This window comes from Exobacillus caeni (assembly GCF_005747095.1).
Lineage (GTDB): Bacteria > Bacillota > Bacilli > Bacillales > Guptibacillaceae > Exobacillus > Exobacillus caeni.
In genome coordinates this window covers 55,318-96,593 of the sequence record NZ_SWLG01000015.1, presented here as the reverse complement: position 1 = coordinate 96,593, position 41,276 = coordinate 55,318, and the positions used below count along the sequence as shown (strand labels likewise).

At 42.3% G+C, this 41,276-nt stretch carries 43 protein-coding genes and 1 riboswitch (1 of these 44 running past the window's edge); of the genes, 41 read left to right on the top strand and 2 right to left on the bottom strand.

All coding sequences use genetic code 11. The features are described 5' to 3' along the window. Window positions 1-283 precede the first annotated feature (283 nt). The 4 genes from FCL54_RS18315 (at window position 284) to rpsA (ending at window position 3,189) form a co-directional block, all read left to right on the top strand. Window positions 284-466: a DUF5359 family protein gene (locus tag FCL54_RS18315; protein WP_138128376.1), complete on the top strand. Its 183-nt coding sequence runs from the start codon at window positions 284-286 to the stop codon at window positions 464-466. A gap of 113 nt (window positions 467-579) precedes the next feature. After that, a complete protein-coding gene (gene cmk / locus FCL54_RS18310) occupies window positions 580-1,251 on the top strand; it encodes a (d)CMP kinase (protein WP_138128375.1) in 672 nt (223 codons plus the stop codon). 5 nt (window positions 1,252-1,256) lie between these two features. Then, window positions 1,257-1,853, top strand: a complete 597-nt coding sequence (locus FCL54_RS18305; RefSeq protein WP_138128383.1) for a lysophospholipid acyltransferase family protein — start codon at window positions 1,257-1,259, stop codon at window positions 1,851-1,853. Window positions 1,854-2,040: 187 nt separating this feature from the next. Continuing rightward, window positions 2,041-3,189 (top strand): 30S ribosomal protein S1, encoded by a 1,149-nt coding sequence (rpsA, locus tag FCL54_RS18300; RefSeq protein WP_138128374.1) that lies wholly within the window; start codon window positions 2,041-2,043, stop codon window positions 3,187-3,189. 63 nt (window positions 3,190-3,252) lie between these two features. On the opposite strand, the gene FCL54_RS18295 is transcribed toward rpsA, so the two are convergent. Continuing rightward, on the bottom strand, window positions 3,253-3,393 hold the full coding sequence (locus FCL54_RS18295) for a YpzI family protein (RefSeq protein WP_138128382.1): 141 nt from the start codon (window positions 3,391-3,393) through the stop codon (window positions 3,253-3,255). Window positions 3,394-3,518: 125 nt separating this feature from the next. On the opposite strand from FCL54_RS18295, the gene FCL54_RS18290 reads away from it, so the two are divergent. The 17 genes from FCL54_RS18290 to ndk all read left to right on the top strand — a co-directional run bounded on the left by FCL54_RS18290 (window position 3,519) and on the right by ndk (window position 17,443). After that, window positions 3,519-4,121, top strand: a complete 603-nt coding sequence (locus FCL54_RS18290; protein WP_138128373.1) for a YphA family membrane protein — start codon at window positions 3,519-3,521, stop codon at window positions 4,119-4,121. Continuing rightward, window positions 4,118-5,011 (top strand): YIEGIA family protein, encoded by an 894-nt coding sequence (locus FCL54_RS18285; RefSeq protein ID WP_138128372.1) that lies wholly within the window; start codon window positions 4,118-4,120, stop codon window positions 5,009-5,011. Before FCL54_RS18290 ends, FCL54_RS18285 begins: the two co-directional genes overlap by 4 nt. Next, a complete protein-coding gene (locus FCL54_RS18280) occupies window positions 5,011-5,196 on the top strand; it encodes a capping complex subunit for YIEGIA (protein WP_138128371.1) in 186 nt (61 codons plus the stop codon). The genes FCL54_RS18285 and FCL54_RS18280 overlap by 1 nt, the downstream gene beginning before the upstream one ends. A 299-nt stretch (window positions 5,197-5,495) precedes the next feature. Beyond that, window positions 5,496-6,809 carry a ribosome biogenesis GTPase Der gene (der, locus tag FCL54_RS18275; protein ID WP_138128370.1) on the top strand — a complete coding sequence of 438 codons (1,314 nt, stop codon included), beginning with the start codon at window positions 5,496-5,498 and terminating at the stop codon, window positions 6,807-6,809. Window positions 6,810-6,860: 51 nt separating this feature from the next. Then, the gene (plsY, locus tag FCL54_RS18270; RefSeq protein WP_138128369.1) at window positions 6,861-7,451 is read left to right on the top strand and encodes a glycerol-3-phosphate 1-O-acyltransferase PlsY; all 591 of its coding nucleotides are present in this window, start codon (window positions 6,861-6,863) and stop codon (window positions 7,449-7,451) included. Window positions 7,452-7,473: 22 nt separating this feature from the next. Further along, window positions 7,474-8,541, top strand: coding sequence for an NAD(P)H-dependent glycerol-3-phosphate dehydrogenase (locus tag FCL54_RS18265; RefSeq protein WP_138128368.1), 1,068 nt, complete (start codon window positions 7,474-7,476; stop codon window positions 8,539-8,541). A gap of 81 nt (window positions 8,542-8,622) precedes the next feature. Then, the gene (locus FCL54_RS18260) at window positions 8,623-8,874 is read left to right on the top strand and encodes a stage VI sporulation protein F (RefSeq protein ID WP_246055336.1); all 252 of its coding nucleotides are present in this window, start codon (window positions 8,623-8,625) and stop codon (window positions 8,872-8,874) included. Window positions 8,875-9,222: 348 nt separating this feature from the next. Beyond that, window positions 9,223-9,423, top strand: a complete 201-nt coding sequence (locus FCL54_RS18255) for a DUF2768 domain-containing protein (protein ID WP_138128366.1) — start codon at window positions 9,223-9,225, stop codon at window positions 9,421-9,423. A gap of 36 nt (window positions 9,424-9,459) precedes the next feature. Beyond that, window positions 9,460-10,176, top strand: coding sequence for a hypothetical protein (locus tag FCL54_RS18250; protein ID WP_138128381.1), 717 nt, complete (start codon window positions 9,460-9,462; stop codon window positions 10,174-10,176). Window positions 10,177-10,482: 306 nt separating this feature from the next. Then, the gene (gene spoIVA, locus FCL54_RS18245; RefSeq protein ID WP_138128365.1) at window positions 10,483-11,961 is read left to right on the top strand and encodes a stage IV sporulation protein A; all 1,479 of its coding nucleotides are present in this window, start codon (window positions 10,483-10,485) and stop codon (window positions 11,959-11,961) included. A 949-nt stretch (window positions 11,962-12,910) separates the two neighbouring features. Continuing rightward, a complete protein-coding gene (locus tag FCL54_RS18235; RefSeq protein ID WP_138128363.1) occupies window positions 12,911-13,183 on the top strand; it encodes an HU family DNA-binding protein in 273 nt (90 codons plus the stop codon). 123 nt (window positions 13,184-13,306) lie between these two features. After that, window positions 13,307-13,873: a GTP cyclohydrolase I FolE gene (gene folE, locus FCL54_RS18230; RefSeq protein WP_138128362.1), complete on the top strand. Its 567-nt coding sequence runs from the start codon at window positions 13,307-13,309 to the stop codon at window positions 13,871-13,873. A gap of 75 nt (window positions 13,874-13,948) precedes the next feature. Next, window positions 13,949-14,173 (top strand): trp RNA-binding attenuation protein MtrB, encoded by a 225-nt coding sequence (gene mtrB / locus FCL54_RS18225; protein ID WP_138128361.1) that lies wholly within the window; start codon window positions 13,949-13,951, stop codon window positions 14,171-14,173. A 166-nt stretch (window positions 14,174-14,339) separates the two neighbouring features. Then, on the top strand, window positions 14,340-15,149 hold the full coding sequence (locus FCL54_RS18220) for a heptaprenyl diphosphate synthase component 1 (protein ID WP_138128360.1): 810 nt from the start codon (window positions 14,340-14,342) through the stop codon (window positions 15,147-15,149). Between the two features lie 3 nt (window positions 15,150-15,152). Further along, complete coding sequence (locus FCL54_RS18215) at window positions 15,153-15,875, top strand: demethylmenaquinone methyltransferase (protein ID WP_138128359.1); 723 nt, start codon at window positions 15,153-15,155, stop codon at window positions 15,873-15,875. 31 nt (window positions 15,876-15,906) lie between these two features. Beyond that, on the top strand, window positions 15,907-16,878 hold the full coding sequence (gene hepT, locus FCL54_RS18210; RefSeq protein WP_138128358.1) for a heptaprenyl diphosphate synthase component II: 972 nt from the start codon (window positions 15,907-15,909) through the stop codon (window positions 16,876-16,878). A 121-nt stretch (window positions 16,879-16,999) separates the two neighbouring features. Further along, window positions 17,000-17,443 (top strand): nucleoside-diphosphate kinase, encoded by a 444-nt coding sequence (ndk, locus tag FCL54_RS18205; protein ID WP_138128357.1) that lies wholly within the window; start codon window positions 17,000-17,002, stop codon window positions 17,441-17,443. A 66-nt stretch (window positions 17,444-17,509) separates the two neighbouring features. Here ndk and FCL54_RS18200 read toward each other — a convergent pair whose 3' ends face one another. Beyond that, the gene (locus FCL54_RS18200) at window positions 17,510-18,931 is read right to left on the bottom strand and encodes an amidase (protein WP_171016916.1); all 1,422 of its coding nucleotides are present in this window, start codon (window positions 18,929-18,931) and stop codon (window positions 17,510-17,512) included. A 150-nt stretch (window positions 18,932-19,081) separates the two neighbouring features. Further along, window positions 19,082-19,268, top strand: a riboswitch (cobalamin riboswitch). A 178-nt stretch (window positions 19,269-19,446) separates the two neighbouring features. Here FCL54_RS18200 and FCL54_RS18195 point away from each other — a divergent pair. From FCL54_RS18195 to FCL54_RS18100, 20 genes are all read left to right on the top strand, one after another. Then, window positions 19,447-21,282 (top strand): DUF4430 domain-containing protein, encoded by a 1,836-nt coding sequence (locus FCL54_RS18195; protein ID WP_138128355.1) that lies wholly within the window; start codon window positions 19,447-19,449, stop codon window positions 21,280-21,282. A 102-nt stretch (window positions 21,283-21,384) separates the two neighbouring features. Further along, window positions 21,385-22,158, top strand: coding sequence for a DUF4430 domain-containing protein (locus FCL54_RS18190; RefSeq protein WP_138128354.1), 774 nt, complete (start codon window positions 21,385-21,387; stop codon window positions 22,156-22,158). Window position 22,159: 1 nt separating this feature from the next. Beyond that, window positions 22,160-23,038 carry an energy-coupling factor transporter transmembrane component T gene (locus FCL54_RS18185; protein WP_138128353.1) on the top strand — a complete coding sequence of 293 codons (879 nt, stop codon included), beginning with the start codon at window positions 22,160-22,162 and terminating at the stop codon, window positions 23,036-23,038. After that, complete coding sequence (locus tag FCL54_RS18180) at window positions 23,020-24,696, top strand: ABC transporter ATP-binding protein (RefSeq protein ID WP_138128352.1); 1,677 nt, start codon at window positions 23,020-23,022, stop codon at window positions 24,694-24,696. Before FCL54_RS18185 ends, FCL54_RS18180 begins: the two co-directional genes overlap by 19 nt. Further along, window positions 24,666-25,352, top strand: coding sequence for an ECF transporter S component (locus FCL54_RS18175; RefSeq protein WP_138128351.1), 687 nt, complete (start codon window positions 24,666-24,668; stop codon window positions 25,350-25,352). Before FCL54_RS18180 ends, FCL54_RS18175 begins: the two co-directional genes overlap by 31 nt. Window positions 25,353-25,595: 243 nt before the next feature. Beyond that, on the top strand, window positions 25,596-26,768 hold the full coding sequence (gene aroC / locus FCL54_RS18170) for a chorismate synthase (protein WP_138128350.1): 1,173 nt from the start codon (window positions 25,596-25,598) through the stop codon (window positions 26,766-26,768). A 3-nt stretch (window positions 26,769-26,771) separates the two neighbouring features. Next, window positions 26,772-27,887 carry a 3-dehydroquinate synthase gene (aroB, locus tag FCL54_RS18165; RefSeq protein ID WP_138128349.1) on the top strand — a complete coding sequence of 372 codons (1,116 nt, stop codon included), beginning with the start codon at window positions 26,772-26,774 and terminating at the stop codon, window positions 27,885-27,887. After that, window positions 27,853-28,215, top strand: a complete 363-nt coding sequence (gene aroH / locus FCL54_RS18160) for a chorismate mutase (protein ID WP_138128348.1) — start codon at window positions 27,853-27,855, stop codon at window positions 28,213-28,215. Before aroB ends, aroH begins: the two co-directional genes overlap by 35 nt. Window positions 28,216-28,515: 300 nt before the next feature. Continuing rightward, the gene (gene trpE, locus FCL54_RS18155) at window positions 28,516-30,036 is read left to right on the top strand and encodes an anthranilate synthase component I (RefSeq protein WP_425467149.1); all 1,521 of its coding nucleotides are present in this window, start codon (window positions 28,516-28,518) and stop codon (window positions 30,034-30,036) included. Next, entirely contained in the window at window positions 30,029-31,054 is a 1,026-nt protein-coding gene (gene trpD, locus FCL54_RS18150) for an anthranilate phosphoribosyltransferase (RefSeq protein WP_138128346.1), read from the top strand. The genes trpE and trpD overlap by 8 nt, the downstream gene beginning before the upstream one ends. Next, window positions 31,047-31,814, top strand: a complete 768-nt coding sequence (gene trpC / locus FCL54_RS18145) for an indole-3-glycerol phosphate synthase TrpC (protein ID WP_138128345.1) — start codon at window positions 31,047-31,049, stop codon at window positions 31,812-31,814. Before trpD ends, trpC begins: the two co-directional genes overlap by 8 nt. Next, on the top strand, window positions 31,804-32,460 hold the full coding sequence (locus FCL54_RS18140; RefSeq protein WP_425467148.1) for a phosphoribosylanthranilate isomerase: 657 nt from the start codon (window positions 31,804-31,806) through the stop codon (window positions 32,458-32,460). Before trpC ends, FCL54_RS18140 begins: the two co-directional genes overlap by 11 nt. Next, the gene (gene trpB / locus FCL54_RS18135) at window positions 32,438-33,634 is read left to right on the top strand and encodes a tryptophan synthase subunit beta (protein WP_138128343.1); all 1,197 of its coding nucleotides are present in this window, start codon (window positions 32,438-32,440) and stop codon (window positions 33,632-33,634) included. Before FCL54_RS18140 ends, trpB begins: the two co-directional genes overlap by 23 nt. Further along, window positions 33,631-34,455: a tryptophan synthase subunit alpha gene (gene trpA, locus FCL54_RS18130; RefSeq protein ID WP_281281395.1), complete on the top strand. Its 825-nt coding sequence runs from the start codon at window positions 33,631-33,633 to the stop codon at window positions 34,453-34,455. Before trpB ends, trpA begins: the two co-directional genes overlap by 4 nt. A 9-nt stretch (window positions 34,456-34,464) precedes the next feature. After that, window positions 34,465-35,553 carry a histidinol-phosphate transaminase gene (gene hisC, locus FCL54_RS18125; RefSeq protein WP_138128341.1) on the top strand — a complete coding sequence of 363 codons (1,089 nt, stop codon included), beginning with the start codon at window positions 34,465-34,467 and terminating at the stop codon, window positions 35,551-35,553. Window positions 35,554-35,611: 58 nt separating this feature from the next. Beyond that, complete coding sequence (locus FCL54_RS18120) at window positions 35,612-36,718, top strand: prephenate dehydrogenase (protein WP_138128340.1); 1,107 nt, start codon at window positions 35,612-35,614, stop codon at window positions 36,716-36,718. An 11-nt stretch (window positions 36,719-36,729) separates the two neighbouring features. Next, window positions 36,730-38,019 carry a 3-phosphoshikimate 1-carboxyvinyltransferase gene (gene aroA, locus FCL54_RS18115; RefSeq protein WP_138128339.1) on the top strand — a complete coding sequence of 430 codons (1,290 nt, stop codon included), beginning with the start codon at window positions 36,730-36,732 and terminating at the stop codon, window positions 38,017-38,019. Window positions 38,020-38,479: 460 nt separating this feature from the next. Then, window positions 38,480-39,388 (top strand): hypothetical protein, encoded by a 909-nt coding sequence (locus FCL54_RS18110; RefSeq protein ID WP_138128338.1) that lies wholly within the window; start codon window positions 38,480-38,482, stop codon window positions 39,386-39,388. Between the two features lie 37 nt (window positions 39,389-39,425). Continuing rightward, the gene (locus tag FCL54_RS18105; RefSeq protein ID WP_138128337.1) at window positions 39,426-40,694 is read left to right on the top strand and encodes a tetratricopeptide repeat protein; all 1,269 of its coding nucleotides are present in this window, start codon (window positions 39,426-39,428) and stop codon (window positions 40,692-40,694) included. A 102-nt stretch (window positions 40,695-40,796) separates the two neighbouring features. Further along, window positions 40,797-41,276, top strand: partial view of a ReoY family proteolytic degradation factor gene (locus tag FCL54_RS18100; protein WP_138128336.1) — the 5' portion only. It continues 57 nt past the right edge of the window; only the first 480 of its 537 coding nucleotides appear in the window; its start codon is at window positions 40,797-40,799; the stop codon falls past the right edge of the window.

Sequence of the window (41,276 nt, the reverse complement as noted above, 5' to 3'; positions counted from 1 at the left end):
TGGGGAACTAACGAAAAGAAAGCCGGATGCGGGAAAGCCGCACGTCCGGTTTGATGAGGGGTCCGAGGGCGAAAGCCCTCGTCCTACTCTACTATACAAAAAAGAATAACTTTTATATCAGAGGAGAATGCCATGCTCCGATAAAAAGTTTAAGCATGTAGATAAGTGGACCTATATCCATTTAAGCCCTGCCGATCAACGAGTTTCTTTAGATTCCATATAGATGTATGTGGTGTATAAACGTACTCCCTTTTACCAACAATTGAGAAGAGGAGGAATGGATATGAAAAAAGTAGAATCTCTTATCATAAAACTATTATGGATCCATTTTGCTTTTCTGGTTATTGCCCAGTTTTTGCTCTCTTATGACGCATGGGAAGCCAAATTGAATAAAACGATATATTATGAAGGGGTCTACAATCTAAAGCAGTCAGAGCCTCTAGAAACAATAGACCCAACGCCTTAAGTTATGGTATGATTACAGAAGTTATTAGAGGTTTATATGACTTGTCAAAAGCAGGAGGTGCCTGCTTTTTCTAATGGATGGCAGGTTAAGTTTATTGCAAGCTGGGGGTTAATATGAGTAAGAATATTAATATTGCGATTGATGGACCGGCAGGAGCCGGAAAAAGTACTGTTGCGAAACTTGTAGCCGAAAAGCTTTCTTATATTTACATAGATACCGGCGCCATGTATCGTGCGCTTACACTAAAAGGTCTTCGAAAAGAAACCGACCTGGAAAACGGTCTGGAGCTGTCTACTCTATTAGCGCAAACAAAAATCGATTTAAGAGTGATAGAGGGAAATCAAAAAGTATTTTTAGATGGGGAAGACGTAACGAGTGAAATCCGTTCTTCAGAAGTAACGAATAACGTTTCGTTTGTAGCAAGGCAAAAAGAAGTTCGCCAGGAAATGGTGAAAAGGCAAAAACAGCTTGCAAAAGAAGGCGGAGTAGTGATGGATGGCCGGGATATTGGCACCCATGTGCTTCCAGATGCAAGCCTCAAAGTGTTTCTATCAGCGTCTGTTGATAAACGGGCGGAACGAAGGTATAAAGAATTGATCGAAAATAGCGTGGAGGCGGATCTTGAAACAATCAAAAGTGAAATAGCTTTAAGGGATAAGCGCGATACAGAACGAGAGGTGTCACCGTTGATTAAAGCAGAAGACGCTATCGAGATCAACACAACATCCCTTACGATTGGCGATGTTGTTCAACAAATCATGTCACTAGTGAAAGAGAGGGCATGAATAAGATGACACTTTATGATATTGGAAAAGGATTGTTTAAGGGTTACTTTAAACTGTTTAATCGTATTGAAGTAGAAGGTCTCGAAAACGTCCCGGTTAGTAAAGGGGTTCTTTTATGCAGTAATCACATCAATAATCTTGACCCGCCGCTGGTGGGTGTAGCCTGCCCGCGTCAGGTACACTTTATGGCCAAAGCGGAACTGTTTGACATCCCGGTGCTTGGCGCTGCTGTCCGCAATGTTGGCGCATTTCCTGTTAAGCGCGGGATGGGAGATAAACAGGCGCTTAGAAGCGGTATGGAAATTCTATCAAACGAAGGCGTTTTAGGCCTTTTTCCAGAAGGTACCAGAAGTAAAACCGGTAAGCTTGGAAAGGGATTATCCGGTGCAGGTTTCTTTGCGGTCCGTCCTGGCGTCCTGGTTGTGCCCTGTGCGATAACCGGTTCATATAAACCGTTCCAAACAGTTAAGATTACTTTTGGAAATCCGATGGACCTTTCGTTATTAAAAGAAGAGAAGGGCGCGGCAAAAAAAGCAACAGAAGTAATCATGAACGAAATTCAAGAGTTACTTGATAAGGAAGCCCAAAAAGATTTAAAATAAGGATGAATGGTTTTTTAAAAAATTTAAACAAATAAGTCGGGATACTTGACAAATCATTCTATTTTAGTGAAAGTTAAAGAAAGAACCTTTTCTACAGGGATAAAATTCTTTCGCATAGGGTGAAAGGTTTTTATAAATTAATTTGAAAAGTTTTATTTCTTTTTGGATTTTAAGGAGGAATTTGTCAATGGCTGAAGAGATGAACCAGGAAATGACCGAATTTAAGTCGGTAGAGCAAGGAGATGTAGTGACTGGCAAAGTGACGAAGGTGGAAGAAAAACACGCACTGTTAGACGTGGGTTACAAAGTGGACGGCATTCTTCCGATTAGTGAACTTTCCAGCCTTCATGTCGATGTTATGACTGATGCAGTTTCAGAAGGCGATGAAATAGAAGTCAAAGTAATCAAAGTTTCCGAAGATGAACTTGTTCTTTCTAAAAAGGCAGTCGTAGCAGACAAAGCGTGGGAAGACTTAAAGGAAAAATATGAAAATGGAGAAATCTTTGAAGTTACTGTGGCGGATGTTGTTAAAGGCGGCCTTGTAGTCGATCTTGGAGTCAGAGGCTTCATCCCGGCTTCACTTGTAGAAAGACATTATGTAGAAGACTTTTCTGATTACAAAGGTAAGCTCTTAAGAGTGAAGATCGTAGAATTCGATCCTGAAAAATCAAAAGTGATTCTTTCACACCGTGCTGTATTGGACCAGGAAGTGGAAAACAAAAAGCAAGAAACACTTGGTTCATTGGAAGCAGGCCAGGTTGTAGAAGGCACTGTTCAGCGTTTAACTGACTTTGGTGCGTTTGTGGATATCGGCGGTGTCGATGGACTCGTACATATTTCACAAATGGCACACCATCGTGTAGAGACTCCATCAGAAGTGGTTTCTGAAGGTGACAGGGTGAAAGTTAAAATTTTATCTGTAGACCGTGACAATGAAAGAATTTCTCTTTCCATTAAAGAAACACTTCCTGGACCATGGGAGAACATCGAAGGCAAGATCAAAGCCGGCGACGAGATCGAAGGAACAGTTAAGCGTCTTGTAAGCTTTGGAGCTTTCGTTGAAGTTGCCCCTGGAGTTGAAGGGCTCGTTCATATTTCTGAAATCTCTAATAAACATATCGGGACTCCTCAAGAAGTTCTTTCAGAAGGAGAAACTGTGCAGGTTAAGGTATTGGATGTTAATCTGAACGAAAAACGCATCTCCCTTAGCATGAAAGCACTTCAAAATGATGAGAACCTTTCGAACGAAGTGAAAGAATATCAAAATGACAATGATGGGAATACTTCTTTCTCTCTCGGTGACATGATTGGCGACCAGCTTAAAAAATTAAAATAACAAGTTTGAAGGGGATGACATCGTGAGTCATCCCCCTTCTTATATTTGTGAAGCTTTCTCCTGCTACTTTTTTAACCCGTTGCGCACTTTTGCACTCTCGGGACCCTCTAGCGTTGCTGCTCCTTTATATTCCAGGCTCTGGTCACGATCGGATTGGACCCTGCCTTCTTTTCTCAACTTTGTTTCCTGACGGTCTTTTCCCATGTTATCCACTCCTTTCTTACTCATTATGTGTTAGCTGGATTCTTTTCATTCTTCTCCTAATAAATAAAACAGCGTCTAAACTCCATCTTTTTTTCCCATAATGGAAATTATAGGAGGTGGCTGTCTTGGATGGCCTGTTATTTTTTTGGATCGCATGGATGTTCTGGGGTTTAGTTACTTTTAATTTTAAAAAAAGCTTTTATCGGACATATTATGCATTCGTTACTCTTGCTTTAATAGCGCTTTCCGGTGAAGTGCTTCAAATTGGATGGATGGCGATAAATCTGGCGTTTTTATTACTGTGCTTACTATGTTCTGCTTCATTTCGGGCGATATCAAAGAGGATGATGGTCCATCATGTGGTTATTGCTTTAATAATCGCTCTTGTCTATGTATCCTTGTTGCTCTTTTCGATTTATGATCCTGTTTGGGAGTTTTTATATACAAAATACTCGATCGCATTCATTCTCGTCATAGTAGCTCATTTTACTGTAAAAACTTTTTCAACCCGTTTTTCCGTGTTAGCAATGGGGGCTGTGCAGGGCGAAATTCTGCTTGCACTTCTTTATCATAATTTGGGAATTCCAGGCATAGTTGGAAGCTTTCATTTCTTTGATGTGCTGGCAGTTACGCTTGGAATCTCAGGGATATGGGGTGCTTTTGTAAGAATTACAAAATCGCTGGAAACTTTTCTCCACAAGACCCAGGAAAGGCGCGGATATTCATGAACGAATATATTTACCCAATTGTTTTTGGAGTAATTGTAGGTACGCTTTCAAGGCTATATATGTTCCGGACAGATTACCGGCAGTATCCGAGCTATCCTCATGGAATGGTTATTCATATAGCACTCGGATTTATTGCGTCCGCCCTTGGCACAGTTGCTGTTCCATCCATTATGGAGCAGGAATTCACTGCGATTACTTTTCTAACACTTGCAGCGTCCCAGTTTAGAGATGTGAGAAACATGGAGCGTACTACTTTGCAGGAAATGGACAAGTTAGAGCTTGTACCGAGGGGAAGTTCTTATATAGAAGGAATAGCGATGACATTTGAAGGCAGAAATTATCTGGTGATATTTATATCCTTTGTCACAACGTTAACGTTCCTTGCCTTGAACTTTTGGTGGTCGGTACTTGTTGCGTTGATTGCCTTTTTAATAGCAAGAAAATATATGAGCGGGAACCAGCTCGGGGATATATCAGAAATCAAGCAATCAAAAATACACTTCGATGGAGCCGGACTTTATGTGGACGATATTTACATTATGAATATCGGAATTCCAGAACGCCAAAAGGAAATTATGGAGCACGGGCTCGGTTTTATCGTGAAACCGAAAAACGCCAATGCAAGATCTACGATTGCAAACCTGGGCCAGAGACAGGCAATACTCCATGATGTTTCAATCGCGCTTGGAGTGTACCGTGATTCTGGCAATCCTGCTCTTGTACCGTTAATAAAAAGAGATCTTGATGATGGAAGGATAGGCGTCTTTATTTTGCCGCAGGAAAAAGACCCGGAACGTGCAGTGACAGTGATATCAAAAGTTCCTATACTAGAGAACGCTTTGCGTATGCCGACTGAATCCGAATCAAACCAGAAAGGTCGTGGAGCATAGTGAAGCTTGAAAAATTAATATTAGCTACAATAACCACAGATGCATCAAGGGTACAAAGCGGGCAAAACGTTTTTGTTTGCAATACAACAGAGGAAGGTGATGCAGTTGCAGCTGAACTTGAGGCGATTCTTGATGGAATTGCCCATAAGCTTAGCAATGATGTTTATATAATCGTTAAGCATTGACCAGAACTGCAACCAACAGTATGTGTTGTCCAAAAAAGGGTTTTCTGGTAAGATAAAAAAGCTATAAGAAGAAAGATAAAACCCTTCCATTTATAGGAGGGTTTTGTTTTTTAAGCAGAGCATTTACGGTTGATTCCAAAATGAAATCAATAATAATTATAGCCCAAATTTGTTAAACTGGCTTTGCCTTCTTTAACACAAGGGGTTAGAATCAAGCGAAATGGTGAAAATTTTAAATAAGAGTTTTATTTGTTAAGTTTTTCCCTTTAATAAAGGGCTAGCTGAAAGGAAGTGTTAAAATGCCAAAACCAGTTATCGCGATAGTTGGAAGGCCAAACGTTGGCAAATCAACCATTTTTAACAGAATAGTCGGTGAGAGGGTATCAATCGTTGAAGACATACCAGGAATAACCAGGGATCGGATTTACAGCTCTGCCGAATGGTTGGACCATGATTTTAATATAATTGATACAGGCGGGATCGAAATAGGCGATGAACCGTTTCTAGAGCAAATCCGCCAGCAGGCCGAAGTCGCCATCGATGAAGCCGATGTAATCATTTTTATGGTTAATGGAAGGGAAGGAATAACCGCAGCGGATGAAGAAGTAGCTAAAATGCTCTATCGTTCAAAGAAACCGGTCGTGCTCGCAGTGAACAAAGTGGATAATCCAGAGCAAATGGTGAATATTTATGATTTTTATGCCCTCGGCTTTGGAGAACCGATCGGGATATCAGGGGCACACGGACTGGGATTAGGTGACCTGCTCGATGAAGCTGCCAAACATTTTCCGGATGAAGATGAACAGGAGTATGATGAATCAACGATTAAATTCAGTTTAATCGGGCGTCCGAATGTTGGCAAATCCTCTCTTGTAAATGCGATCCTTGGCAGGGAAAGAGTTATTGTCAGCGATATTGCAGGAACGACAAGGGATGCGATCGATACACCGTTTACAAAGGATGGCCAGGATTATGTCATTATTGATACAGCAGGAATCCGTAAGAAGGGAAAGGTATATGAAAGCACAGAAAAGTATAGTGTTTTACGTGCGCTAAGGGCAATAGACCGTTCCGATGTTGTCCTTGTTGTGATAGATGGAGAAGAAGGTATTATAGAACAGGACAAAAAGATCGCAGGATATGCACATGAGGCAGGCAGAGCGGTCGTTATCGTAGTGAATAAGTGGGATGCTGTAGAAAAAGATGAAAAAACGATGCGTGAGTTTGAACAAAAGATCAGGGACCACTTCCTGTTCCTGAGTTATGCACCGATCGTATTCGTGTCTGCAAAAACAAAGCAGCGTTTGCAAAAGCTATTCCCGGTTATTAATACAGTGGCTGAAAATCACAGCATGCGCATCAAGACAAATATCCTAAATGAAGTAATTGTCGATGCGGTAGCGATGAATCCGACTCCTACGGATAAAGGAAGAAGGTTGAAAATTAATTATGCTACACAGGTCGCTGTTAAGCCGCCTGCAATCGTTCTATTTGTAAACGACCCTGAACTTCTGCATTTTTCTTATAGGCGGTTCCTTGAAAACCGGATCCGCGAGACGTTCGGCTTCCTTGGCACACCGGTCAGAATAATCGCCAGAAAGAAAAATGAGTGACGTATTGTCTGATGGTACGGTAATTGGAAAAAGTTTCATAGGGGGAAAACAATGGGCATCTTATTATCTTGTGTGATCGCTTATTTGATCGGATCACTTAGCTTTAGCTATCTGATTGCCAAAAAAGTAAAAAAGATAGATATTAGACAGCATGGAAGCGGCAACGCCGGTGCTACAAATACCCTTCGTGTGTTAGGAAAGGGTCCGGCGATTGCTGTATTGGCTCTAGATGTTCTGAAGGGTATTGGAGCAGTGTGGCTGGGTGTGCTTTTGACGGATACGACCTGGGCTCCTTTTCTTTCAGGTATTTTTGCCATCATCGGCCATAACTGGCCGGTATTCTTTAATTTCCGTGGAGGCAAAGGAGTTGCTACGACTATCGGGGTATTTGCCACTGTTGCTTTTTTGCCATCGTTATATGCAGGTATCATTGCCATTATCCTTATCATCATAACAAGGTACGTATCACTTGGATCGATTACTTTCGTAGTTCTTACACCTCCTTTTTTGGTTCTAGTAGGTGATTATCCAATTACATATGCATATCTGGCAGCGGTTGTTGCGGTGTTGTCTGTCTGGCGCCACCGAGCAAATGTTAGCCGGCTTTTTAAAGGGACTGAAAGTAAAATAGGCAAAAAATAAACGAGTAAGGGAGTGTCGCTTTATGGCGAAAATTGCCGTTATTGGTGCGGGTAGCTGGGGAACAGCGCTTGCAATAGTGTTAGCTGATAATCAACATAGTGTAAAACTGTGGGCAAGGAGAAAAGAACAGGCCGATGAAATAAATATAACCCATACTAATAAGCGCTATTTGCCTGAAATCGAGTTGCCCGAAACGATCATTGCAACAGATTCATTGGGAGAATCTTTAGAAGGAGCAGAAACGGTTCTATTGGTAACACCAACAAAGGCGATGAGAGATGTTCTTCCTGAAATCGCAAGCAAATTAACGAAACCTGTTACGATTGTCCATGCGAGTAAAGGGATTGAGCCAGATACACTGAAAAGGATTTCTGAAGTTATAAAAGAAGAGATCCCCGAGAGTTTGCGGAAATCCATTGTTGTTTTATCAGGTCCAAGCCATGCCGAAGAGGTTAGTCTGCGCCAACCGACTACTGTTACTGTTTCTTCCGATGACCAGGAAGAAGCCGAGTATGTACAGGATCTATTCATTAACCAGAACTTCAGGGTATACACGAATACAGACATGATCGGTGTAGAGCTTGGAGGGGCGTTAAAAAATATTATCGCCCTTGGAGCTGGGATGTCCGATGGACTTGGATATGGGGATAATGCGAAAGCGGCCCTTTTGACGAGGGGACTTGCAGAAATCGCACGTCTCGGTACTTATATGGGCGCAAACCCATTAACATTTGCAGGGCTTTCCGGCATTGGCGACCTTGTTGTGACTTGTACTAGTGTACATAGCCGAAACTGGCGTGCAGGAAACATGCTTGGTAAGGGGCAAAAGCTTGATGAGGTCCTCGAAAACATGGGAATGGTTGTTGAAGGAGTACGTACTACAAAGGCTGCCCATCAACTGGCGAAACAGCAAGACGTAGAGATGCCGATCACAAACGTATTATACGATGTGTTATTTAATGAAAAGAATCCGAAGCAGGCTGTAGATGAACTAATGAGGCGGGGAAAGACGGATGAGGTTGAAGATTTAACCAGCCTTTTTGCAGGCCGTTTTGTCTTGGACAGTTCGGAAACGTCCGAAAGCCAGTGATAATTGAACGTTTTGTTATAAGCACGAAGTTTTCCTCCTTGCATAGACTATTTTGAAAGCTAATGGTGAGGAGGAATCAAGTTGAGCGACTTGTTCGATAACATCGAAAAAAAGACAAATGTAAAAAAAGAAGATATTTTCAAATTGGCTGATTCTGTAGCTGGAGCCGATTTTACTGATGAAAAGACGGTTCGCAGACTTGTAGCAAATGTTGCTAAGATGGCTAATGTTCCTGTTCCTAGGGAAAAGGAAGACCGGATTGTAGAGGCGATCGTTAACAAAAATGTACCCCTTGATTTATCACAACTTTCAAAAATGTTTAATCAAAAGTAACATAGATAGGCGAATATTGATACAAACAAAATTCACAAACATATACTGATACGGAATGACCATCAAGCAAGAGCTGTCTTCAACCGAAAAGCATTTAGTCAAAAGCTGTTGGAAAGCGCCCCTTTTCTCCAGCTTTTTTATTGTTTATATATGAGGCAAGTTTGTTAGTTTGAAAGATTTATGCAAAAATCCTTACATATTAGCTCGAAATAAAGGATAAGGCAGTTTAATATTTTTTTCTAAAGATTTTTGCTCCGAAATTTGTTATAATGTTGAGCGGTATTTATTAATTGTACAGTTAAGATGAATTGCAGCAGACAACCGTTTGCTTGCCAGGAGGTTAGAGCAATGTCCCCAGGTTTAATGAAAATGTGGATTTCATTGGGCGCTATAGCGCTAATGTTTATTGCAGTATTTACGATTATGTTTAGCCGTGCAAAATTAAAAGGTTTTTTGCGATTTATTTTTTCAGGATTTGCTTACCTATGTGTAATCATCGCAGGTATTTTGATGATACTGGTTGTCTTTAGCGGCCCGGTATCTGAATAGTGGCTTTAAATTTTTTATCATGAAGGAATGGATATTATGAAAATGCTTCGTATGACATTACTGCTCTGTACCTTGTTGCTCCTCTTGTCAGGATGTTTATATCCTGAAAGCAAAAAAATGGAGAACAGGATTCCTTATAAAGACCAGATTGAGTCCGTCCAAACCGGAGTAGATCAATTTCAGCAGGATAGCGGAGTCCTCCCGATCAAGACTAGAGATATGACAACACCGTTATACCAAAAATACCCGATTGATTTTAAGAAGCTTGTCCCCAGGTATTTGCAGCAGCCCCCGGGCAATTCGTTTGAAAACGGCGGAGTCTTTCAGTACGTATTAATTAATGTAGAAGAAAACCCGACCGTAAGAGTATTGGACTTAACGATGGTAGAGAAGGTTAAGGATCTGCAGATGCGAATCAATGATTTTCGAAGGGAAAATAAGTACCCTCCCTTTAAAGAAATACTTGCAAAAAACCGTTATTCAATAGACTACGAGAGAATGGGGATTGAAGATCCTCCCACAGTAAAGAGCCCTTATACCGGAAAACAACTTCCCTTCTTTCTCGATGAATCCGGGAGTGTTTGGATAGACTATACATCTGACTTAGAACAGGCGCTCGAAAGCAAGCCCGAACATAATTTTCAACCTGGAGAAGATATTCGCAATATCCTTGCAGAAAACTCTTTTTTTGTTCCGACATACTCAGTTCCTTATACGATTAAAAATAATAAACCTGTTTTTTTAGTAAAATAGGTATTTTCCCTCCTCTTTTAAAATAAATCTATAAAAAAGAGGAGGGCTTTTTTTATTACTGCCATAAAATATTTAACTACCATCCCATGGCAGAGGCGGAATAGGAAAATTCTGAAACAGCCTGGAGAACTAATGGCATATGGGAAGAAGAGTCCGAAAGGGAGGCGATGAAGCTACCGCCATATTAAGAAGATTTATAGGAACATGGCATATTATTTGGACAACGTCATAAGTATATAATGTCCAAGATTAACGGTGGTCTGGATTCAAATATTCCATTAGAGGTGGAATTCGGGAGGCGATCACGTGGAGAGAGTTGATATCTTTAAAGATATCGCAGAAAGAACCGGCGGTGATATTTACCTGGGTGTTGTAGGCTCAGTTCGAACAGGAAAATCTACATTCATTAAAAAGTTCATGGAACTTGTTGTCCTGCCAAATATCGATAACGATTCAGAAAAAGCGAGAGCGCAGGATGAGCTTCCGCAAAGTGCAGCTGGTCGTACGATTATGACGACAGAACCAAAATTTGTACCAAACCATGCAGTAAGCATCCATGTAGATGAGGGCCTGGATGTTAATATTCGCCTCGTTGATTGTGTTGGATATACAGTCCCGGGGGCGAAAGGTTATGAAGATGAAAACGGACCTCGTATGATTAACACCCCATGGTATGAGGAGCCGATTCCATTTCAGGAAGCTGCAGAAATCGGAACAAGAAAAGTGATCCAGGAGCATTCTACGCTTGGTGTGGTCATTACAACTGACGGTTCGATAGGTGAGATTACAAGGAACGATTATATTGAATCTGAAGAGAGAGTCGTGGAAGAGCTTAAAGAAGTCGGGAAGCCTTTCATCATGATTGTTAACTCAGCCCACCCTCATCATCCGGAAACACTTGGGCTAAGAGATCAGCTTCAAGATAAATACGATATTCCTGTCCTTGCGATGAGTGTGGAGAGCATGACGGAGCATGACATTAACACCGTGTTAAGAGAAGTGCTTTATGAGTTTCCGGTTCTTGAAGTCAATGTAAACCTTCCTAGCTGGGTAATGGTGCTGAGGAATGACCACTGGCTTCGAGAGAATTACGAAGAATCCGTGAGAGAAACAGTTAAGGATATCAAGCGGTTACGAGATGTTGATCGTGTTGTAGGACAATTTAGCGAATTTGAATTTATTGACGATGCCCGCCTTGCAGGGATTGAAATGGGCCAGGGGATTGCAGAGATTGATCTGTATGCTCCGGATGAATTGTATGATCAAATACTTAAAGAGGTTGTAGGAGTCGAAATACGGGGCAAAGACCACCTGCTCCAATTAATGCAAGAGTTTGCTTATGCAAAGGCTGAATATGATCAAGTTGCAGATGCCCTTAAAATGGTAAAACAAACGGGTTATGGAATTGCGGCCCCAACTATCAGCGATATGAGTCTGGATGAACCTGAAATCATCAGACAGGGATCTCGCTTTGGTGTCAGACTAAAAGCCGTTGCTCCTTCGATTCACATGATTAAAGTGGACGTGGAATCAGAATTTGCGCCTATAATAGGTACGGAAAAACAAAGTGAAGAGCTTGTTCGTTATCTGATGCAGGACTTTGAAGAAGATCCACTTTCCATCTGGAATTCAGATATTTTTGGAAGGTCGCTAAATTCGATTGTAAGAGAGGGAATACAGGCGAAATTGTCCCTGATGCCTGAAAATGCACGGTATAAACTTAAAGAAACATTAGAGCGAATTATCAACGAAGGTTCAGGCGGATTAATCGCAATTATATTATAAACCATAAGACTCCAAAACCATGGAGTCTTTTTGTTTGGGTGTATTTGCAAAATTTGTTGTAATATGCTTCCAAAAACGAGGTGGACTGTGGCTAACCTACGGAAGTACACTTCGCTTTCCCTGAGCAAGCTGCTTCCAGAAGTGGAAAAAAGATGTTGGCTTCTGCGTTACTGCTACAGAAGATATGCAAAAAAACATCCTTTAGGAAGGCTCTTTTCGCATACTTTGTTGCTTAAAGTTTCACATTAGAGATAAACTGCGACGTAAGTTACTGCTGACCGCTGCGGAAATACACTACGCTTTCCGCGGGCTCGCGCTGAGCCTCCTCACTCGCACAGAACGCTCCCTGCGGGGTCTCAACGTCTTCGCTGTCCCGCAGGAAGCGGTTTTTGCTGACGAGGAAGCTGAAGCGTTGCCCTCGGAAAGCGAACTGCCCGGAGCGGAAATCAATGCTGCAATTGCGTCGCAGTTTATCGCTTTTGTGCAATAACCACAATCTTTTAAGAAATGCCTTTAGAAAAGCGCCTTTTGTTATTTCTGCGAATCATTCCGCTGCTGCCTGCCAGCGCTGGTTGATTTTTGCGGATGAAGTAATCAGTTCGAAGGGCCTATACCAGATGAATAAGCGACCGTTATGAAATTGATTGAATAGACGAAGACACTAATAAAAGTTCTACTTCCCTTAAGGTTTGCCAGTAGGTTCTATGTATGGTACTCTGTCTTATGCTTTACCTACAATAGAAACTGTCAAAAGGGAAAAAATGATAAAACTGGGTCAAAATTCATAAAAATTCGTTGAAATATATATAAAAATATTGAATTCTTATTCATCTTCGTTTAATATAAGGCTTGCAAACACACTAATACCGCATAAAACCGTATAAAAACACCGTTTTATGTGCAAAAATGAAAATGATTCAACCTTTATCCTTGAGAGGAGGTGAACCGAATGAATAAGACAGATCTAATCAACGCTGTTGCAGAATCTGCAGAGCTTTCCAAAAAAGATGCGACTAAAGCTGTAGACGCAGTTATTGATAACATTTCTAAATCACTTAGTGATGGTGACAAAGTACAATTGATTGGCTTTGGTAACTTCGAAGTACGTGAGCGTGCTGCACGTAAAGGACGTAATCCACAAACAGGTGAGGAAATCGAAATTGCTGCAAGCAAAGTGCCAGCATTTAAACCTGGTAAGGCCCTTAAAGATTCCGTTAAGTAAGTCAATACATAAGGGCAGGAAGAGTTGTGATTTTTCACAACTCTTCTTTTTTTTGCCTTCTTAACCGCCGTATGCTAGAATTTGCTTGAGGTACTGAAAGTGCTTTGAATGGAGGAGTAACCGTTGCATGAAGTAAATCATGAAAAAATACAAGAAGCTGTAAGAATGATCCTTGAAGCGATCGGAGAAGACCCTGATCGTGAAGGTCTAATAGATACACCCAAACGTGTAGCAAGAATGTACGAAGAGATTTTTCAAGGGATGAACCAGGACCCAAAAGAACACTTTGAAACCATCTTTGGCGAAGAGCATGAAGAACTGGTTCTTGTAAAAGACATCCCGTTCTTTTCAACCTGCGAACACCATCTAGTACCGTTCTTTGGGAAAGCGCATGTCGCTTATATACCTAAAGGGGGAAAGGTAACAGGGTTAAGCAAGCTTGCGAGGGCAGTAGAAGCGGTATCGCGCAGGCCCCAACTGCAGGAAAGAATCACTTCTACCATCGCAGACTCGCTGGTAGATAGCCTTTCTCCATATGGCGTAATGGTCGTATTGGAAGCAGAGCATATGTGCATGACGATGAGAGGGGTAAAAAAGCCTGGAGCCTCAACGGTAACGTCTGCTGTACGCGGTATATTTGAGAATGATGCTGCTGCACGTGCAGAAGTTTTAAGCTTAATAAAAGACTAAATAACTTTTTCTAAGTGGCTCCGGAAGTTCCGGTGCCACGCTTTACATAACAAAACTTGCAGGGGAGGGAACGTAATGGAAAGCAGTAAAGGAAATGACTTTTTTGTTATCAAAGCGTTGGAGAACGGGGTAAACGTTATAGGCCTTACCCGTGGTTCAGATACACGTTTTCATCATTCCGAGAAGCTGGACAAAGGCGAAGTGATGATCGCGCAGTTCACTGAGCATACTTCTGCAGTTAAGGTGAGAGGAAAAGCAGTAATCCAAACCAGTCATGGGGAAATAACCACAACAGATTAAAGCAGGGCTTCCTGCTTTTCTTCAGTTTTTAAGGCTGTTCCTTGTGTGACGATAAACCTTTATGGCAAACAGGTCACAAACCTTTATCCGTCGTCTTGCGTTATGATATAATACCTTAGAAGATAAAAGGTTTGGTTAGCGATAATGAAATGTTAGGGGTCAGGGTATGAGTAGTTTGCAAAATGTACATAAGCCTATTTTCCACATAAAAGAACAGCTGCAAGAACTCGTCTCTCACAGCTATTTGATGCGATTTATCGACCAGCCGTATATAGACGATGACAAACTGGCGCTTCTTTATGCCATGTTTTCAGAGTCCGGGGTTGAGGAGCATAAACGCAGCGATTGTATAAAAGCGGTTATGCTTGTTCAAATCGCTTTAGATACCCATGATCAGATCACCAGTAACGGAATAACAAATGATACGGAAAGAAAGAATCGCCAATTGACGGTTCTTGCAGGCGATTTTTTCAGCAGCCTTTATTACCGAATGCTTTCGGAAAGGAATGACATAGGGCTGGTTCGTATTTTATCTGAAGCAATACAGGATATAAATGAGCTGAAGATGTGCAGTTATACCGATGGCAAGCAGGATTTGGAGCGGGTTCTCCATTTGTATAAGAGCATTGAATCCCTTGTTGTTAAAAAGGTCGGGAATTACCTGGGAACTACTGCTCTTACAACATTTAGCCATGAAGTACTCTGGTTAAAGAGACTTATTTTTGAAAAGAAAAATTATGTGGTCGAAGGAACATCAGGATTTGTGGAACGAATCGGACAGGCGTTGATTTCAAAAACAGGTGAAGCCACTGGAAACGAGAAGGAAAGCGCACTGGAAGTTATTGATGCTTGCATTGAAGAAGCAAGAAAAAAAACAGGACAGCAACCAGAATTAAACCGTTTCTTCGGCCAAAACTTTCCTGAATCGATATTTAACATAACATACAGCCAAAAGAAAATTGCGGAAGAAGGGTAAATGATGCAGTCATCCAAGGAACAAAAAGTGCACGAAGTCTTTCAATCCATCTCAAAAAAATATGACTTTATGAATTCGGTTATCAGTTTCCAGCGCCATAAAGCCTGGCGGAAAGATACGATGAAACGAATGAATGTCCATAAGGGCACAAAAGCTCTGGATGTGTGCTGTGGTACTGCAGATTGGACACTGTCCCTTTCGGAAGCGGTCGGGAAAAATGGAGAAGCCTACGGACTTGATTTCAGTGAAAATATGCTTGCAGTAGGTAAAGAGAAGGTGAAGGATACCGGAGTTGAAAATGTGACCCTCATTCATGGAAACGCAATGGATCTTCCTTTTGAAGATAATTCCTTTGATTATGTCACCATTGGCTTTGGGCTCCGTAACGTGCCTGATTACTTTCAGGTATTAAAAGAAATGTATAGAGTTGTAAAGCCGGGAGGGAAGGTAGTCTGTTTAGAAACCTCTCAACCGACGATGCCTGTATTCAAGCAGGGCTATTACCTTTATTTTCAATATATTATGCCGACTCTAGGCAAAATTTTCGCCTCTAGCTTTAAAGAGTATTCGTGGCTGCAGGAATCAGCAAAATCCTTCCCTGGAAGGGAAGAACTTGCAGAGATGTTTAAAAAGACCGGCTTAACAAATGTAGAAGTGAAAGCATATTCCGGTGGAGTAGCAGCAATGCATTTGGGCCGTAAGCCAAAAAAAGCTGTTAAAGAATAGCACAGCCTTAGGATTGCGTTAGGTGGATAGTATGAAACTAAAAACAATTTATGCCTCATTGAAAAAAGACTTGTCTCAAATTGAATCTGCTTTAGATAAAACGATTGAAGCGAACCATCCAATCTTGCGGGAAGCTTCAAAGCATCTTTTAAAGGCGGGCGGTAAAAGGATCCGTCCTGTTTTTGTACTATTATCTGGAAAGTTCGGTGACTATAACATCGAACAGATGAAAAAGGTAGCTGTATCTCTAGAGCTAATTCATATGGCTTCCCTTGTCCACGATGATGTTATTGATGACGCTGAGATGAGAAGGGGAAAGCAGACGATCAAATCCAGGTGGGATAATCGGATCGCGATGTACACCGGGGATTATATCTTTGCACGTGCTATTGAACAAATCGCAGGGCTAAATAAACCGGAAGCACATTTGATTTTGTCTAAAGCGATCGTAGAGATGTCGATCGGGGAGATCGAGCAAATACGTGATCAGTATAATTGGAATGTTAATTTGAGAAACTATTTTCGAAGGATTAAACGTAAGACCGCTCTGTTGATTGCGATCAGCTGTGAGCTTGGCGCAGTTGCAGCAGGAACATCGCCTCATGTTCAGAAAAAGCTGTATCGTTTTGGATACAATGTCGGTATGGCGTATCAGATTACAGATGATATATTAGATTATGTGGGTACGGAAAAGCAGCTCGGAAAACCAGCTGGCGGTGATCTTCTTCAGGGAAACATTACCCTCCCTGTGTTATATGCTTTAAAAACAAAGAGGGGGCAGGATGGAATTTTGCCTCACTTTGCGGATCTGGAGCAGTTAGATACGATTGATATCAAAAATATCATCTCGATAGTCAAGGAATCTGGAGGAATTGAATTTTCCCAGCAAATAAGCAACAGGTACCTTGAAAAAGCGTTTCATGAGCTTGAAGGCTTACCAGAGATGCCTGCCAGACAGTCGCTTTACCAAATTGCAGAATACATAGGAAAACGCAATTATTAAACTTTCCTTCAATACCGATATGATTTATGTTGTGCTTTTAATCGTAATTTGATAGAATTTTCACGGGCAGCCTATCGTCCGTTAAATACATATTTATATAACCGAAAGTGAGGAGATTTTTGTGGAGAAAACGTTTCTAATGGTAAAACCTGATGGAGTACAACGTAATTTAGTCGGGGAAATCGTTTCCCGTTTTGAAAAGAAGGGCTTTAACCTGGTTGGCGGCAAGTTGATGACAATTTCAAAAGACCTTGCTGAAACACATTACGGAGAGCACAAAGAACGCCCGTTTTTCGGAGAATTAGTGGATTTCATCACTTCTGGCCCTGTTTTTGCTATGGTTTGGGAAGGAGAAAACGTTATCGCTACTGCCCGTACTATGATGGGTGCTACAAATCCTGCTGACGCTGCTCCAGGCACAATCCGTGGAGATTACGGAGTACAAGTAAGCATGAACGTTATCCATGGTTCCGATTCCCCAGAGAGCGCTGAAAGAGAAATTTCATTGTTCTTCGATGAAAAAGAACTTAATAACTACGACAAAACAATTTCTAAATGGGTTTAATCCTTTACTAAAATTGTAAGCGTTTATCATAAAAGCAGCTGTCTGATGACAGCTGCTTTTATATAGTTAGATAGCCGGACGTTCGAAAGGTCCAAAGTTTTTTTCATAGGCGTTTGCTGCTTTTAGCACCATGCTGTCAGAAAAACGATTGCCTGCTAACTGCATCCCGATCGGCAGATTTGTTGACGATAGGCCGGCAGGAATGGAAATGGCTGGCTGTCCAGTAATATTAAAAATCTGGGTCATCATCCAGTCGGAAATTTGGGCGATTTTTTTCCCGTTTATTGTGTTGGGTCCAATTTTTTCATAGTGGAACGCTGGGACAGCAAGGGTAGGCGAAAGCAACAGCTGGTGAGTTGTGAGTATAGAGCGTGTTTGCGTCCATATCCGGGTTCTGAGTACTTCCGTTTGTCTGAGCTCAACACCGCTTATTCGCATTCCTTCTTCTATCATCTCTCCCACTGTGGTAGAAAATCTTTCAGGGCTCTGCTGAAATTTTTCAGCAAATCCAGCAGCCAATCCTGCAAACCACATTTTGTTGAAAAAAGACACCATTTCTTTCAACGTCATCCCGTAATCAATAGAAACCTCTTCTACCGTGGCTCCCATATGGCGGAAATTTTGTACGGCACGGTCCATCACTTGTTTTACTTCTGAATCCACTTCATAGAGTCCGAAATCTGGTGTGTAAGCTATTCGCAGGCCCTTGATATCTTCTTCTACCAGGCTCATGATGTCTTCGTTTAATCCAGGCATTGAAAAAGGGTCATCAGGTTCATGGCCCTGCATAACAGAAAACATCAAGGCCGCATCCTTTACCGTTCTTGCAAGGGGCCCATAATGGACGAAAGGCTGTGTTGAACCAAAACGATTTGTTGGGTTGCTGTCGTTTGGAACGAGTCCATAGGTTGGTTTGAAGCCAACGATTCCGTTGAAACTCGCAGGGATTCTTATTGAGCCACCACCATCACTGCCTTCTGCCAGGGGTACGCACCCAGAGGCAACTGCTGCTCCTGAACCTCCGCTCGAACCTCCAGCAGTAAGGGAAAGGTTCCAGGGATTTTTCGTTGCGCCTATCAGAGGATTGTCGGTTGTGCCTTTATGGCCGAATTCCGGTGTATTTGTTTTTCCAACGATAATGGCGCCTGATGCTCGGATGCGTTTGACGATCGATGGCTCGTGTACCGGAACAAAGTCTTTAAAAATCGGAGAACCGAATGTTGTGCGAACGCCATTTACCGGGGTTAAATCTTTAAACGCCATTGGCACTCCATGAAGTGGGCCGATTGTTTCTCCTTTTACCAACTTTTCCTCAGCTCGTTTGGCCTGATTCATAGCATCATCATGCAAAACCGTGATAAAAGCATTGATTTTAGGATTGATTTTATCTATTCTTTCCAGATGTTTTTTTATAATCTCAACTGGCGATACTTCTCTTTTTGCGATGAGTTCTGCAATGTCTGCAGCGTTTAATTGCGTATAGTCCAACACTGTCACTCCTTATATTGATAGTCTCAGTAAATCCGTTTGAATCCTCTTTCTATTTTATACGCTACACCATTGGATGACAAAATTAAGAATATTTTATTGACCACGCCTTATTTAAACAGTATGATGGACAAGTAGTGATACATAACTTCATACGCTTTAAAAATAGGTTTGATAAGTTAAAAGCTTATCAATGAAAAGGGAAGTTCGGTGTAAGTCCGACGCGGTCCCGCCACTGTAAATGGGAGCGAACCAAACGATGTCACTGTCAATTGACGGGAAGACTTGGGGAGCGATGAACATTAGCCAGGAGACCTGCCTGTTTTTTATCGCACTGTACAACCTACGAGGATAGGGAGGTGTAACATGGATGAAGGCTGCTTTTAAAAAAAGCTGCCCAACCTATTTACATGTACTAATCTCCTATTTTGATAGGAGATTTTTTTGTTGTAAGACATTTGATTACACAATCAGTTATCCTCGGTGGGGAGAATTGTTTAGGAGGAGGAATAAGTTTGTTAACAAAAAGAATGTTGAACAGATTGATGGTAATGATCGTGTTGCTCGGGCAACTTGTGTTACCCATGCAAAATTCAGCGACGGCTGCAGAGACGAACAAAGCAAGTATTGCGGTACAGGGAAAGGAAGCGGCTCTTTTAAAAAAGAAAGAAATAGAAATACAAGAAGATACCGATGCGCTTTCTTTGTTGCAAGAGACAGTAGGGTCTGAGAATGTAAAAACAGTAGATAGTGATTACGGCCCAATGATTACAGAAATAAAGGGATTAAGCCAGGAAGGTACATTTGCCTGGGCTTTCTATGTTAATGGAAAGCAGGCTGACGTAGGGGCACACAAGTATAATGTCCATGCCGATGATGAAATTCTATTTAAATATGAATCCTGGAACACTGCTTCATTAAGTGTGTTTGGAGATACAGATACAGGCACGATACTAGACAGCAAAAAGTATGAAATAAATGAAGATACCACTGCATTAACCCTGTTAAAAAACGCTGTAGGGGAAAATAATGTAGCATTAAAAGAAACCGATTATGGTCCAATGATTATCGGCATAAACGGCCTGGTGGCTGAGGATCCATATTACTGGGCGTTTTATGTTAACGGAAAGCTGGCAGAAGGGGGAGCGCACACTTATAAGCCACAGGCAGGAGATCAGATTTCTTTTAAATACGAATCCTGGGAGCAGGAGGAAAAAGATTCCGGCGATGAGCAGGGAAGTCAAAAGGATAAAGATTCCCCTGATGAGGGGCACATTGTAAACGTGAATCAAGCTGTTGATAATTTGATCGCTTATATAATGGAAAAAGGTGTCTCTTCTGAGTGGGAAGCGATTGCACTTCACCATGCAGGTAAGAAGATCCCTGCGGGCTACCTGGACTCTTTGAAAGCTAAAGTAGGAAGCAGCAACGGAGAGTTTCGTATTGTTACTGATTATGAAAGAATGGTATTGGGAGTAAAGGCAGCAGGAGGAGATCCTACTTCTTTTGCAGGTTATAATCTTATCGAAAAAATCTATAACAATGAACGAATGACGAACCAGGGAACAAACGGTGTAATCTTTGGGTTGCTTGCTCTGAACAGCGGAGATTACAACATTCCTGTATCAGCGGAATGGGACCAGGAAAAGCTTGTGGACTATCTGATCGAAAATCAGCTCGATACAGGCGGCTGGGCACTATACGGGACAACTGGCGATCCCGATATTACAGCTATGGCGCTATCTGCAATCGCTCCATACAAAGACCAGGAAGAAGTAAAAACAGCGATCGAAAATGCTGTTAACTGGTTAACTAAACAACAAAATGCTAACGGAGGATTTGAGACAGAGAACGGCGAAACAAGCGAATCTACAGCAGAAGCAATTATTGGTCTAACAGCTATAGGAAAAAATCCTGCAGGTGCTTCATTCACAAAAGGTATGGATAGCGACGTCCAGGCTGCAAGCTCCTCTTCAGCTCAATCCGAAAACAATCTAATTACCAATTTGCTTTCTTTTCAAAATGAGGATGGTGGTTTCGCTCATCTGATCGGGGAGGAATCAAACGACATTGCTTCAGCAAAGGGGATACTTGCTCTTGTAGCTTATCAGAACTTCGTTGCCGGAAAAGCTTCTGTTTATGAACTGGATCGTGTTACGGTTGACGATACCGCGGGCGACAAAAATGGTCAGCAGGGAAGTGGAGGTCAGACACAAAGTGAAAATGAATCGAAGGATGGCAATAGGCTGCCTGATACAGCCACGAACACTTGTAATCTGATGGCTATCGGTGCACTCTTGTTTTTAACAGGATTATTCTTATTCTTTCTTAACAGGCGAAAGAGGGCTTAACACGGTGAAGAAGAAATTATCCCTCTTGTTAATGGCAGGGGAGCTCTTTTCGATAGTTTTGAAGCAGCCAGTGCCTGCCAGTAAAAGAGTGGAGGGAAAAAAGTGAGTACTATAACAAATAAATTAATAGTGTCTATTATCTTGATATTTTCCTTAGCTGCATGCGGGATGAATAACAGTAGCATAGAGGGAGACAACATAACAAGCGGTTCTGCAGAGGAGAAGCCAGCAGCCGAGAAATCGAATGTTACCGAACCAGAACAGAAACATGAAACAAAAGAGGATCAAGGAAACAGTCCATCAGATTCCAACAATAAGGAAGAAACGACTGATAGGCCCGAAAAAAGTGATGAAACGGAAGAACCTGCAGCTCCATCATCAGGAGGAAATACAACAAGTAAATCTTCAGGAACCGATGTGCCATCCAGTGAACAAGAGAAAAAGGATGAAACAACAGTAACAGAGGCCCAGGGAGAGACTTCAACTTCCGAATCCAATAATGCTCTGCCAGAAAAAAAGGAATCTATTAAAAAGGAAGTACCAAAAGAAACTGTTTCGATGACGATCAAGGACCCGAATAACAAAGGAACGATTGCATCCTTTTCTGGAATCGAAATCAAACAGGGTGATACCGTACTGTCAGTCTTACAAAGTACAACAAAAAGTAAAGGCATCCAGATGAGTGTAAGAGGCAGCGGAGCGGCAGCTTATGTGGAGGGTATAGCTAACATATATGAATTTGACCGAGGTCCACTAAGCGGCTGGGTATGCAAAAAAAACGGAGCGGAATTAAGCAAAAGTGCGGGTGTTATCCCATTGCAAAGCGGAGATAAGATAGAGTGGGTTTATACAGAAAATCTGGGTAAAGACCTGTGAAATGACGAACGCCTTCAATCGTTTACATCCGTTAACATGCTTCTTTTATTATGCAGGAGCAATCGTATTGTTAATGTCTTTTCTTCATCCGTTTTATCTTATTGCCGCGGTGTTATTGTTAATAAGTTTAACCCTTCTTCAAGGTTTGGTAGAACAGCTTCGAAACCGGGCAAAATCTTTCTTTTTCTTAACGCTATTTATCGTAGCCGTAAATCCGCTTGTTAATCATCGCGGAACCCATATTTTATTTTATTTCAGAGAAAACCCTGTCACTCTGGAAGCTCTGATGAACGGGTTTCTGATGGCACTTTCTCTCTTAGCTATATTAATATTGTTCATCTCCTATAACTTTGTTCTTACTCCAGGCAGGTTTTTGTATTTATTTTCAAAAATTCTGCCCCAAACAGCACTGCTGGCGATGTTGACATTAAGGTTTGTCCCATTGCTTATAAGAAGGCTTGACGAAATAAAGATAGTTCAAAAATCAAAGGGCATGACGATCACCGAAGGAAGGGTAAAAGACCGGGCGAAAAATGGGGTGTCTCTTGTGCAGATATTGCTCACCTGGTCGCTAGAGGAAGCGTTGCAAACGGCTGATTCAATGAAATCGAGAGGATATGGCGTTACAAAGAGGTCTTCATATGAACGTTACACATTTACAAAAAACGATATTATAAGCATTGTCCTTTTGCTTGTCTTGTTTGCAGGTTGTTTGATAGGGCTCTTTAACGGATATGGAAACCTCACTTTGTACCCTGATCTGGAGTCTACGTCCATGGGAGGTGCCGAATGGAGTGTCTTCGTCTTGTTTTTGCTTTATATCGGTTTTCCGCTTTTAGTTGAAGGGAGAGAACAATTTAGATGGAGATACTTAAATTAAAAAATCTTTCTTTTTCTTATCCTGAGCGGGATGATGAAGTATTGCAACAAATAAGCTTTGATGTAAAGAAGGGAGAGTTCCTCGTTCTGGGCGGGCCATCAGGATGCGGGAAATCTACTTTAATCAAGCTGGTAAAGCATGATATTGCTCCTGCCGGAAGAAGAAAGGGAGGGATCATTTTTAACGGTAAAAGGATAGAAGATTTACCTGCCGAAGAGCTTGCAGGAGAAATAGGGATGGTTTTCCAGGATCCCGATAACCAGATCGTGATGGAAGAAGTACTCCAAGAACTCGCTTTTGGACTTGAAAATCTAGGGTATTCAACAGATTATATTCGAAAACGGGTTGCTGAAATGGTCCAGTTTTTCGGATTGGAAAATTTGCTGGCGCGGAAAACGCATGAGTTGTCAGGAGGCCAGAAACAGCTCGTAAACCTTGCTTCCGTACTTTTATTAAATCCGAAGCTCCTGTTGCTGGATGAACCGACATCACAACTTGATCCAGTAGCGGCAAAAGAGTTTATTACGATGGTAAAACGTATTAACGAAGAGTTCGGCGTTACAATTCTGATGGTCGAGCATCGTTTGGAAGAACTGACAGCTGTTGCTGACCGGATGATGCTCTTAAACGGCGGGCAGATCGCATATGACGGCTCACCGCGAGAAGTCTTTTTTAACGTTTGGGACCGAAGAGATGAGATTTTCTCAGCCTATGTTCCTTCTATCCCGTCCCTTTCATTGCACTTGAATGAGAATCCTGAAGTGAAGGAAATCCCTCTTTCTGTAAAAGAAGGACGAATGTGGCTGTCCGGAATCAATGGGTTCTCGGCTGAACAGCAGCCCCTGCCGGAAGCGGTGAATGTAAGGAAGGTTCTGTCATGTGACAGCGTTTGTTTTCGTTATGAACGAAAAGGAGAAAATGTTTTAAGCGATCTTAATATAGACATTTATTCAAACGAGATCTTTGCAATTGTAGGAGGCAATGGTTCAGGCAAGTCGACCATGTTAAAAACGATGGCGGGATTGATAAATCCACAAAGGGGAACAATCAGATTCAAGAATCAGAAACTGAAAAAAATCCCCAAACAAGAGTTCCACCTTAGTGTTGCTTATTTGCCCCAGAACCCAAAGCTATTCTTTTTGCATGATACGCTTGAAGAAGAATGGAGCCGGGCGATCGAACGGACAAACGATGAGAACGGAAATGAAAAAATGAATCGGATCACGGAAATGCTTGGTATTTCTCACCTTGCTGAACACCATCCATATGATTTGAGTGGAGGAGAACTTCAAAAGGCTGCGCTTGCCTGTTTGCTTGTGAGTGACCCTGAAGTGCTTCTTATTGATGAACCGACAAAAGGTATGGACCCACTCTCAAAGCAAAAGTTCGGTGAATTGCTTACTGACCTCCATTTTGATGGCCATACCATCGTTATGGTAACACATGACATAGAGTTTGCTGCTGAATATGCAACCCGGTGTATGATGTTATTCAATGGACAGGTCGCTTCTGTCTCAGATCCACGGTCTTTTTTCGCAGGGAATACCTTTTATACAACAAGTATAAACCGTCTCGTTCGGGGATCGAATTTGCAGGAGGTAATAACGGTGAAGGAGGCTCTGGCATCATGGCGCGTTCAAGCATCTATTCAGGTCTAATCGTTACCGGAATGCTCGGTCTACTTATTTTTTCTATCATTTACTTTCCAGAGCATTATTTGATGATCAGCTTCTTGTTCATAGGACTTACACTGATCCCTTTTTTGCTTCGCTTTGAAATGCGAAAGATCACCGGTAAGGAACTCGTACTCCTGGCTATGCTTTCAGCGGTTGCGGCGGTAAGCAGAGTGCCTTTTGCTGCATTTCCCAGCATTCAGCCAACGACATTCGTCATAATTGTCTCTGCACTTGTTTTGGGGGCAGAAAGCGGCTTTATGATTGGGGCGATGGCTGCCCTTGTGTCAAACTTGTTCCTTGGCCAGGGACCATGGACACCGTGGCAAATGTATAGCTGGGGATTAATCGGATTCTTAGCCGGAATACTTAGAAACACATGGTTTATGAAACATCTCTGGGGAAAAGCCCTGTTTGGATTAATCACGGGTTTTGCCTTTGGATGGATCATGAACCTCTGGTTTATTATCGGCTTTCTCGGTGAAATTACATTTTCTTCTGTCTTTGCTTATTATGCCACTAGCTTTTATTTTGATCTTGCCCATGCTGTTTCGAACGTTTTTTTTATACTTGTTTTTAGTTCCGGCTGGATAAAGATACTTCAACGCTTTAAGCGGAAGTACGGCTTGCTGGCAACATGATATTCTTGAAGGCTTTCGACATCCCATCGGAAGCCTTTCTTTGTGGAGTTATGTTCAAAAACGAATCAATTTAGTTTACGATAATAAATAGCCTGTATTAGAATTGAAAGAAATTTATTCCGAAACAGGAAATTGGTATTAAAGCGTTTAAATATTATTAGAAAACGACACACAGAACAAATACGTTATGATATATTAATACATAAAAGCACAAAAGCGCGAAAGCCGTTGGGAGGAGATTGGATGAGATACTTAACAGCAGGAGAGTCACACGGACCTCAATTAACAACAATCATTGAAGGGGTTCCTGCAGGACTTGAGCTACTCGCTGAGGATATTGATAAAGAGCTTGCTAGAAGGCAAAAAGGCTATGGCAGAGGCAGAAGAATGCAAATTGAAAAAGACAGAGTTCAGATTCTTAGCGGGGTCCGCCATGGAAAGACAACAGGAGCTCCTGTTGCCCTTGTTGTAGAAAATAAAGACTGGACGCACTGGAAAAATTACATGGGGGCCGAACCCGTAACAGAAGAGCAAGAAAAAAACATGAAACGAACTATTTCACGGCCTCGCCCCGGACATGCCGATTTAAACGGCGCGATAAAATACGGCCACCGCGATATGAGAAACGTTCTGGAACGTTCTTCTGCAAGAGAGACGACAGTAAGAGTCGCAGTCGGAGCAGTCGCCAAAAAAATATTATCTGAATTCGGAATGGAAGTGGCAGGACACGTACGGATGATCGGCGGGATTGAAAGCGATTATGAAGGCGGCCTCTCAATAAAACAAATACAGGAACAAACAGAAGCTTCCCAGGTTCGCTGCCTTGATAAAGGAGCCGAGGAAAGAATGATGAAAGCAATAGATGATGCCAAGGAAAACGGGGACTCTATTGGCGGAATTGTTGAAGTGATTGTAGAAGGGACACCGGTCGGATTAGGGAGTCATGTCCATTATGACCGTAAGCTCGATTCACGCATCGCTGGAGCGATCGTCAGTATCAATGCGTTTAAGGGAGTAGAGTTTGGGATTGGATTTAAAGCAGCTGAAATTCCCGGGAGCAAAGTACATGATGAGATCATCTGGTCAGAAACGGAAGGCTACAGTAGAAGAACGAACAATCTTGGTGGTTTTGAAGGTGGCATGACAACAGGAATGCCTATCGTGGTAAAGGGCGTGATGAAACCAATCCCAACGCTTTATAAACCGCTTCAAAGTGTTGATATTGAAACGAAGGAACCATTTGCCGCAAGCATAGAGCGTTCTGACAGCTGTGCTGTCCCAGCCGCCAGCGTTGTTGCCGAAAGTGTTGTTTCATGGGAAGTTGCCTGCGCCTTTTTAGAAAAGTTCGGAAATGACCGAATCGAAGAAATAAAAGAAAATTACGAGCGTTACCAGGAATACGCAAAGAGGTTTTAAGAAATGGAACAGCTTACTATATATACTTCCTCAAAAGAATATCCCGTCTATATTGGTAAAGGAATCCGGAAACGATGGAAAAAATTGGTCGAGGAGATGGCCGGATCATATAGCAAGTATTTTCTTATTGCTGATAAAACTGTCGCTGATTTGTATTTGAAAGATATTCAAGCATCCATGCCTGACATCCCTTATTATCTCGTTGAAAGCGGAGAAGAGTCCAAGTCGATCGGTCAGTTTTATGATTGCCAGACAGCAGTACTTGAAGCAGGGCTGGATCGCGATGCCTGTATCCTCGCTTTAGGAGGAGGGGTGATCGGCGATCTGGCTGGATTTGTAGCAGCCACATTTATGAGAGGAATCGATTATATACAGCTCCCCACTACACTTCTTGCTCACGATAGCAGTGTCGGGGGAAAAACTGCGATTAACCATCCATTGGGGAAAAACCTGATCGGGGCATTCCACCAGCCTTTAGCGGTTATCTATGATATCGAAACGTTGCGTTCACTGACTGGTAATGAATGGCGTTCTGGCTTCAGTGAAGTGATTAAACATGCCTTAATCTGGAATCCGGATTTTTACGGATGGCTAAAGCAAAATATCAAGGATTTAGGAAATATAACGGATGAACAGCTTGCCTATCTTATCAAAGAAGGAATCCGCGTCAAAGCTCAAGTAGTCGGGCAGGATGAAAAGGAGTCAGGCTTAAGGGCGATTCTTAACTTTGGCCATACACTCGGGCATGCAATAGAAGCAGAATTGGGATACGGAAGGATAACACACGGAGAAGCGGTGGCGATCGGCATGGTTTTTGCTTTAAGAGTAAGTGAGGTATATTACGGCATCGATTATAATATGGATGAAATAACAAAATGGTTCCAACAGTTCGGACTGCCTGTTGCAATACCTGAAACTTTAGATGAAGCAAGACTGGTCGAGAGGATGAAAAAGGATAAAAAATCATCTGGCGGCAAAATTAATATGATACTTTTAAAAGAAATCGGGAAGGCAGAAAAAGTGCAGATCGATGAATCGGTGTTGTCTCCATTGCTCATGGCTGAATTTGAAAGGAGCAGATCGGATGATACGAGGGATAAGGGGAGCAATAACGGTTGAAAAGAACGAGAAAAATTCGATATTAATCGCGGTCGAGCAGTTGGTCAAAAACATTCTCGACCTCAATGAAATCGATCCTGAAAATGTAGCGCAAGTGATCATAACGATGACGAAGGACCTTGACAGTGCATTTCCTGCTGAAGCGGTCAGAACGATGGATGGCTGGAAGTATGTCCCTGTTATATGCGCATCCGAGATACCCGTCAAAGGTTCGATCGAGAAATGCATCAGGGTGTTGATGACGGTAAATACCCTGAAAACACAACGTGAAATCCACCATGTTTATTTAGAAAAAGCAGCTGCACTGCGGCCGGATTTAACCGGTTGACAGAAAACATAAACAATACTAAACTTAACATTAAGTTTTATGAATTGTTTAGCAAATGAGATTAGTTAGCATAGAGTTAGTAAAGAGTTAAGTGAAAATAAGAGACGAGACAGTTGAGAATAGGATAGTTGAGTTGAGGAGAGCTTAGGGACCGGCATGCAAACAAACATGCCCCTGGGTTTATTGCTCAGGGGCTTTTTATATTGGTTTGCGTTTTTTTCTTATTATTTGCATTCATACGAACCACCCTTCAATTATTCCTCAACGTTCTTATTCTCCATCTTAAGTGGAGAGGTGAGAATGATGGCTACAAACTTTGGTTCCTTTTTAAAGGATGCCAGTACGTATCGGACTATTCCGATCACCCGTACTTTCCTTCTTGATACGGTAACACCCATACAAATTTTTCAAAATCTAAAAAAAAGAGCGGCTTATCTGCTTGAAAGCAATGATAAAGAATCATTATGGTCAAGGTATTCTTTTATCGGACTTGATCCGTACTTAACGTTAAAAGAAGAGTCCGGAACCTTTTTGGTTGAGAACAAATCGGCAGAAACCATTACCCGCAGTACAACATTTAAGGATGCTGTGAACAGTCTGTTCGGCTATCTAAACGCCAAAAAGATGGATCTGCCTTTCCCGTTTTACGGAGGAGCGGTAGGATATATCGGCTATGAAGGGATCACGCATTTTGAACCCGTCACACCACATGATAACCATGATTTGCTCTTTCAAGATTTTTATTTCACGGTCTGTGAAACGATTCTAATATTCGACCATCATTCCCGTGAATTAACGATTTGCTATCATGCAAGCGTTCCGGAAGAGGCTGATGAAACGACCGTTAAAAACATTTATAACGAAGCGATCCGGGAAATAGATAGAACAGTCAATCAGGCCGTTTCTTCAATTAATCTTGATGGAACGCTAACGTTATCAGGCCATACTGAACAGGACGATTTCGAAGGCGTTAAATCAAACTATGAAAAAGAAAAGTTCTTCGATCATGTTGAGAAAATCAAAGAGTATATAAAAGCGGGAGATGTGTTCCAGGCAGTTCTGTCACAGAGGTTTGAGTTAGATATTAACGTTTCGGCCCTTGAGCTGTACCGAATCCTGAGAATCGTCAACCCGTCACCATATATGTTCTATTTACGGACGGAAAATGCAGAAGTAGTAGGGAGCTCTCCGGAACGTCTCGTTCAGGTGTTGAACAGGGAGGTTGAAATTCATCCGATCGCAGGAACAAGAAAACGCGGGAGTACCCCCCGGGAAGACAAAGCGCTCGAAACAGAACTGCTTGCAGATGAGAAAGAACGGGCGGAACATTATATGCTCGTTGACCTTGCAAGAAACGATGTTGGTAGAGTCGCGGAGTACGGAACGGTCAGAACCCCTGTGTTGATGGATATTGCCCGGTTCTCCCACGTCATGCATATTATTTCAAAAGTGAGAGGCAACCTTGCAGAAGAATACGAACCGATCGATGCGTTGATTTCTTCATTCCCTGCTGGAACGGTGTCAGGAGCGCCGAAGATTCGTGCGATGGAGATACTCCGGGATCTTGAGCCAAACGGAAGAGGCGTTTATTCTGGGGCGATGGGCTATATCGGTTTTGATGGCAACATTGATTCCTGTATCGCGATTCGGACGATGGTCGTCAAAGACAAAAAGGCTTACATCCAGGCAGGTGCTGGAGTAGTTGCTGATTCTATCCCTGAACAGGAATGGGAAGAAACAAGGAATAAGGCAAGGGCGTTGATCAAAGCAGTAAAAATGGCAGAACAAATTTTCAAGAAAGAGGCGAAAGAGTATGTTTAAAAAGATTCTTTCAGAATTAATAGATGGAAAAAGACTTTCAGAAACAGAAGCAAAAGAAATAATGGATGTTATTATGAACGGCCAGGCAGAAGACAGCCAGATCGCAAGTTTGCTTACGGTCTTGAGGTTGAGAGGAGAAACGGTGGATGAATTGACAGGCTTTATTCGCTCACTTCGGGGCCATGTTTTACCACTCGAACACGATATTCCTGAGCTTATCGACACTTGCGGTACAGGAGGGGACGGGGCTTCAACATTTAATATTTCTACTGCTACTGCCATTCTGCTTTCCTCCTTAGGAGTAAATGTGGCAAAACATGGGAATCGAGCGGTTTCTTCTAAGAGTGGAAGTGCCGATGTACTGGAACATCTGGAAATTCCTATCCAACAAACGCCTCAGGAAGCAAGGAGCGCATTAGAACGGACAAATATGTGTTTCCTTTTTGCTCCTCAATATCATGTCGCCATGAAACATGCAGTAAAAGCAAGAAAGCAAATCGGCTTCCGGACAGTGTTTAACTGTTTAGGGCCGATGGCTAATCCGGCAGGAAGCAATTACCAGCTCATCGGTGTTTATGACGCGGATCTTGCTTTAAAAATGGCGGAGGCCATGAAACGGGTAGGAGCAGAGAGAGTTCTCTTTGTAACAGGTGGAGAAGGCCTGGACGAGTGCTCGATCACCACCCATACAACGATGGTCGAACTTAACAACGGAAAAATAGATTCCTATCAATTTATACCGGAAGACATGGGGATCAAGAGAGGTTCTCTAGAAGATATACAGGTATCAACAGTGAAAGAAAGTGCGGAACTGATCAAACAGATCTTTTCTGGAGAGGCGAATGAAGCTGCCACAAACGTAGTCGCGTTAAATGCAGGAGCTTGCCTGTATCTCGTCGGCAGAGTGGACTCGATCGCAGAGGGTGTCAAAACAGCCAGAAATGCGCTGGCAGGCGGGGTGGCATTGGAACAATTAAAACGCTTGCAGTATGAGAAGGAGTTGAAATTACATGCTTAATAAAATTGTAGAAACTAAAAGACAGGAACTTCAGCAACTTACCCTCCCAGAAGAAAATAACGTTGAAAGGTTTTCGCTCTACAAAGCATTGCGGTCGCCTAACCGTCCGGTAGGATTGATCGCCGAAGTAAAAAAGGCTTCTCCTTCAAAAGGTGTCATTAATGATGCCATCGACCCTGTGGAAATTGCCCGTGAATATGAGGAAGCTCGTGCTGATGCGATTTCAGTGTTAACAGACGAAACTTATTTCAAAGGTAACAGGCAGTTTCTGATAGATATTAAAAAATCAGTTCGTATACCAGTATTGAGAAAAGATTTTATTATCGATGAAAAACAAATCGAGGAAAGTAAAAGGATTGGAGCAGATGCAATTCTATTGATTGTTGCTGTTCTCGGTGCAGAAAAAACGGAGGAATTTTACAATAAAGCTGAAGAGCTTGGGCTTGAATGCTTAGTAGAAGTACATTCAGAACAAGAATTATCCACACTTCTTGAGAGATTTACACCTCGTCTGATCGGAGTAAACAACAGGGACCTTGCTACTTTCCAAACTTCCGTTGAAAACACTGGGAAGCTCGCCAAGAAAATTCCACCTCAATGTTTGTTTATAAGTGAGAGCGGGATTCATTCGTCAAGGGACATGGAGAAGGTGAAATCATTTGGAGCTAATGGCGTGCTCGTTGGAGAATCATTGATGAGAGCGGAAACGCCCGCAAAAGGCATCGCTTCACTGTATGGAGAGGTCACTGTTGGATACTAAGTTGAAATTCTGCGGGAACGCTTCGTATGAAGATTACCAGGCAGTATTGGAGAGCGCTGCAGATTATGTTGGGCTAATATTTGCGAATAGTAGACGAGAAGTAAAGCCGGAAACTGCAGGGAGTTGGTTTAATGAACTTGGCAAAGGATGCAAAAAGCTCGTTGGTGTGTTTGTTAACCCTACACTTGGCGAGATTGAACGGGTATTAAAAGCGGTGCCGCTGGATGTAATCCAGCTTCATGGGTCGGAATCCCCGGAGTTCGCCGGAAAAGTTAAAGATCGGTTTTCGCTGCAAGTATGGAAAGCGATTCATCATAGCGACCGTTCGATAGAACAGATGAAAAACTATGAATCTATTGTGGATGGATATGTTGTTGATAACCGGACAAAAGACAAATGGGGCGGAACCGGAAAAAGATTCGATTGGCAGCAAATTCCGTTTTATCTCGAAGAGGCAGAGGTACAGCAAGTCCCTTTGTTTATCGCAGGCGGCATAAAGCCAGAAAACATCGAACGGCTGATGGCCTTCCATCCATACGGGATCGACCTTTCCAGTGGAATTGAAACGAATGGAAGAAAAGATATTTATAAAATGAAACGAATAATTGAGAGGATGAAAAAGAATGGCGACACAAGTACCGGATAGAAGAGGGCGTTTTGGCAGGTATGGCGGTAAGTTTGTACCGGAAACAGTGATGCATGCACTTGAAGAGCTAGAGGCAGCATTAAATAAATTCATGGCTGACGAAGCATTTTTACATGATTTTCAAGAAGAGCTCCGGGAATTTTCAGGCAGGCCAACTCCTTTGACCTTTGCAAAAAAAATGACGGAACGGCTTAACGGGGCAAAAATTTATTTGAAACGTGAAGACCTTAACCACACTGGGGCACACAAGTTAAATAACGCGATCGGGCAGGCTCTTTTAGCAAAAAGGATGGGAAAAGAAAAGATCGTTGCAGAGACCGGAGCGGGCCAGCATGGTGTCGCTGCAGCTACTGTTGCCGCCCGGTATGGACTCGAGTGCAAAGTTTTCATGGGGGAAGAGGATATTGAACGCCAGGCTTTGAACGTATTTCGTATGAAACTTCTAGGTGCGGAAGTAGTGCCTGTCAAATCAGGAAGCAAGACACTGAAAGACGCAACAAATGAAGCGATCCGTTACTGGGTTTCCAATGTAGAAGATACTTTTTATTTGATCGGATCGGTAGTAGGCCCTCATCCTTATCCTAAAATGGTCCGTGACTTTCAACGGGTAATCGGGGATGAAGCAAGGGAACAATTCTTTAACAGAGAAAATAAAATGCCAGATTGCATCGTTGCTTGTGTAGGAGGAGGGAGCAATGCGATCGGAACCTTTTATCCATTCCTGGATGATGAATCTGCCTGCGTTGGTGTGGAAGCGGCTGGAAAAGGAATCGATACTCCTCAACATGCCGCAACACTAACGAAAGGGAGCCTGGGTGTGATCCATGGTTCTCTTACTTACCTGCTGCAGGACGAAGCAGGACAAATCCAGGAACCGTATTCTATTTCGGCAGGTCTTGACTATCCAGGAATCGGTCCGGAACATTCCTATCTGAAGGATAGCAAGCGGGTAGAATATGTCAGCATAACGGATGATGAAGCACTTGATGCTCTTACACTCCTTTCACAGGAAGAAGGGATTATACCAGCTATCGAAAGTGCCCATGCACTGGCAGAAGCATTTAAGAGAGCCAAAGAGATGAACAAACACGAAACAATACTCGTATGTTTGTCCGGGAGAGGGGACAAGGACGTTCATACACTAATGAAGACAATGGGAGGGGAAGCACATTGAAACGGTTTAAGAAATATGTTGAAGGAAGGAACGACCTATTCATTCCATTTATCATGTCAGGCGATCCTAATGAACAAGCAACGATCGAATTGGCGGTTGAACTTCAGGACAGAGGAGCAAACGTAATCGAGCTTGGCATCCCGTATTCTGATCCTCTTGCAGACGGTCCGGTGATCCAGGAAGCAGCATCCCGTTCCCTGAAGAATAATACGACGCTTGAAAGCTCCATTAAATCTGTAAAAAAAATGAGAGAAAAGGGTCTGAAAATTCCTGTCATTATATTTACTTATTATAATCTTCTGTTACAATTAGGAGAAGATTACTTCTTTGCTTTAGCGCGCGAAAATGAAGTTGACGGTATACTTGTACCCGATCTGCCTTATGAAGAAGGCGAACATTTAAGAGCCTTATGTGAAAAGGAAGGGCTTGCACTTATTTCGCTTGTAGCGCCAACAACCTCAGAGGAAAGATTACAACAAATTGCAGGTAACGCGTCCGGCTTTCTTTATTGTGTTTCTTCACTTGGTGTAACTGGTGTAAGGTCAGAGTTCCATGCTTCTGTGTTCGCTTTTTTAGAAAAGGTGAAAAAATACAGCAGTGCACCTGTTGCTGTAGGATTCGGTGTCAGCAAAGCCGAACAGGTAGAAGCATTAAAAGAAAGCTGTGATGGCGTTATTGTAGGAAGTGCACTTATTAAAAGGGTTGCATCGCATGAAGCGGATTTGCAAGATCCAAAAACCAGAGAGAAGGCTATCAAACAGATAGGGGACTTTGCAGCAGCTCTTACAGCTCCCTATCGAACTGAAAAATTATCAACGTGAGGTGCCCTTATGAACGCTAAACCCCAAATGTATGATTTAAAGCCGTACCAGCCAGGAAAGCCGATCGAAGAGGTCAAACGGGAGTTAGGATTAAAAAAAGTCACAAAGCTAGCGTCGAACGAGAATCCTTTCGGCTGTTCACCGGAAGTAAAAGAGGCTGTTTCAAAAGAATTATCGTCTCTTGCTGTTTATCCTGACGGGTATGCTGCAAGATTAAGAGAAACGGTCAGCGAATTTCTAGGAGTAGACGGAAAGAATCTTATTTTCGGAAACGGCTCCGACGAAATCGTGCAGATTCTTTGCAGGGCGTATCTTAGTCCAGGGAAAAATACAGTAATGGCAGCTCCAACGTTTCCCCAGTATAAGCACAACGCGGTTATCGAAGGTGCTGAAATCAGGGAAGTTGAGCTTGACAACGGAAAGCACCAGCTCGATGAAATGCTCTCTGCCATTGATAAAAACACAGAAATCGTCTGGTTATGTACTCCTAATAATCCAACCGGAGTCTATATAAAAGAAGCTGACCTATTACCGTTTTTAAATAAAGTCCCGAAGGATGTCCTGGTTGTTTGCGACGAAGCGTACGCAGAATATGTGACGGCAGATGACTATCCGGATACGATAGCTTTGCTTGACAAATTTCCAAACCTCATTATCCTCCGAACGTTTTCCAAAGCATATGGGCTTGCAGCGCTGCGTGTTGGATACGGTATTGCAAACGAATCGGTCATCCAGACGATCGAGCCAGCCCGTGAGCCATTCAATACATCTAGAATCGCGCAGGCCGCTGCGGTCGCAGCTATGGGTGACCAGGAATTCGTTCAAGCCTGCAAAAAGAAGAACCAGGAAGGCTTACAGCAATTTTATACGTTCTGTGAAGAATTTTCTCTTGATTATTATGAATCGCAAGGTAACTTTATCCTTATTGGATTCGGGAACAAGTCGGGAGATGAGGTATTCGATTATCTATTAAGACAGGGATTTATCGTTCGTTCCGGTAATGCACTAGGCTTTCCGAACGCAGTTCGTATAACAGTCGGAGACAAACAACAAAACCAAGAAATCATCACATGCCTGTCAGACTGGCTAAAAAATTAAAATCTTTGTCAACAAATTACTCATGAAACAAATTTATTAAGCATTGTAGGAGTTGGAGATGGAAAAAAATACCGTTCTATTGATTGGCCTTGGCTTGATCGGCGGATCAATTGCGCTTGGAATAAAAAGAAAACATGAAAAATGCCGCATCATTGGATACGATCTTAATGAGAACCAGCTGAAACTGGCCGAAACGCTGAAGGTCATCGACGAATCAAGTACAGATCTTGCTTCTTCGGCTACTGAAGCTGATTTAATCGTTATTGCGACCCCTGTTGTCCAAACCGAAAACATAATAGACCAACTTATGGGTTTACAATTAAAGAAGAACGTCATTATTACCGATGTAGGCAGCACGAAGAAAAAAGTGGTGGATATAGCACGGAATAAACTTGGTGGAAAAGCTGTTTTCATTGGTGGGCATCCAATGGCGGGTTCCCATAAAAGCGGTGTTACGGCTGCAAGGGCCCATTTATTTGAAAATGCCTTTTATCTCCTTGTTCCTGCCGAGGGCGAAAATTCATCTGATTCGGTGGAAAAGCTAAAAGGCTGGCTCGAAGGAACAGGTGCTGTTTTTGTTGTGATGGATGAAAAAGAACACGACCGGTTAGTTGGGATTATCAGCCATTTCCCCCATGTCCTTGCAGCGAGTCTCGTGAATTATGTAGCAGACGAAGATCAAGCAAAAGGGACGTTGTCACGTTTTGCAGCAGGCGGTTTTCGTGATATAACCCGGATAGCTTCAAGCAGTCCTGAGATGTGGCGGGACATTCTTCTGCATAACAGAGAAGTCCTTCTTTCCTTATTGGACCAGTGGGATGAAGAACTCGGAAAAATCAAAGAGTTGATCAAAGATGAAAACAGTCAGGGAATATTGGATTACTTTACCAGATCAAAACAATTTCGTGACCGCTTGCCTGGAAGGTCGAAAGGTGCAATTCCTTCTTTCTATGACCTTTATGTAGATGTAGAAGACGAGCCGGGAGTCATTGCAAGTATAACTAAATTGTTGGCTGAGGAAAAGATCAGCATTACAAATATTCGTATCATCGAGACAAGAGAAGATATCATGGGTGTCCTTCGCGTTAGCTTCAGAAGTGAAACCGATCGCCAGGAAGCACAAAAGAAACTGGGCCCATACTATGAAACATACCTTGATAAGTAAGGAGTAAAAGAATGGGAATCAGAAAAATAGAAAACAACAACCGCAGTTTAAAAGGTTCAATTAAGGTTCCAGGGGATAAGTCTATCTCTCATAGAGCGGTGATGTTCGGTTCGATGGCAAATGGAATAACGGAAGTGACCGGCTTTCTTAACGGGGAGGATTGTTTGAGTACAATCAAATGTTTTAAAAGCCTTGGTGTTGAGATCGAGCATAAAGGTGAATCTCTTCGCATCCATGGAAAGGGGTTGGAAGGGCTACAGGAACCTTTATCGCCTCTGGATGTCGGTAATTCTGGAACGACGGCCAGATTGCTGCTCGGAATTTTAGCGGGAAGGCCGTTTCACTCTGTATTAGTTGGAGATGCTTCGATTTCAAAAAGGCCGATGGACCGCGTCACTATTCCGTTACAGAAGATGGGTGCAAAAATCGATGGAAGAGAAAATGGTTCTCTAACGCCGATTTCTGTTAGGGGAGGCGGGCTGCAGGCAATAACGTATGATTCGCCTGTAGCAAGCGCCCAGGTGAAGTCCAGCCTTATTCTTGCGGCTCTACAGGCGGAAGGGACAACTACCCTTTCTGAACCGTTCCTGTCCAGAGACCATACAGAACGGATGCTCAAGAGCTTTGGTGCCTCCGTTTCCCGGAACGAAGGGCAAGTGATCGTAAAGGGGGGCCAGAAGCTAACCGGTACGAAGGTATCTGTACCAGCAGATATTTCATCAGCAGCTTTTTTTCTTGCAGCAGCAGCAATAACTCCAGGTAGTGATATAACGTTAACCGATGTAGGCATTAATTCTACCCGTTCGGGAATAATCGATGTCCTTCAGGAAATGGGTGCCAATCTCGCCATTAACAATAAGAGAGAAGAAAACGGGGAAGAGGTCGCCGATCTCCATATAACTTCATCTGAGTTGGAAGGAATAACGATCGAAGGGGAAATGATTCCACGCCTGATCGATGAAATCCCTGTTATCGCCCTCCTTGCTACGCAAGCTGAGGGGAAGACTGTCATAAAAGATGCAGCTGAATTAAAGGTTAAAGAAACGAACAGAATCGATGCGGTCGTCACACAGCTGGCTAAGCTTGGTGCTTCGGTCACAGCCACAGATGACGGTATGATAATAGAAGGAAAAACAAAGCTTAACGGCGGACCTGTAACTAGCCTTGGGGACCATCGGATCGGTATGTCGCTGGCGGTTGCCGGCTGTATTGCTGATAGCCCCGTTGAACTTGAGCTGGCGGATGCTATTTCAGTTTCCTATCCGAATTTCTTTGAGGATCTTGAAAAGCTTCGGACATAAAAGGAAAAGAGCGCAGTTTTCGGACTGTGCTTCTTTACCGTTTAGAAAAGTATAACTTTTAGCAAGGGAAAATCCTCGATGGCGAGAATAGCAGAGGTGGAATGAAAAAGCTCAAGGACGCTAAGTAGGTTCACCGTACTCCAGCGGAAAATGAGACTTAAAACAACCCTTAGTTATTTTTTTGGAGTTCAGGCTCCAGGTAATTTCTGTTAGCGAGTCATCGAATAAATACTAAATTTTCTAAAATATCTGTTGATTTTTTGGAAAGCATTGTTATAATAAGAATAGTAATGGTTTCTCTCCACTCCTATCCATATTTTTTTACTTCTATCATGTAAGCGCTGTCAAGGGCTGCATGGTAGATTTTTTTTGCAATTTGGCCGGATGTGGTTTTATACATAAATTCAGGTTGCTCCTCATAGCTTGTCAGTAAAGCGAGGCAAAATGAGGAGGGGGCAGGGTGGAATATATCATGGAGAACGCAACCATTTTTCCGGGGCAAGGAGAGAAAAAGAAGCTTGTTATTAAGGACGGAAAGGTAGAATTTATTACAGGTTCTGTAAGGTTAAAACGCAGAATTGCTTGTAATATGGAAAGGTTTGTGATGGCACCCGGAAAAATTATGATGGATAGAAGCCTCTTGCAGCTTGAGAACGAAGCATTTAAAGAAAGGTTGAAAAGTTATCAAAAGATCGGTTGTACGACACTTCTTGTTATTTGCAATGTAACAAAGGAGCGTAAACTGCCTGAAGAGATCAATAATGCGTTAGATAAAATGAAAAATAGCAGCCTAGATTTTGTTATTGGTGTCTCTGTTCCGATGATAAAAGTCACCCCAGGATTAGTCCAGCAATGCAACAAGCATCTCATTCCTTATATAATCGCTGAGCCGGAAACAGAGAAGGATTTGCAAACTGTACCGTGGGAATGGGTTCAACAGAAGATTTTTCCTTATAATGCCGTAATTGCCCCGGATCTTCACAAACTTCATCTTCCTGAACGAAAGCGTATCCTTCTGGAAAAACAATGGAAAGAGATTTCTGGAAGGTTGACCATTCCGACAAATACCACCATTCCTGAAATGAATGAACAAATAGACTTTTCCCTGCTGAAACAAATTGGGATCTTCCCTCAAAAGGGGCGTATCCTTTCCAAAAGCGATCTGGACTATAATTTATTTCCATTAATCGAAAGCATGGCATTTGAAGAAGATGAGAAAGTTATTTATCATAAAAGGGAACCCGTTTATAGCGTGTTAAGGGGACAGGTTATGAAGTCAGGTGAAATAACTTATGAACGGCCTGAGTTTGGGCAGAGATTAGTTATTAAACGGCCTGGTTTTTTTTCTACTATTAACAAAGCTTATTAATTAAAACGATAAAGTTGAAAATAAAGGAGAAGTTAAAGTGGAGCGTCTTAATAAAGCAATAACACTTGTTGAATCCGGAGAAGTTACAGAAGGATTAGATGAATTATCAGAACTTCAAAAGGACGCAGATCATGAAACGTTATACGAAATTGCAAATCTTTATTATGGATGGGGCTTGATCGATAAAAGTAAAGAACTTGTTGAAGAGCTCTTAATGTTTTATCCCAATGAAGGACAGCTGCTCGTTCTAGCAGCAGAATGCTATGTTGAGTCCGAACAAGAGCAGGAAGCGATTTCAACGTTAAGCAACATAACCGCCGACGATCCGGCATATCCTTCCGCATTGATGCTCCTCGCTGATCTTTATCAATCTGAAGGCCTGGAGGAAGTAGCAGAACAAAAACTGTTAGAAGCGAAAAAAACTGCGCCGAATGAACCGATTATTACGTTCGGCCTAGGAGAATTTTACCTTTCTCAGGGGCAGTATGTTAAAGCGGTCCCTTATTATAAACAAGTGCTGGAATCTTCAACAGAAATTGCAGATCAGAGCATCGCACTCCGATTGGCAGAAGCGTTAAGTGGAAGCGGGCATTTCGAGGAAGCGATCACCTATTATGAAGAAGGTCTCATAAAAAACAAAGAGATCAATGCATTATTCGGTTTTGGGTTTACAGCGCTTCAAATCCACCAATATAAAAAAGCGATCAAGGCATTTGAGGAGCTTAAAGAGATTGATCACCAGTACAGCACGCTTTATCCGTACCTTGCGAACGCATATGAAGAGGAAGGGGCAATTGATGAAGCGGTAGCTACTCTAGCGAAAGGGATCGAGGTGGACGAATATAATGAGGCACTTTATTTAAATGCAAGCCGCTTAAGCTTTAAGCAAAAAGATAGTGAAAGCGGAGAGAGGTACTTAAGATCGCTTCTTGCAATAAATCCTTCACATACAGAAGGGGCCAAGCTGCTGGCAGGTTACCTGAAAGATGCAGAAAGATACGAAGAAGTTCTTGAGCTTATCGATCACCTAACAGAAATAGGTGAAAGCGACCCTTATTTCGAATGGTACTACGCAACAGCGAGCAACCAAATTGAGAACTACAAAGAAGCAATAAAGCATTACGAAAATGCATATACTTACTTAAAGACCAATCCTGTATTTTTGGAAGAATACGGCCTGTTTTTAATGGAAGAAGGCAAAAGGGAAGAAGCAGTGGCGCTTTTCAAACAAGCTCTGTCTATCGATCCATCACTTGTCCATCTGGAAGAAGAAGTCCTTCGATTTGAAGATGAACAACGTATCTAAATCCCTGCAAAAACAAGTCCGATTTTATTTTAGCTCTGGAAGGAATCCAGCAGTCGATGGCGAATATTACTTATAGGCTATATATATCGGGGAGGAATCGCAATGAGCAGCTCCGTATCTGTTGTGGAGAAGAAGGATTTCCTGAAATGGTTCTTAAAAAACTATCAAGTCAAAAAGAGAGAATGCGTCTGGCTTTTGAATTACTTGATTAGTGATGAAGTACTAATGGGGAATGTTCATTTTGTGGAGAATGCAGAATTTTGTCCTAAAGCGCTAGTCATATCTACTCATTGTGTGGACAATGCGCCTTTTCGTTTTTATAAACAGAACATCATAACAACAGATCCCGAAAAATCGTTCCATGATATTCGCTTGAACCAGAATGAACCAATATACATTCAACTGAATTTCAAGGCGAAGAACACGAGCCCCCATTATGTCGCTGTATTAGAAGAAAATCCGTTTTTGCCTGAAAACATGGTAGCAGATAAAAAGTTTGCCTTCTGGGCGGAAATGTTTCTTGATGAATCGTTCGCTTCATTTAAAAAGGAAAAACTCTTGAAGCAAATAGATGAAGCGCTT

Coding starts and splice junctions, on each gene's coding strand:
- FCL54_RS18315 (WP_138128376.1), top strand. CDS start 284: ATGAAAAAAGTAGAATCTCTTATCATAAAACTATTATGGATCCATTTT.
- cmk (WP_138128375.1), top strand. CDS start 580: ATGAGTAAGAATATTAATATTGCGATTGATGGACCGGCAGGAGCCGGA.
- FCL54_RS18305 (WP_138128383.1), top strand. CDS start 1,257: ATGACACTTTATGATATTGGAAAAGGATTGTTTAAGGGTTACTTTAAA.
- rpsA (WP_138128374.1), top strand. CDS start 2,041: ATGGCTGAAGAGATGAACCAGGAAATGACCGAATTTAAGTCGGTAGAG.
- FCL54_RS18295 (WP_138128382.1), bottom strand. CDS start 3,393: ATGGGAAAAGACCGTCAGGAAACAAAGTTGAGAAAAGAAGGCAGGGTC.
- FCL54_RS18285 (WP_138128372.1), top strand. CDS start 4,118: ATGAACGAATATATTTACCCAATTGTTTTTGGAGTAATTGTAGGTACG.
- der (WP_138128370.1), top strand. CDS start 5,496: ATGCCAAAACCAGTTATCGCGATAGTTGGAAGGCCAAACGTTGGCAAA.
- plsY (WP_138128369.1), top strand. CDS start 6,861: ATGGGCATCTTATTATCTTGTGTGATCGCTTATTTGATCGGATCACTT.
- FCL54_RS18265 (WP_138128368.1), top strand. CDS start 7,474: ATGGCGAAAATTGCCGTTATTGGTGCGGGTAGCTGGGGAACAGCGCTT.
- FCL54_RS18255 (WP_138128366.1), top strand. CDS start 9,223: ATGTCCCCAGGTTTAATGAAAATGTGGATTTCATTGGGCGCTATAGCG.
- FCL54_RS18250 (WP_138128381.1), top strand. CDS start 9,460: ATGAAAATGCTTCGTATGACATTACTGCTCTGTACCTTGTTGCTCCTC.
- FCL54_RS18235 (WP_138128363.1), top strand. CDS start 12,911: ATGAATAAGACAGATCTAATCAACGCTGTTGCAGAATCTGCAGAGCTT.
- mtrB (WP_138128361.1), top strand. CDS start 13,949: ATGGAAAGCAGTAAAGGAAATGACTTTTTTGTTATCAAAGCGTTGGAG.
- FCL54_RS18220 (WP_138128360.1), top strand. CDS start 14,340: ATGAGTAGTTTGCAAAATGTACATAAGCCTATTTTCCACATAAAAGAA.
- FCL54_RS18215 (WP_138128359.1), top strand. CDS start 15,153: ATGCAGTCATCCAAGGAACAAAAAGTGCACGAAGTCTTTCAATCCATC.
- hepT (WP_138128358.1), top strand. CDS start 15,907: ATGAAACTAAAAACAATTTATGCCTCATTGAAAAAAGACTTGTCTCAA.
- FCL54_RS18185 (WP_138128353.1), top strand. CDS start 22,160: ATGACGAACGCCTTCAATCGTTTACATCCGTTAACATGCTTCTTTTAT.
- FCL54_RS18180 (WP_138128352.1), top strand. CDS start 23,020: ATGGAGATACTTAAATTAAAAAATCTTTCTTTTTCTTATCCTGAGCGG.
- FCL54_RS18175 (WP_138128351.1), top strand. CDS start 24,666: ATGGCGCGTTCAAGCATCTATTCAGGTCTAATCGTTACCGGAATGCTC.
- aroC (WP_138128350.1), top strand. CDS start 25,596: ATGAGATACTTAACAGCAGGAGAGTCACACGGACCTCAATTAACAACA.
- aroB (WP_138128349.1), top strand. CDS start 26,772: ATGGAACAGCTTACTATATATACTTCCTCAAAAGAATATCCCGTCTAT.
- aroH (WP_138128348.1), top strand. CDS start 27,853: ATGATACGAGGGATAAGGGGAGCAATAACGGTTGAAAAGAACGAGAAA.
- trpE (WP_425467149.1), top strand. CDS start 28,516: ATGATGGCTACAAACTTTGGTTCCTTTTTAAAGGATGCCAGTACGTAT.
- trpD (WP_138128346.1), top strand. CDS start 30,029: ATGTTTAAAAAGATTCTTTCAGAATTAATAGATGGAAAAAGACTTTCA.
- trpC (WP_138128345.1), top strand. CDS start 31,047: ATGCTTAATAAAATTGTAGAAACTAAAAGACAGGAACTTCAGCAACTT.
- trpB (WP_138128343.1), top strand. CDS start 32,438: ATGGCGACACAAGTACCGGATAGAAGAGGGCGTTTTGGCAGGTATGGC.
- hisC (WP_138128341.1), top strand. CDS start 34,465: ATGAACGCTAAACCCCAAATGTATGATTTAAAGCCGTACCAGCCAGGA.
- FCL54_RS18120 (WP_138128340.1), top strand. CDS start 35,612: ATGGAAAAAAATACCGTTCTATTGATTGGCCTTGGCTTGATCGGCGGA.
- aroA (WP_138128339.1), top strand. CDS start 36,730: ATGGGAATCAGAAAAATAGAAAACAACAACCGCAGTTTAAAAGGTTCA.